Below are 55143 nucleotides of genomic sequence, written 5' to 3' on the forward strand. Positions count from 1 at the left end.
AAGCAGAAGCTGGGACACGAGGGAGGGGAGGGGCGTGTGAGCGCGGAGATGTGTATAAGAGACAGTCGTCGCCGTCCGGACGGAGCCGGTCGCCTTCGGCGCCCGTCGGGGTCGGCGCAAGCGCCGACGTGGTGAGTGCTGTGGCGTTGCCGTCTTTGCATCGACCTTCGGTCGATTGGTGTGTGAGTGCTTGTGTTGCACTGTGTTTCATATCGTTCAGTCTATCATGGGTGGGGTGGTGCGACGGGGGTGGGGTGGGTGCCGGCCTGCGGCCGTCCCCGGTGGGGTGTGGGGTGTCGAACCGCCTTCGGCGGCTCTTACTGTGCTCATGTGAAATATGCTACCGCACAACGTGTTTTAGTTCTACTGTGCTGCAACTAGATTCGAAGCCCTACAGGCGTCAATCCTGTCCATTACTGTCATGGTCGGCCAATCGTCTGTGTGACTATCGCGTATGCACGGTTTGTTACCGTGGTGCCGACGCGGGCCAGGGGGGACCATCGCCTCCCCCGGAGTGTGTTCCCCGGACCGCGTCGCCTCCCCTTCTCGCGCTCAGTCGAGGTGCCGGATTTCGTGGGCGTAGTGGTAGCGGCCCGCCTGTGCGATGTGGTCCCCAGTCGAGCTTGTCAAGTTGTCTGTGTAAGAACGTGACTCCTGGTTCGTGTGCTTGCTGTGCGGGTTTAGTTGAGGTGGGGTTCGATGCGGTCGGGGTAGGCCAGGGCGAGTTGCCCGAGGGCTTGTTTCCAGTTCGTCACGACCTGCCCCTCGACGAGCCTGCCGAGGGCTTTGCGTGGCTGTGAGCGCCGTTTTCCACGTTCTTTGAGGCGTTGTGCTGCGCGTTTGTCCTCGATGTCGCAGATCGCCAGCCACAGCAGTTTGCGGACCGCGATGTCGTTGGGGAAGTGTCCCCGGTTCTTGATGACTTTGCGGAGCTGGTAGTTCAGCGACTCGATCGAGTTGGTGGTGTAGATGACCTTGCGCAGTTCGGGAGGGAATGCCAGGAACGGGACGAATCTGTCCCAGGCGCGGTCGAACGCCAGTGCCGCGCTCGGATACTTGATCCCCAACTCCGAGTCGCGGAAGCTCTCCCATTCGCGCCGCGCGGTCTCGGCATCGGGTGCGGTGTAGATCGGTTTGATCGCCCGCGCCACATCTTTGCGGTCCTTGTAGTTCACGAACCGCATCGAGTTGCGAATCAGATGCACCACACACGTCTGCACGGTGGCCAACGGCCAGGTCGCCTCGATCGCCTCGGGGAACCCCGTCAGCCCGTCGCAACACACGACCAGGACGTCCTTGACGCCACGGTTGGCCAGATTCGCACACACCCCGGCCCAGAACTTAGCGCCCTCTTCGGCCTGAATCCAGATCCCCAGCACATGCTTGACACCTCCCATATCGACACCAATAGCGATGTGGGCGTGTTTGTTTCGGACGTGAGCACCGTCTTTGACTTTCACCACCAGCGCGTCGAGGTAGATGACGGGATACAACGCCTCCAACGGCCGGTTCTGCCATTCATCGACCGCGTCAAGGACCTCGTCGCAGATCTTCGAGATCGTCTCATGCGACAGATCGGTGCCGATCGTGGAGGCCAGATGATGCTGGATGTCGCACAACGTCATCCCGCCGGCATACAGGGAGATGATGATGTCATCGAGGCCGCCGAGCCGCCGCGATCCCTTCGGGACCAGACGTGGGGTGAAGGTGCCGTCACGGTCGCGAGGGATGTTCAGTTCGACCGGCCCGGCCTCCGAGGCCACCGTTTTCGGGCTCGCCCCATTACGGGCATTGGGTAGCTCCCGACCGGCCGGGTCGCCTTTCTCATAGCCGAGGTGATCAGTCAGTTCGGATTTCAGACCGCGTTCGAGAGCGAGCTTGATCAGACCCGGGATCAGACCACCGTCGCCGGTGATCTGGACTTGTCCCGTATCGATCTGCGCTAACAGCTCATCGACCATGCCCGAGGCCTGCAACGCCTCGGCTACCTCCGCAGTCGAACGCGACTCGGCCAGCTCAGGCAGCCGCTGATCGTCGTCCTGCTCCTTGTCGTCTAACGCCATGCTCATAGATCTTCCTCTCACTGACGAGCACTGGACCTACACAGACCATCTGACACCCCCTCCCAGTCCAGTCCGAGCACATCGCACAGGCGTCCCAGATCTCCGCACATGACCTGCAGAGCGCTAGGGAGCCGTTGGGCATACTCGATTCCACGGGAATTGACCGCAGATACTCGTGATTCCGAAGGAGAACAATGCTCAGCTTTCAAGCATTTCGTGTACTGCACTGGCTCGGCACCGCTCGGCCCGGTAACCAGCCGCCGGCCGACGTCTGTCCTGTTAACGAAGCGCAGGGTGTGTACGACGAACTCTACGATCTCAAGTATGTCGAGAGCCCCGAGATGGGTGACGGCGTCTCCTTCCTCATCACCCCGGCCGGACGCGCAGCTGCACGCAGAATCCATGACGAGTACCGCCCCGAAGCCGCCCGACGAGCTGTCCTGTCGTACCTAAGAGATGCCAGAAACGACGCTAGCCTCGACGGGCTCGAGGACTCCAGCTTCGGCGAGGACCACACAGGGCGCCTACGCCACGACGACATCGAAGATGCGGTCGACGATCTTGAACGCCTTGGGCTGATCGAGGGACCCAAGCGCCTCGCCAACGGCTCCCTGCCGCACGCGAGGATCACCTCGAAGGGGCGTGCGGCGCTGCGGGGGCCGGCGCCTATCGGTGCTACCACGTCCGCGCTCGTCAACCACAACTACTCATCGGCGACCACCCACGTCATCGGAGACAATAACCAAGTCGCCGCCGGCACTCACGGCCCCGTCACGCAAACCCTCTCCGTGGACAACTCCGCAACCGTAACCGCAGGCTACGAGGACATCGCGCAACTGATCCGTGAGCTTCTCGACCACCGGCTGCCTCTGCTCGCTCTGTCCGAGACCGACCAGCACGACCTGATAGCCGAAGCCGAAGTTGTGCTCGGAGAAGTCACCAAACACGAGCCAGACCGTCAACTCATTCGTCGGGCCCTCAACGCTCTACGCGGGGTCCTCTCGCCACTCGTCACCGGAATCAGCCAGGCCGCGACCGCGGAATCAGCCGAACTCGCCCGCCACACCTTCGATCAGATCACCAGCTCGGGATTCTTCTGACAGCCTGGGCGTCGACGGCGAAATCGGTGTTCAATGCGACAACAGCACATTGGCGGAGTCGCGTTAGATCAGCTTTGACCAAGCAACCGCTCGATCAGCTCCTGCTTACGAAGACCCGAATACCCTGTCATTCCTTGATCGCGGCACCGGGCCCTCAGCTCCGGCACAGTGAGCGACCCAAGTTGGTCATCAGTTTCCGGCAGCTGGGGTCGATTCGGGCCGAGAGTAGCTTCAGCATCAGCCGGCCGCGTCAACACTCTGTAGTCGTACTCGCTGCGTTGCACCAATGTGCTACGAACTTTCGCGCCATCCACTGGTCGGACCAGGATGTGGTCATCGGTGACTTCGACTGCCTCTACGCGATCGCAGAGATGGCGCACCGTGATGTCTAATTCGTGGGTATCGCCGTCGTAGGTCAACCGCAAAGGCTGAAATGCCAAGATTGCTGCAGCGCCGGTGAGAGGCATGGCCGGGCTCACAATACGAAGATTCTCCCAGGTGCTTTCAATCGTTCCGGTGAGTGCCATCTGCGCCGCAGACTCGATCGCATGCGCTTCCTTGCCCGTCAAGTAGTGCGGCATCCGAAGCTGCTTGTGGGTAAATCGTTGCAGCGCACGCAGGTTCACCGCGACACTGGTCCACTGCTGAGCCGACAGTAGATCGTCTGATCGCGCTGGTGGCCGGATGGATTCGACCAAGGCAGGACCGTTCGGAATCGTGAGGCAGATGTAGAAGTCACCCGACCACAGCATCTGGGCAAACAGCAGCTCGGGCAAAACTCGGTGCGGCAGTTTGCCGCCGATCGGCACCGGCCACGTCTTGACTGTCATGGAGTCGTCGTCGCGCCCGATCGACAGCTCCATCTCGATGGCCTCGCCGCGGGCCCGGAATGCACGCCCGCGCGTTCCCTCCGTAGTCACAAGGGGTCCGAGCTCAAGTACTGCATTATCGGCCTCCTCTCCACCGTCATCTTCTGCACGGCCATCGCTTCCGCCCGTGGCGGCGAAAGGGTCGTCCGTCGTGCAATGCAGCGCCAACGTCTCCCAGGGGCTGGGAACAGTCACGTCGGCCAGACGTACCATGCCCGGGACCAGCTCAGGAACCGCTCCGGGAGGTCCGTGCGCCTCGACAACAACCGCGTCCACAGCCTCGGTGGGTGCAATACCGTACTCGAGATACCGCTCCAGCTCGCGAGCGTCAACGGGATCATCAGCAGAGATCTCCATCCGTACGCTGATCGGATCGAACTCGACCGCAGACTCAGAGACCGGTGTCAGCGAGATCCCGGCATAGTAGTCCGGGCTGACGCGCTTGTACGTGGTTACTCTGGCCGAGCCACTACTCGGCCCCCAGTCGTTTTCTTGTCGCATCCGCGCAAGATCGGTGGCCGAAATCAGGGTGAGCGTATAGGTGTAGAAGGGGCTAAGGTCGTCGAGGGTGTTCTGCAGCTGGAGGTACCGACTGATGACGGCATCGAGACGCCCGTCACCGGTGCCATCGTCGAGTTCGGCCCCATTCAACGTCAGCGTGGCGATCATCTGCTCGAGGCGCTCGGTACCCGAGCCGAAGAAGTACTCGACGAGACGTGGATTGTCAGCAGCCCACCCATTCAGATGCCCCCGACCACGCCACTCACACGGAAACTCTGCATCCGCGGTGAGCTCGTGAAACCAGTCCTCCCGCTCGCGTGTTGGGTCCCAGGGCATCACGAGGTACCAGCCGGTAATGGTGTTGTGCGCACCGAATTCGTCATTGACGCGACGCCAGGATTTTTCGACCTTTGACGCCTGCCCGCCATCGAGGGCAGCGGAGTACTTCTTCACCTGATAGACGTCAAAGCCATCCTCGGTGGGCACCTTGATATCGACGCCCTGATCGCCCTGCGACGGGGTAATGCGTGTACCACTAGGAAATTTCAGCAACAGTAGAGCAGCGACAAAGTCTTCTACGACATCTCCGGAACACTGCGGACTGCCCCATGGCACCGTCGTCACGACTGGGCACCACCGACGTCCGCACACTGTCCACAGTCGACTTCCCCCCAGTTGACGACACCCACTCGATCAGACCTCCGTCGAGCCAGGAAGACCAACCTCAACGAGGTTGTCGCCGAGACGTGCGGTGATCATGACATCGGTGGCGCCGGCAGCGGCGAGGTAGTTGGCCAACGTCGACAGCAACAGGTCCTCGCGCGCCTCGAGCCCAGACACCGCGGCCTGCTTGATACCCATCCGCTGTGCCAGTTCGGTCTGGGTCAGTTGCGCCGCCTGCCGAATCGCCGCCAAGCCCATGGCATGTGCCCGATCGGCCTGGGCCATCTCCTCGCGAATCGCCACGATCCGCCCTGCAGTGTCCGAGTCGGCCAGCATGTTCGCCAGACGCTGGTTGCCACGCACAAACGTGACTTGATCGTCCTCACCCATCGTCGCCACCTCTCTCGTTCTTGGTCTGTTGTTTCCACGCCTCGATCGCGGCATCCGCACGCGGTCCGACGCTGTCGTAGAACACATCACCCATGCGCGCCTTATCCCCGGCGAACAACGCCACCACTGCATGTTCGTCGTCGGGAAACCACACAATCAGCCGTACCGCCACACCATCACGAAACGGATGCGACACCCGCCACACCACATACCGACGCGATTGCCGAACCCGCTTAAGCGTCGCCGACTCAACCACCGGCACCGCTTCCAACTCGGCCAACACCTGCAACTCAGCGAGCAACAGATCCAACCGCGACCGATCGACCACGTTGCCCCGTGCGGCCGACTCCTCCAACCGGGTCAGGTAGTCATCGAACTCCCGCGACCAATCGATCAGCACACGACCAATATTACACGTGAGCAATATTGCTTGCAAGCGATACTGCTCGGTTCGCGGTCATTGATGGGTCGCGACGTTGCAACCACGCACAGCTGTTGCGCGCTGCGCGTCCAGCCATCTAGCTCGCGACGATCTCGTGGTGGTCAGCTTCCGGCTTTGGAGCATCAATAGGGGCACTTGAGTTCACGCCGCCGCGATCACTGCTGCGAGACATCATCACGACACTGATTGCCAACGCTGCCGCCCCCAAGCATGTTCTCATTCGATTCGTATGCGTGACTTTGCATACCCGAGGCCCCGTCGCGGCCACACCTGACGCGCCGAGCCGCTCCCGGGTCAGGGGGCGGGGTAGGCATCGATCACCACGCGCAGCATTCTGCGGTCCTCTATCTCCCGCAGCTGGGCCCCACCGATGGCGGCTATCCCCTCCCCGGACCGGAGTGCTCCTGGCACCACGTTGTCAAGGCCGCGAGAATGGCGAGATGGACAGCGCAGTGATCACCGGCAGCTCTCCACGCATTGTGGTGTCTGCACAGGATCTTCGGAGCTGGCCTGTTGACGTGGTCGCAGCGACGGACTTCAACTGCTGCGGTTGTCCAGTACGGATGAACCCGCGCGCATTCCGCCGGGGCATGAAGAAGCAGGCTCATTTCGCAACGTGGAAAGACAGTTCACACATCGACTGCGCGTTGGCTGATGAGGTCGTCGGACCGGCCGGCTCCATCGATCGCCGCACCGAACGCCGGCGTGGCGTCACGTGGCCCAACCGGCTTGTCACCCGCCAACCTCGCAAGGTGCGCGCCGACCCTACCGGTCAGCTTGCCGATAGTGATGATCGGCGCCACACATCAAAGCCCCCGACGTCGCACACCGCGGTTGCCCCACTCGGTGTTTCGACGTCAACAATCGGCTACTCCATCGGATCATTTGCCACGGCATACATTGCGATGACGGAGACCGAGCGTCGAACAACTCCGATCGAGTTGCCTGGAATCACCGATGCCGATCGCTACCAGTTCGCCTTCAAACAACTGCCGCAGTGGAGAATCGAGCGGCTCAAATGGCCACGACGGATCTTCCACGGGCCTTTGCGATACACAGGACAGATTGATCGCACCGAGGAGGCGTTACACATCGAGCTTCACGCCGGCGGCGGATACGACACCACGACGAAACGCTTTTCAACTCCGTGGACCCTCGTCATCGCAGCCGCGGCACTAACGCCGCGCCAGCTCGCCAATGTGCTCGAGGAGTTCGAAGGCGTTGCCAACACCGCACGCGAGAACAGACTCAGCCCTCACGTGTTCGCTCTGGCGACACAAGACCCGGCGGCACCCCACCAGCTGACCGTCACCGACCGGGCGCACGTCGCCTTTCACGCTGGTCACCCAGCCCACCGAAGCTGACCAGCGATACCACTGCCGGACACGATTGGCTCCGGCCCCTGGGGAGTGGGAGCGCACGCCAATCCACAGCGAACCAGGAGCGGCCCGATTCCTTGCGATCGACCACTGAGTCTTAGGCGCCCGCTTGCACCTCGGCGGCGGTGTTCTCGTCCCTGTCGACGCTGACGGTGACATGCACGCCGACCTTGTCGCCCATCGCGACCAATGCGTCCAGCGAGAACCGAGACACCTTGCCGGTCATCAACTCCGACACCCGCGGTTGGGTGACCCCGAGGTTGGCCGCCGCCACCGTCTGCGACCAGCCGAACGCCTCGATCCGATCACGCACCGCACGCATCAACGCCGAGCGCACCCGCATGTTGGCCGCCTCGTCGGGACTGTCGGTGATGTCATCCCACACACTCATCGCTTCTCACCCTTCTGATCTCGACGCGCACGGGCGATCTCGGCAGCCTCACCGTAGCGGCGTCGACCCATCTCGATATCGCGCGCAGACGTCACCTGCGTCTTCTTGGTGAACACGTGCAGCACATACACGTACTCGTCGAACTTCGTCACATAGAACGTGCGAAAAGCCCCCTCCGCGGTCCGCACCCGAATCTCACGGCACCCCGAGCCCACCGACGACATCGGCTTCCAATCGTCGGGATCGCGACCGAACTGCACCTGCTCCAGCTGAAACCCGACATCCTGTTTGGCCGCATCCGGCAACGCCCGAAGATCCGACAACGACGACCCCACCCACTCGATCGGCGCTTCCTCATCACCCTGCGACACCCCCCACCCTATATCGCTAACGATATAACCACCAGTTTAAGAATGTCGGTGGGTGATCGATCATGCGTGGACGATGTCGCCGAGGTCGTAGACCACCCACCTCTCATGCAACAGCGCGAGTTGGTGGTCGTCGGGGACTGTCGCTGATTCGGTGTAAGTGGTTTTGATCGCCCCGGCGTGGGGCAGGAGGAATCACGACGATGACCGACACAATCGGGGGCGTGGATGCCCCGGTGGCAGGGCCGGTTCAGACCGGTCAGGAACACGATGTCACCACCGCGGATGCGGTGCGTGAGCTCTCGAAGGCCGAACAGGCCTTGGTGAGCGATCTGGTACGTAGCTCACGCGCTCAGGGAGTGGCACTGTGCAGTCATTCTGAACCTCACCGACCCGTCCACCTGTCACCCCCACCCCCTACAGTTCGAACATACTTTCGAACAGGAGGTGCTATAGTGCGTCAAACTTTCTGGCAGGGTCGCTGAGTGCAGGGTCTCGGCGTACGTACTGGAAGGGAGTTGATGGGCGAGATGGCGCGAACACGGCAGCCGAAGACGCCGGCAGCGGAGAAGGTGCGCATCGTGTTGTCGGTGCTGGCCGGTGAGATGTCGGCCGCGGAGGCGGCACGCCGGCACGGGTTGTCCGAGACCACGGTCGGCAAATGGAAACACGCCTTCATCACCGCCGGCACGAAGGAACTTGAAGACCGACTCGGCGGCTCGCCCGGCGCCCAGGGCTCACCGGAACAGCGGCGGTTACGGAGAGAGAATCAGGAACTCAAACTCGCCCTCGCTGAGGCGACGGTCCAGCTACGCATCTGGCAGCACGGCGCCGAATATATCGATCGGGTCCCTTCGCGGACCTCGATGCCCTGAGAGTGGCAGCCGGGCTGCCGGTATCGAGGTTCGCCCGACTCGCCAACATCCCCGAGCGCACCTACCGGCGACGGCTGGCGCGGCTGCGTGACGGCGATCCGGTCAAGGGACCGTGGCCAGCACGGCAGGTGGATCGATGCGAGCCGATCGCCGCCAAGTACGCCCAGGACTGGCCCGCGTGGGGTCATCGCAAGATCGCCGCGCTGATGCGCGCCGACGGCCACGACGTCTCGGACTCCACCGTCGAAAGAGCGCTACGCCGCCGCGGCCTCTTGTTGCCGCTCGGGTTCCGAGCCGACCGAAAGTCGTGGGCCAAGTTGCGCAGCCGGGTCTTTCACAATCCACCCACCGTGCGCAATCGGGTGTGGCAGACCGACTTCTCCGAGTTCGAAACCACCAACGGCGGTATCTGGCGAATCTGCGCAGTCATCGACTACGCCACCAAGTACTGCCTGGCGATCACCGTCACCCCGACCGCACGCGGCACCGATGCTGTCGCGTGCCTGCAGCTCGCCGTGTCCGAGGCCGAACGACTCCTGGACCTCCATGACCTGCGTACTGATCGCGGCGTGATGGATGTTGTCGACGACACCAACACCGTGATCGGGCAGGCGCCGGCACCGATCGCCGTGGTCTCCGACAACGGTCCATGCTTTCGCGGCGAGGTCTTTAGAACGGCGTTCGCCGGTGATGACCCGCTCCTACGTCACGTCCGCACCCGGGTCCGCTCACCACAAACCAATGGCGTGATCGAGCGGTTCTTCGGCACGCTGAAGTACGAGCACCTCTATCGCGGGTTGATCGGCGACGGGGATGCCCTGGACATGGAAGTCCACTACTTCCGCCACATCTACAACACGATCCGCCCGCATCAAGCGATATCGGGAGCCACACCCCGATCGCGATACACCGCCGAAGATGGGGCCGAATAACCACGCGGAGCGTGTGCCAGTTCTTGACCTTGACGTTGCGGAAGCTTTTAGCGTGTGAAGTGCCAGGACGGCAGTGAGAGGAGAGCGCGGCGCGATGCGGTGGTCGATTCAGCAGGTAGCACGGATATCTGGGGTCACCGCCCGCACGTTGCGCTACTACGACGAGATCGGGCTGCTACGCCCAGCTCATGTGGGAACCAACGGGTACCGCTACTACGAGCGCGAACAACTCTTACGGCTCCAACAAATCTTGCTGCTGCGTGAGCTGGGTCTGGACCTGACCACAATCGCCAGCGTGGTCGACGCCCAGAACGATCCGATCGAGGCCCTCCGACGCCACCACCGCCGACTGCTCGACGAACGCGGACGACTCGACCGGCTGGTAGCGACGGTGGCCGCCACCATCACCCACCTCGAGGAAGGAACCGACATGGCCGAAGACGAACTGTTCGAAGGCTTCGAACTCAGCCCCGACTACGTCAGAGACCTAGAAGCCCAACGCATCCAGAACACCGGCGACACCGAGCAACCCGAACTCGCCCAGGTCAAACAGAACACCGCCGACTGGACCGACCAGGACTACAGCCAGTTCAACGCCGACGGTGCAGAACTGACCCGACGTCTGCTGGACCTGCTTCGCCAAGGCATCCCCGCCGACGCCGACAAGGTATTCGCTGTGCTCGACGACGACCTGGCCATGCAACGCAAACTCTGGGAACCAGACAAAACCAGCTACATCGCGTTGGCCAACAGCCTCGCCGAACCGTCAGAACTGCGGTCGTTCTACGACGCACAAGACCCACGTCTGAGCGGCTACCTGCGCACGGCCATGCTCGCCTACGCCGAGCAACGCATGCCCTAACCCACACCCGGACAGACAGACGAAGGAGACCCACCTCATGGCAGCAGACCCCGACCTCCTCAACGCCATCGTCAGAACCGGGGCCATGGTAGGTGCGGGCATGATGCTCGCCGGCGGAGCGATCGGCGCAGGAATCGGCGACGGACTCGCCGGATCACAGTTCGTCGCCGGAGTCGCCCGCCAGCCCGAAGCCCAATCCCGCATGTTCACACCATTTCTCATCACCGTCGGCCTCGTCGAAGCCGCCTACTTCATCAACCTCGCCTTCATGGCACTATTCGTCTTCGCCACCCCAGGACTCACCTAGCCCCCTACCCAGACCAGGTAACACCCACCCCGCTACACCGCTGGACCTCGAACGCCATGCCAACTTCTTGTGAAGTACCCCAGGTTTAGTTCCGACTTCTATAGGAGGATGGAGCTATGCCACGTCAGTACACGCCGGAGTTCCGGCAGAAGTCTGTGCGCATGTTGGAGACAGCGTTGGAAGCCGATGCTGAGCTCTCGGAGTTCGAAGCGATCCGTCAGATCGCATCCAAACAGAAAATCGCCGAGGAAACCCTGCGCCGATGGCGGCGCAGGGCGCAGGTCGATGCCGGTCAACGGCAGGGCACGACGAGTGAGGAGCATGCCGAGATCCGGCGCCTCAAGAAGGAAGTTGCCGAGCTCAGACGCACCAATGAGCTGTTGAAATCGGCGTCGGCGTTTTTCGCGTCGGAACTCGACCGGACCACGACGAAATGATCACCTTCATCGACCGGTGTCGTGATCAGTTCGGGGTCGAGTTCATCTGCCGCACCCTACGGGCGGCGGGCGTGGTCTTCCTCACCTCACGCGGGTATCGGGCAGCGAAATCGCGTGTGGCATCGGCACGTGCACGACGCGACGTGCAGCTGGTGGAGGTCATCAGAACCGTTCACGCCGACAACTACAGCGTGTACGGGGTGCTCAAGATGCATCATGCGCTGCGTCGTGCTGGCCACCAGGTCGGGCGTGAGCAAACCCGACGGTTGATGCATCAGGCCGGGGTGCGTGGCGTACAACGCGCGCAGAAAGTGTTCACCACCCGACCCGACCCCGCAGCTACCACACCTGCGGATCTGGTGAAGCGTGATTTTACTGCGACACAACCGAATTCGCTGTGGGTGGTAGACATCACCTACGTGCGGACGTGGCAGGGATTCGCCTATACAGCATTCGTCACCGATGCGTGCACCCGCATGATCAAAGGCTGGCATGTAGCGGCGTCGATGCGTACCGAAGAACTACCGTTGCAGGCATTCAATCATGCTGTGTGGCAACAGAATACCGATCTATCTGGGTTGACCCACCACTCCGACCACGGATCGAACTATCTATCCCTGGCCTACACCGACAGACTTGTCGAATTGGGCGTCACACCGTCAGTAGGGGCTGTCGGGGACTCCTACGACAACGCCCTCGCAGAGAGCGTGAACGCCAGCTACAAGACCGAGTTGATCTACCGCCGACGGCCGTGGCGCACTGTCGAACAGGTCGAGCTCGCGACCCTGGAATACGTGTGGTGGTACAACAATCAGCGCTTGCACGAAGCCCTCGACTACCACACACCAGCCGAGTACGAGGCCACCCTGACCGGTGCCTCACAAGTCCGCGAGACCGCCGATCCGGCCCTCGCACCCACATAGGAACTAAACCTGGGGTACTTCACTTGACGCAGGACATTCGGCTACGTCGGCCTCATCGGCTTCGACTGAGAGTGTGTCGATACCGGGTCCGGCGGAGTCGGTATCGGCGGGATCGACGGGCCGAGATTGTTCGACCGCGTCCGCGTCGTCGGCGTCCAAGCCGCTGCGGAATGGGTCCGTTGTCATTGAGGTCCGCCTTTCGAGGAACTGCATCAGAGTGAGGGGGTTCTGAGTCGCGAGTACCCAGAACCCCCTCCTATGACCCTTCGAGAATCATTGTCTGTGAGCAGCGTTGTCGCGATGCGGCTATCACCTCCTTCCGGGCTCTGTGATCGCGGCACACGTCACGCTGAATGCCTGTGGCCGGGGTGTCCATGCGGATGGTGTGCAATGTTGTGTGCGCGGCACCCGACAGCTTGTGCGGCGGGGTTGCTCAGCGCCAAAGGCACTACACGCATGGGACACGGCCAGCCAGGACTTGGGCCGAGTAGTGCTGCCACGTCAGCGAGTTCGGTGCACACCATCGCGAGGCGGTGCGCGTTGTCGTCCGCCTCGCGACGACGGCCGCCGACCGCCTGCAGGATGGTCGAGCCTGTCGACGCAACTGGACCGACACCGGGATGAGCGGTACACACCCGTCGCGGCGCCCACAGCGTGCGCCCGACGTGGCTGGACGGCGGCGTCGGCGAACAGTGCGTCGATCTCGGCAGCCAGCCAGGCCTCCTCCGGATCGATCACCTCCACGCACCCCACTGGTGCGACGGTGTCGCTGCAGTCCATCACCTCACCTCCTCAGTGTCACACGTTTCTCACCCATCGCACGACGCGGTCAAACAAGTCAGCCTGTGGTCGGCTCCGTTGTGCCGGTGGTGATTTCCTGGCGGCCGGCACCGGAGTGTTCGATCGCGACCTTGCGGGGTTTGGCCTGTTCGGCCACCGGGATGGTCACGCTCAATACCCCGTTGTCGTAGGCGGCGCAGATCCCGGCCGGGTCGACACCGTCGCCGAGGGTGATCTGGCGACGGTAGGTACCCGAGAAGCGTTCACTGGCCAGCCACTGCACGCCGTCCTCCGATGGGGAGCTGCGGTGCGCCGACAACGTCAGCACCCCGTTGTCGACGCTGAGATCGATGGACCCGGGATCGGCACCGGGCAGGTCCGCGACCAACGAATAGTGGTCATCAACCTTGTACACGTCGATGGGCATGAACCGCGGAATCCGCCGGGTGGCGCCCAGGTCACCGGTCAGTAGGCTCCGCGTCCAGTCATCGACAGCAGAAAATGGATCGACACGCAGCACAGCAAACACCTCCTCCTTCAAGGGAGCCGCCACCTTGACGGCACCACACTCACCATCACTGCGTAACCCCAAGATTAGCACTCGACACACTCGAGTGCCAAGACTTTTTCGCTGTTTCACTTCCGTCAAGCACGCACGCGCGCAACATGTCTCGAGGATTCAGGCAACCTTTGGCGTGCAGTACAGAAGGGTGGCGCAACCCGTGTGGCAGTGCTATTTGTGGACGTCTTCAGACACCCAGTAGAGGCTCGTCGACGCACAGCCACGAGCCCGTTAGTACAGGAGGACTACCGCCGTGCCCGCCGCGACTGGTCACGACACGATCGTGTGGCCCGATCCCAGCCCGTTGCAGCAGTGGTGGACCCACGTGATGTCCCCACCACACCCCGTCGGCCGAGCAACGCCGCTGTCCCCGAAACCACGACGCCGCCCCGCGCGACGCTACCCAGGCTGGCCGACGGTGACCGCCATGATGTGCACCCCGGTCGATGGTTGCGCGATGCTCGACTTCGCAACGCGCCGGGCCCGCCACGGCGGTGGACCCACCGAACACATCCGCAACCAGTTCGGCATGAACGACGACGAGTTCTTCACCCACCTGCCCAGACTCCTGGACGACCCTACGACACATACACTTCCACCCGCGCAGTCCACCGAACTACGGGGCATCGCCCGCCGTCGAAGTTGGCTGCGACGATGAAGGCTGGCGGCGATTGATTATGCGGTCAGTCTGGAACCTTTCGCCCAACGCAGCATCAGAGGGACCCGCTGGGTGGTGGGTATGAGGGTCGGCGCGATGATGACAATCCTCTGTCCACATGCTCCGAGCCGAGACTGAGACGTGAGTCGGTGAACGCCCCGAGCGCGAAAGGCAGTGGCGCGGGTCGTCGCCGGCGGTTGCTCGGTGACGGTGGCTCCGCAGCAGGTCGTCCTGGTTCTATTCGTCTGGGACGGGCGCCGACGCCACACGGCTTTCGAGATGTTGCTCACCGTCCCCTCAGGAAACGAGGTGTGGGCGTTGTTCGCGGCGTGCACCGCCTACCTGGGGATCACGCGATTAGGCAGTTCGCCATCGCGTTCGTGGAGGTCGAACTAGCCGAGGAGAACGGCCGGTGGCACACTAGTGGCCATGAGCCAAGTGACGCCCACCGAAGCCTGGAAGATCCTGCAGGAAGGGAACAATCGGTTCGTTGCCGGTGAGTCTCAACATCCCAAACAGGGTATCGAGGATCGTGAGCGCCTGACATCGGGTCAGCACCCGCACGTCGTCCTCTTCGGCTGCTCCGACTCACGACTGTCCGCGGAGATCATCTTCGACCAGGGCCTCGGCGACATGTTCGTGGTCCGCACCGCGGGCCAGGTCATCGACTCCGCGGTGCTCGGCTCCCTCGAGTTCGCCGCGGAGGTGCTCGAGGTCCCGTTGATCGCGGTCCTCGGCCACGACAGCTGTGGCGCGGTGAAGGCGACACTCAACGCCCTCGACAACCTCGAGATCCCGGGCGGCTACATCCGCGACGTCGTCGAGAAGGTGAGCCCGAGCATCCTGGCCGGCCGCAGCGAGGGTCTGAGCCGCGTCGACGAGTTCGAGGCGCGACACGTCCTCGAGACGGGCAAGCAGCTCATGGAACGCAGCCGGATCATCGCCGATCGCGTCGCCGACGGCCGCCTGGCGATCGTCGGGCTGACCTATCAGCTCGGCGAGGGACGCGCCCACGTCCGGGGCGTCCTCGGTCAGGTCGACGGCGTCGAGACCGAACCGGGCAATAACCTTCTTCGCTGACTAGCCTGGTCAACTCTGAGGCATACAGCGCGACCCACTTATTTGGGCCAGAACTGTCGCCAAGTGGTCGTGACACTTTGCCGAGTGCTGAACGAGGTTCGTGCAGCGGTCGTGAACTTGGCGCCGTCAAACGCGCTCGGGCCGAGCCCGTCAAGGAAGCGGCGCTGAGGGGGTTGGATCAATGCGTTATCGCGCTGCTCGTGAGAACTCTTGGCCGGGTTGGATTTTCATTCCAGTCCCACAAGCTTGGATCGACACCCTCCAGCAAGCGGATCAACCTCCGCCTATCTAGGCACTTTGGGTAGCAAGAGCGCGATTCGAAGTTTGGAATCGATGATTGTGCTCAGTTGCTGTGTTCGATCAAGAAGCGCGCCCAGGGTGCGAATGTTCTGATTTGCTGTGCCGAGTGTGCCGTTGATCTGGTTTACGCTACCAGTGGCATCTGCGGCAGACCCGGTTGCGCCCTTTGCTGAGTTGATGATTCGCACTAGAGATGGATCGGCAGTGTCGAGGGCTGATCCGAGAGACTGCAGATCGGTAGCAAGCGTCGCCAGCGTGGAGTTGGCTTGGTTCAGTGAATCGATCACTCCGAACACTTGTGGGAGACCACCATTGATCGCTTGATTGGCTGGCGGTAGTTGGGCCGATCCATCGTTGGCCTTGTCGGTTGTGTGATTGACTTTGTTGGCCTGCGCGACTCCATCGGTGAATATCTCGCTAGATGTGTTGAGATCGCGGGTGAGAATGAGGATGCCAACCAACGTCGCCAATGTCAGGGCTATGGCGATGGCCCAGGTGAGCGACCATGTTTTTAGCGCTTTGACCATCATCAGTTTCCTTGGTGTCATCGTCCGGGTGTGGCCGCAGCCACCGGCGGTGCAGTGGATGCCGGCGGAGTGATTGGCCGACCGGGGTCTCGGGGTGCGGGGGTTTGCGGTCCATTCACTGCCGGGCCCAACAGCGCGAGTAGCGGACCCAGTTCTGCCACGTGTGCCGCCTCTTCTTCGATGGTGGCCAGCACCGCGGCGATCGAGTCTGCTCTCGGCCCCAACGTTGCCAGCGTGGAACCCACGGTCTTCAGATTGACATTGACGGTCTCGAGTTGGTCAGTGACCGCCTGGATCGAGCCAGCGAGAGTGAGTACCGTCGGACCGGCGGTATCCGAACGTTGCGTCAGCTGTTGAATTTTCGCGGGCAGACCTCCTGCGATGCCGCTGACCCCCGTAGTTGAATCGTTCACCGAGATCGCCAGGCCCGACAGTCTGCCAGCGGCATCGGTGAGTTTTCTCAGGTCACCGGCAACCAGCGTGAGCACCTGGATCGACTGCGAGAGATCCTTGTGTTTTGGATCGAGTTCGCCGGTGATTACGTCGAACTGACTTGCGGAGTAGATGATGTCGTTGCTCAGATCGGACGGTCGGCCCAGCGGGTCCTTGAGGTCGTTCACGCCAGGAATGAATCTGTTCATAACACACAGCACCAGGATGGGGACAAGTGCGAGCACCACCAGTGTCATCAGCCACGTACCTCTGGTGACCATCAGTTTCCTCCAGGCTGTTGCGGCGCGGGGATCAGGCCGTCCTGCGCGGGGATCGGAGCAAGTTTTCGCGTTGTGCGAGACAGCTCGTTGTTGAGCTGATCGACCAGATCAATCGCGGCCACAAGCTGTTCGTTGACACCATTGACGGCTGTATTGGCCTTGGCTGAGATTGATTTCAACGAGCCGGCCGATTCACGAAGTGACGCCGCGATCCCATCGAGAGTTGCGGCGATCTGCTGATCGCCCTGACCGGCGGCTAACAGTTTCTGCATCGTTGGCACAAGTGCGGCCAGGTTCGTCACGTCGACTGCAGCAGATCTGTTCAGCTCGGTGAGTACTCCCTGGAGTTCCTCGAGTTGACGTCGTGCCGTCGCCGGTGCGGTCAGGTCCGCCCGCTCGTCGAAGTAGTCGTTCGCGGTGTGGAAGTTGTTCACTACCTGACGCGCACTGTCCTGAACCGCCAGGCCCTTGTCGATGGCGAGCATCACCAAGACAAACAACACCAGCGCCACGACCACCGACACCCGTCCGATCGCTTCAGTGGCGATTGCAAAACCACTGGAGCCGCGGATCGTGCGGTGGTCGATGTCCGGGCGCACCCGAAGGGTGCTCTGGCCATCGCCGGGAAGGTCGTCTGCGAGCACATCAGTGCGCCTCAGGTCCCGAAGTACCGATCTGTGGAACTCCCATGAGTTGCCGGACGTTGTTGTCATGTCACTCTTTTCTCAGCGGTGTCGGTGTCAGTAGAGACCACCGAGGTCACCCGGGAAGCGGAAGCATCTGGTTGATCGTGCGGGCAGAGGCAACTGCCGATCGAAGATCGGTGACGAGTCCACGCGCGGTGGCGAGGAGTTGATCGCCCTGTTCACCGAATGCCGCGGCAGACGCGACCAGCGGTGTTACTGTCTGCTTCACCCGAACCATGAGGCTTTGGATTCCGGTCAGTTGTTCGTTGGTGACCTGCGCACCTTGCGTACTGGACTCCAACAATGCAGTGGCCTCACCGATCGCCGTGTTGAGTTCGGCGAGCAGCGGACCGAGAGCGCGCGTCGAGTCGAGCGCCCGCTGTGCTGTGCGGGTGAGCTCGGTAAGTTGACCCAACTCGGTTGTGACACTGTCGTTGACTGTGACGATGCGCCCTGACGCTCCAATTGAAGCGAGGTTTGCGGCCTGTTGATTGTCCAACCGCCCGTTCAGTGTGTAGATCACGAAACTGAGCAGTAGAAGCACCATCAGCATCACGGCTGCCCACACCATTCGCATCGGGCCGCCGGCCCGGCCGAAGAATGTCACTGTTATTCACCTTCCGGACAGACTGCGGGCGCCGTTCTCGGCGGAGACCCGTGCGTCATGAACTTTTCCCGCGGTGCTCGAAGCATCGTCGAGGATGCGTTGGAGTTCGACTCGGTCACCGGCGACCGCCTTGGTGGCTCCGTCCACGGGTGGTTGCAGCGTTTTGATCCTGGATGTCAGGCCGTTGAGCGACACGATCAGGTCTCCCACGTCTCCGTCCGCGGACTTCAGAATCGGTTGCAGGTCATTGCGAATCTGGCCGATGAGTCGCTTGAGTTGCGCGGCAACTACCGCATCTGTCTCGAGTACGTCGGCCAACGACGCATCCATGCTGTCAAGAGCGGCGAAGGCGGTCAGGGTGACCTTCTCGTGGTCGACTATTCGATCCAACGCAGGGTTATACTTGTTTGCCGACACCACAGCGTTGTCCAGGCGGTAGGGCGTCGCGACGAGGTTGTAGATCCTCGGTAGGAGATAGAGACTCACAACCAACAGTCCGATCAACAGCGTGACACCCCGCAACCAGTAGACACGAGGCAGTCCGGCGATCCGAGGCTCAGTGGCGGCGTGACGCGACATCGCGGTTGTCATGAGTCCGCCACCGACAGCAGGGAGATTGTGCGCAGCGAAGCGATGGTATGCGACAGTAGACCTTTGACGACCAAGCGGTGGGTGAGAATCTCCTTGAGCACCCCCAATCCACGCTTGGTGAAGAAGCCGACGGGCAAGAGTCCACCCCATTTCATCTTCAGTTGCGACACCTCGAGGATTTGCTCGACGCTGGCCATCACGGTCACGCTAGGTTTGCCGACCACATCGTTGTAGACCACCGCCTCGTCAGCACCGAACACCACCGTGCATGCCGATTCGGTATCGGTGCTGTAGATGGTGACCGGACGCGACATCGCGCGGGCGGTCTTCACACGGTGGGGGTAGCTCGAGAGGTTCTGCATCAAGAGCGTGGCGACGACATTGGCGACACCGTTCGCGGAGTCACCATCGTATGCGGTCACCGGATAGCTGGTGGCTTCGGCTGTGGTCATCGGAGAAGAGGCTTTCTTGGTGGGGATTTCGTTATCTCTGTGCGAGTGGTGGGCCCACATATCGCAGATGGTTCGCGGACGCAGCGAGGCACGTACGCTCTCGCTGCGTCCGCCCCCTCGGCGGCAAGTTCGGAAACCAATTGTTCGGCGTCGGCACCGCTCCGGCCAGGCAGCGGAGATCTACCGGATCATGCGTCCAACACACACACGTGGGTCACAGGTCCCACTCGGTGGGCACTTGTCCCCAGGACAGCAGGAAGTTGTTGAAGGCGCCGGCGTTCTCGATGGCCGCCGACATGGGCCCCTTCTCGAACTTGATCTTGCCAGCAAGAAGCAATTTGCCTCCCTCGGATTCACCGGCCGCAACGCGCTGCCACGTGGTCAGATCGGCGACGATACGCAACCACAGGTCGTCCTCGGGGAATTGCGGAGGGGTCCACACGGTGATCTTCGCTTTCTCCCACTCGAGGTGGCTGGTCAGATCGTCTCGACCGATGGTTCCGAACTCCATCCGGTTGGTGAACGAGTCAGGGTCCTTAAATCCCTTGTACACATCCGGGTTGTTGTTGATGACCTCCTGCGCAGCTGCGCACCATTCGGGCGAGAAGAACTTGAGTTTTTCCGACATTGTGAATGCACCCCTTAACAGGTCGATGCAGCGGACAGCCACGACTACGGCAGTGCTGCAGTGTAATTCGATCACCTGGGTAAGTCAGTGATCTCACTCACAGGCTTTTCTAAGGTTATTCCGGACTTGTCTAATCAGTCAATCGCCGATTGCTGTCGCGGTTTTCCGACACTAGGCCGTGGAGGTACCGGTGTACCTCCTTCATCTAGAGATCCGTGCGAATTCCCTTGGAGTGACGCGATACTTGCGCTTGAATTCACTGATGAAATGTGACGGATTGTGATAGCCCACGGCCTGTGCCACATCGGCGACAGCCATACTCGGTTCGTTGACGAGCATGGTCTTCGCGGTATCAAGTCGGACGTTCTTCAGATACTGATATGGGGTGGTTCCTGTGCTCGAGCGGAACAGGTGGGAAAATGCAGACTGGCTCAGGCTCACTTCCCTTGCGAGATCGGTGACTCCGATGCTGTCGGTGAGGTTGCTGCGCATGTAGCGCACCGCGCGATGGATTGGATCATCTTCTTTCCGAACGTTGATCGAGTTGATCATCGCTCGCCGTCCGACCGGTAGGCGATAGACGAGATGGGTGATTTCCTCAAAGTAGAGAGGAGCAAGCACCCGTCTGTCTTCCTCGGAGTCAAGCGCGTGAACGAACCTCGCCAGCGCACATCTCAACTCCTTCCCGTACGAGAAGGTCGCCGCGTGCTGTTCGGCGTCCGAGTCCGGCGCAATCACCTGCGTGAAGCTGCATCCGTCCCGCACATCCTTCGCGGCCCGCCGGGCATAGTCGATCGGTATCTCGATACTCAGAGCTAAGTGGCGTCGAAAACGGCTACCGCCAAGCGCCATTCCAGCACACTCCGCGCCGGCCGGAACAGCAATGCCCCAGTCCGGCCCCGGCACAAAGGCACGGATGGGTGACGTGAGGTGAAGGTGTCCACGCACAGCGAAGCAGACCACCGGCGACGTTTCGCTCCCGATGATCACGTCGTCGGGCCTGCCGTGATGATGAAGTTGGACGCCGGGCCACGGTAGCCGTGTGCTTCGCCCCTCGGCTCCGGCACCGTCGATCGTCTGGACGAAATGCTGGTTCTGGAAGTCGCTCTCGTCGGAGGGCGCCCTGGTGAACGTCAGGTCGTCGAGGGTCCGTCTACGCGTACCTGCCGTTCGTGGCCACGTCGTCTCGCTCCTTCTGGATGGTGATTCGCTCGGAGCGGACATGTCTGTCACCTTCTTTCACGCCGCCGTCGGGTTCTTCTGGTGTGTGCAGTGATCGTCACAACGCGTCCGCCAGTCGCCTTGCTGCGAGCTGGATCGCCTCCCACACTGTCGCGAACGGTGGCGCATAGGACAGATCCATCTCGGCTAGGTCATCGACGGCCATGTCTCCCCACAGCGCGGCCGCCGCTGTATCGATGCGCTTGCCGGCCGCTGTGCCTCCCACGATCTGGACGCCGAGCAATTTGCGGGTGCCCTTGTCCGCGATGGCGTGTGTTGCGATACTTGAGCGTTCGGCCATGTAGCCGCTCGCGGTGCCGCCTTCTGTTGTCAGACTCACCGGCTGGTAGCCGACCTCGAGGGCCTGAGTTGTACTCAGACCCGTGCGAGCGATCTCGATATGCGCTGAAGCACTGTGGTAACGGGTGATTGCCGTGCCGAGCACACCGGCGAACCTGCGATCTCCTCCGACCAGGTTGAATCCGCAGATCCGTCCCTGTTTGTTCGCGTGGGTTCCTAGGGGCAGGAACGCGTTCTTCCCCCGGAGACGGTCATAGGCCTCACAACAATCGCCGGCAGCCCAGATGCCCTCCCCGAGCTGCTGACGGTCGTCGGTGAGGTATCCCAGGTGATCACCGATCGGCAATCCTGCGTCGGCCCCGAGCGTACTCGCCGGCCTTACACCCGTACCGATCATCACCACGTCTGCCTCGATCGTGCGGCCGCCGGCGGTGTGCAGAATCTTCGTACCGTCATGTGCAATCTCAACGAGTTCAACGACGGTGTTCGTCATCACTGTGACGCCGTCGTCAATCATTGCTTCCTCGATGCGTGCACTCATGGTCGAGTCGAAAGTGCTCATTACCCTGCTCCGCGTGACTAAATGGGTGTCGAAGCCGCGCTGCTGTAACGCCTCTGCAGCCTCGACACCGATATACCCGCCACCGATGACCACACCGCGCCGTCGGTTCGATCGCATCTCTCCGGAATCTGCGAATACTTCGAGCCAGTACCTCGCATCATCTAGCGTCTTGACAGCCGCGACGCCGGGCAGGAGATCTCCGGATCGATCGCGCGCCCAGTCCGGGATGATCGGTTCGGCGCCGGTCGCCAGGACCAGTTGGTCGAATCCTATCGTCGAGGCGGTCCCATCCGAGGCGAGCGCGTCAACTGTGCGCTTATCAAGGTCGATTCCGACGGCGGTGGTTCCCAGCCTCAGATCAACGCCCATCGCGCGATGTTTGTCAGGGGTTCTGGCACTCAGATCGTCGGGCGAATTGACCATTCCCGCAACCAGATACGGTATTCCACAAGCGGAGTACGATGTGTCGCAAGTCCGTTCGAGAACGACCACATCTACTTCCCTTGCGGCTAGCGCGGCCGATCGCAGGCACTGATGGGCTGCGCTCATTCCGGCGGCATCCGCGCCGACGACCAGTATTCGTTCCCCCATCGTCTTACCTGACTCCGATCCGTGTAGCGATGACAGCGTCCGCCCAGCTGATCACTCGCTCCGCGACGCGCGTATGGCATAGTGCGTCGATCTCACGAATCCCGGTTGGGCTGGTGACGTTCACCTCGGTTAGCATTCCTCCGATGATGTCGATTCCGGCAAAATGAATGCTTCGCTCCGCCAGCAGTGGCTTCAGCTCACAACAAATCTCGCGGTCGCGACTCGATACCTCGCCCGCGTGTACCGAGGCCCCCACCGCCATATTGCATCGGAACTCATCGCGCGCTGCCTTGCGGACGATCACCCCGACGGGTTCACCTTCGAGAACGATCACCCGACGATCACCCTCGGTAACCGCTGGCAAGTACTGCTGCACGATGACCTGCCGCCCGCCCGAAAGAGTCGCTGAATCGATGATGGAGTGCAGGTTGGGGTCGGCAGGGCGCAGCATCATGACTCCCCTCCCGCCCATACCGTCGGTGGGTTTGAGAACGCCTGCCCCCCATCGGCGGACGGAACGGACGATGTCGTCAGTGTCTGCAGTCACGACGGTCGACGGGCCGAGGTGCGGAAGACGCAGTGAGAACATCTTCTCGTTGGCATCGCGCAGGGCAGCCGGGGCATTGACCATCAACGTCCTTCGCGCATCGACGTAGTCGAGGATGTACGTTGCGCGAAGGTAGTTGGCATCGACGGGCGGATCGGTTCGCATGAAAACCGCTGCGGCGTGATCGAGAATGATGTCTTCGACAGGTCCCCGGTTGAACCAATCGGACTCGCTCACCCAGTGTCGATCAGTTAGCACCGCCGGCGTTAGACGCACCTCTGTGCACCTGGCCACCGCCCGACCCTCTCGGATGGACAGCCCACGTAGTTCGGTGACCAACACCCGGTGATGCGCTAGTTGAGCTGCCTCCATCAAGGCCACCGATGTATCATGCTGTGGTACAAGTGTTTCCAATGGGTCTACGATGAAGACATAGGGCCGCCCTGAGCGCGCCACGCGACCACCGCACTCCCCGACCAGGATCGACGGGGACCGTGTCATTGGCGATCACCCGCCGAGGACCGTCGACCTACCCACGCCGGAGGAACTAGTCCGCTGCGAGCGGCACCCAGCGGCCCCTGGCCACGTGCGATCGCGCCAAACGATGCGATGTTACGTCCGCCGCAGTCTCCCCAGGTGATGCCATACCCGTCCTGGTGGCGTCGAGCAGCGAAGAGTTTGTCGATATCGTCGAAGGTGGCCCATTCGATCACCGTCAACACCGGGCCCAGCGGCGCACCGACAGCGTCCATGAGCGGCAACGCCTGCATCGTCGTACCGAGATCGATCACGGTCGGTGTGACGAACCATCCCATCCGGTGTTTGACGTCGTCGGGGACCTTGCCCCCGCATAAGACTCGTCCACCTGCTGCCGACAGCCTATGTACACGCGACATGGCTTGACGCCGTTGGAGCTCGGCCGGCAGAGGCGCTGGACCAACGTTGGACACCGCATCGACCAGCGCGGCGCGTACAGCTTGTGTGCAGGCAGAGTGAACAGCGACGGTATGTAGCCCGAAGAGACTTCCTGCGCTGTTCACTCGGACAGCAGCGGCGACCTCGAGAGCGAGATGGGCAATGTCCTCAGCGCTTGCATCCGGGTACACCACCGCAGCATTGCCGCCTCCTCGTAGCGTCGACAGGGGCACGTTGGTGAATGGGTATGCGCGAGCCGAGCGCGCAAGAGTGTCGGAGTTTCCGTGGACGCTGAGCTGTCCCAGTCGATTGCTGCTGATCAGTGCGGCGCCGACATCGACTCCTGTGCCCTGTACGACATTGACGACCCCGGCTGGAAAACCGGCCTGTTCGGCGAGATACGCGACGGCGATCGGGGACATCGGGCCCCGTAGTGACGGCTTGACTACCACGGACTCCCCGCGAACCAACGCGGCGAAGACACCAAGGAGCATTTCGGCGAACGGCGCCCCCCAGGACAGGATGTGGCCAGATACGCAGCCTTGAGCGTCCCGTTCCGGGACCCGATTCTCGCTGAGATATCGCCGGGCGAGTCCTAGTGAGGCCTCCACTATGTCGAGTGCGTCACGATGCGACACACCGGATTCGGTGCTCATCAGGTGCGCGAACTCGACACTTGCATCGGTGAGTCTCGACAGCAGTGCGACCAGAAGGTGCTCGCGCGTCGCTGGATCAGACCACCGCCCGTGGAGCGCCTCGCCGGCCGCGGTAATCGCGCGCTCGACGTCGATACGCGAGGACAGGGGCACCACTGTGGTGATGGTGGAGTCGACTGGATTTCGGATCTCGAACTCATAAGGTGCGGCCGGGAACAGCCAACGACCACCGATGATATTGCGCCCGTAGTCGTCGTCACTGGGCAATAGAGATCTGGCGTGGGTGTCAACTACCATGATCAACTCCTTCGTCCACAAGTTGGTCCTTACTACATGGGGTGCGACGGTCAGCTGAGAAAGCGGTCGAAATAGACCCGATCAGCGCAGGCATGCCGTTCGCGCACGAGTGAGCGCATCGCGGCGTCGACCATCCCCGATGGGCCGGCAAGATAGACATCGTGTGACGAAAGGTCCTGCCAGTCCTCGGCGACATGGTCGATGACCACGCCGGCTCGTGTCACGAGGCCGGTATCGAGTCGATCTGCGGTGTCGGCTGCCTCCTGGACCGAGACGAGCACTCGAGCACCGGAGGTCTGCAACTTTTCCAGACGCTCCACGACCACCAGGTCAGACCGTCGTCGCACCCCGAAGTAGAAGTCGATGGCGGGGCCGTCCTGGCGACGCAGAAGACACTCGGCGATCGCGAGCACCGGTGCGAGGCCGGTGCCGCCGGCGATGCACACGACTGGTCGATCCGATGTCGGGCGCGCGTAGGCCCGGCCGTAGGGTCCTTCGGCAATCAGCTCCGCGTCGGGGGTCAGGGTCGCGAATAGCCACTGCGAACCCGCGCCTCCCGGCTTGGCCCTGATGATGAACTCAACTTGACCACTGCCGAGCTCGGATGCCGGATGTGCCATCGAATACGCTCGGCGTACTCCGTCCCGGGATTCCAGGATCATGAACTGGCCGGGAAGGTATCGGATGGGGTTCTGAAAGGCCAGCGTGAACAGTGCGGTGTCCTCGGTCAACATCTCGCGACGGACCAGGATGGCCCTGAAACGTTGCGGCACCGGCTCCTCCGCCACCTGCGGGTCACCGAGTGCCGGAGCCTTCACCCGGCAGTTCCCGGTCGGAACGGACTGGCACATGAGGATGCGGTTCCCTCGGCGGCGATCCCGTTCGCTCAGGCCGGACGCCTCCGGCCAGAGCGAACGGACATCGCCGCCGAGGAGTTGAGCGCGGCAACTGCCGCATCCGCCGCTGGCACACTCGTAGGGCAACGCCAGACCCGCGCGCAAACCCGCACGTAGGAGAGTCTCGTCCGGTTCGCAGTCCACTTCGCTGTCGTGCCCGACGAACTCGGCTGACACCGCCATCGTCTTCCTCCCTGTGATCCGGGCGGTGTCGGGCTCAGCGCGTCGCACTGAGCCCGACGGCCACCAGCGACCCGTGCCAGTCCTTGCGAACATCAGCTGCGATAGTGTCGGCGTCACGGCCCGATGGTGATGCCAACAGGGCCGCTCCGGCCTCGATCATCGCCTCGCCCCGCTCGACCCAGTCGTCGAGATAGGACTGCAGAGTCGCCAGGTGCGCCTGATCGGCCTTGGTGACGAACGTGACAAGTTCGGCACTCCAGCGTCGGCTGCGCTCACTGTCGTTGTAGAGGTTCTCTGCGATCAGCGAGTCCAGCCGCGCACCGATTCTCGCCAGCTGTAGGCCTGCCTCGGATAGGAACAACCGGTCCGCGATCGGTTTGACTACCAGATTGGTGACGACGAACGCCCGATCCCAATCGAACTCGACCAAGGCCCACTCGAATGCCTCACGAATCGGTTGCCACAGCGGCTTGTCGGTCCAGTCCGACTTTTCTCCGGTGGCAAACCCCTTCTCGGGATGGGCCAGCTTGAGTTGAGTCGTGCGATAGGCAATCGTCTGCACGCGCCGAAGCTGATCAGCCGTCTGGAAGGCGGCACAGTTAGCGACGTAGCTACTCACCGCCAGTTGTTGCAGGTACGCCGACAACATCTGCTGAGCGTGTCCCACATACCTAGTTGGAGTTATTGCGTTGCGCAGCAACGCGATCTGCTCATCGTTCAGTTTCTCGTCGTAGCCTTCGGAGTCAAACTGCTCGAGCAGGTACTCGATGTAGGTTTCTTGATCGTCCTGTGACGCGACGTAGGACCCGTAGGTCAGTGTATCCGGGTCGCGGAAGTCGTCCCAGGCGATTTCGCGCAACGGCATTGAATCCCGGTGCTCTCGAAGCCAGGCGTTTCCGTGTACGTCTGGTCCCATCTCCAGCGGGATCTCACCGGTGGTGTGATTCATGTTGTGGGTGAGAATCTCGTATTCGGTGGGACGACGCCCGAGGTTACCGAACGCACTCCAGGTTTTCAGCCCGCGCTTACGCGCCTTCTTAGCCACTTTCTCGCTCATAAGTCACGCCTCGTTTTCGTAGTACCAACGATATTCGTCGTCACGGGTGTACAGCCGCCCTTTGAACGACGGCATGTCGATCTCCAGTGCAGCCAGTTTGTACGCCTGCCCGTAGTACTTCTCGAGGCTTGCCTGTGTCAGTCGACAGGAACGTACCGTGTGAATGCGAACGTAATCGTCACGGTCGAGAACGAGAACGTCGGTATCGGGATTGTCCTCTTCAATCGCGTCGATGACGGCCTCGGCTAGATCGCCAGAGCGGATCACCGGCCCGACCAGGTTGGTAGATGCCTCGGCTTCGGCATCCATCTCGAGCACACTCATGCTTCTCTCAGGGCTCCTTAGTTCAGTGGGTCACTGCGTGATTGAGACGTACCTGGATGACGCCGTCCATAATTCGAACGTCGTGCTTCTTGAGGCACGTGTCGGTCGGGTTGACGCCGTTACCGGACAAGGCGTCAAATTGCCACTCGTGTGCGCGGCATGTCACGACACCGTTCTCGAACTCACCTTCGACCAGTGAGATGCTCTGGTGAGGGCAGATCCCGTCGTAGGCCCTGACCTCGCCATCCACCTTCAGGACGAGCACCTCGTCGTCACCGATGTCGAAGGACTCCATTTCTCCGTCCCACAGCTCGTCGGCGTCCACGACATCCACGAAGTCGTCGTCAGCCACTTGCCACCTCCGCGGTTTCTCGGAATCTGACGTCGAACCACTGCAGCGGCGGCACGGGGTTCGTCGCGAACAGTTCTTCGACCTTGCTCTCGGGCGGTAACACTTTGCCGTGAAGCAGCACGTCGTATCCGGGGTGCGGATCAGGTCGCGCGATGCGCCGCGCGACACTATGGACCGCGACTTTTTCTGCAACCTGGTCCCAGGTGTCCTCGGTGTCGATGGCAACGAGGTGAGGGACGAAATCGGTCACGAATCGTCCGGTGATGGGGAAGGGTGCCATTGTTCAAGTCCTCTCTGGGCCACCTCAGGCCGTGGCAGTCTCGGCGGGTAGATAGTCTTTGGCCCACGCGTACTCGTACACGTCGTCACCCATGACATCGGGCGTCAGGCCCATGTACAGGAGTCCGCCTGCAAGATCGGCCGGTACGATCTGGCCGTCGATAAACCGGTCGATGAAGTTCTGATGGCCTGCGTAGCGTTCCGGGTCCTGTTCGAAGCACCACTTCGAGATCTCGGAATCGAACTGATAAAGCCGCCCTTTGTATTCGAGACTGTGCTCAGCGAGCTCGTGGCGCGAAAATGCCGAGCCCAAGGGAAGCTGGGTCAAGTTGCACAGCGACGGAAGGGTGTCGGGCAAAGTGTTCTCGATACGATCGTCATTGACATTCTTGATGATCTCGTCCCACAGCGCTCCCCAGTTGTTCTCCCAGGTGGGGTACTTCTCGCGCAGCCAGTCCCGTTCGTCCTTGGACACACCGGCGTTGGGCTTCCAGAACAGGGTCGGACGCCAGTACCAGGTACCGATATGCATCGCATGGTGGCCGTTCTCGAGGGACACCAGGAACTGATCCCAGTACCACGGCTTCTTAAGGCCGTAGTCGTTGAGAATCCGTTCGTGGTGGTTGACAATCCACTCGAGCATGAACTCCTTGAAGCTCATCTTGCGTTGATCGAGCGGGGTGTAGTAGTCCATCGCCGGGCCGGTCAGAGTTTGGAACAGGCGAGTCGCCCGCCAGAACGCCACGTCGAGGGCGGTCTGTGCTCGCTGGGGGTCATGCTCCATAAGGACTTCCAGGGTGGGGAAGCCCTGTTGTGCGTGTCGCGCCTCGTCTGTCTGGATCGACGACAGCAGGTTCGACCAGTTGATGTCACCTGCGGCCATCGCGTCGGCGGCCAGCGCCACGAACTGGATGTTGGTGAAACCGTGCTCCACAGTGAGGCTCGATGCCAGCGCCGCCTCGATACAGTCTGCATTGAGCATTGCGTCGTCGAAGAAGTTCTTGACGGCGAGTACGCCCCACTCGTTGGTGTGGAATGCCTTCTGCGCCCAGTCGAACCGTGGCTCCTGCTTGAGCAGGTCATGGGAGAATCGCATGTCCAGCTGGGTGTGACGGGTCTCGTCCAACATCCCGAACACTCCCAGATTGCGCCAGCGGGTGGAGGGAGCGAAACGACAGAATCGGGCCTGCATCGTGACCGCCATGTGTTCGACCATGCAGGTGGTACCCATGTGTAGGTGGGATGCGGCGACGTGTGCGGGGTCGAGTTTCTCGTAGAGGCCGGCACGGCTCAAGGCGTTGCTGACCGCTTTGACTCCCATTTCTTTCTCGCGCTGAATGCGAACGTAATCGCGGAAGGACACGCGGAACGGCTCGTCCCACTTCTGCCAGGCGTCGGCGGGAATGTTGCCGGCGCCGGACCACTCGTCGGGGAACGCGAGCTTGGGATCGACGTAACTCAACTCCCAGTCGAGGTCGCGCGAGGTGTCGTACCAATCGTCTCTGTTCAACAACATGTGTCTGATTGCCTTCCCAGTTCTATCTGCAGATGCGTGAGGCTGTATTCTATTGTGCCCATTTGCCATTCGCGGCAATTACAGGTGTGCAATGTGTCCGCCGGTGCCAGGTGGCCCCACGGAGCAAACCTTGGGATGCTCACCCCCGTGTGGCTCGAATGACCTTGATATCGGTGTAGGCCAATACGCCGTAGATGGACTGCTCGACGCCGAGGCCGGACTGCTTGACCCCGCCGAAGGGCACGTCTGAAGTGAGCACGGGATGGTTATTGATCCAGACCGACCCGGCTTCGAGCCGATCGGCCACGCCGCGCGCACGGGACTCGTCGCTGGACCAGACAGAAGCGCCAAGTCCGAGCGGCGAGTTGTTCGCCCGCGCGACCACATCATCGATGTCGTCGTAGGTGAGCAACGGGAGCACTGGGCCGAATTGCTCCTCGCTGGCCAGCGGCACGTCATCGGCAAGGCCGCGGACAAGGGTGACCGGATGGAAATAGCCTGGCCCGTCGGGGATCTCGCCGCGGAAGTAGACGTCGGCTCCGCGTTGAACGGCGTCGTCGACGTAGCCTTTGACCTTGCGGTACTGCACCTCATTCTGGATCGGCCCCATCATCACGCCGTCGTGGAGGCCGTTGCCGACTGTTACCGTCGCGGCGATCGCCGTGAGTGCATCGGCCACGTCATCGGCGAGTCGACGCGGTACGTAGAGTCGCTTGAGTCCTGCGCACACCTGACCGCAATTGGAAAGCCCGCCCCAGTACAGGCCAGACGCAATCGCCTGGACGTCAACGTCGTCGAGGACGATTCCCGCGTCGTTGCCCCCGAGTTCGAGGGTCAGCCGCTTGAGTGTGGGGCCTGCCGCCGACATGATCGAGGTGCCCGCACGCTCAGACCCGGTGAAGCTGATTTTGTTTATTCCGGGATGGGTCGAGATAGCTTTTCCGAGACTGTCTCCACCACTGAGTACCTGAACAACGCCCGGCGGCAGCACTTCCTGCGCGAGTTCGCCCAGGCGCAACGTGGCTACCGGGGTCAGCGGCGAGGGCTTGATGATTACAGGACTGCCGGTGACCAACGAGGGTCCGATCTTCCACAGCGCCAGTAGGAGTGGATAGTTCCATGCGGTGATGCCACCGACAACACCAACGGGAACTCGGTGAATCTCGACGAGTTCGTCGTTGGTGTCACGGATGACTTCAACTGGAATGTCGAGGCTTGCGTACCGGGTGAGCGCACGCAATCCTGAATCGATCTCGCCGGCAGCCTTATCGAGAGGCTTGCCCTGCTCGAGTGTGACGAGTCGGGCCAGCTCGTCGATGTTCTCTCGGACCTTATCGACGAAACTCAGTGTGATCTGTTGTCGCTCTGCGAGGTCCTTGGCGCTCCACCCCTTGGCTGCCCGCCGAGCAGCGCTGACCGCTTGTTCCAGGTGCTCGACGGTCGCGTCGGGGACCTCCGCGAGGACCTGCTCGGTCGCAGGGTTGATCACCGCCCGGCGAGCCGATGTCGACACAATCTTGCCGTCGATCGTGAGCCCCGGAGCGGAATCGAGAACGACCTCGGTTGATGTACTCATACGGACTGTCCTTCCGGCCGGAAGAGTGTTTGGAATTGCTCCTTCGAATAGTTCTTGTTGTCGTGCATGGCCTGTGCCTCCCGTGCGTCGTTGACTTTGACCTTGGCGGCCGGGCGCTCGGCGATCAATGCCGACCACCGTGCAACGTTGGGATAGTCGCCGAGCGCGATTCCGTGCCCTTTAGCGACTCGCGTCCAGGTGAAGCTTGCGATGTCGGCAATCGTGTAGGAATCGCCGACGATGTACTCGCGGTCCTCGAGGTGATCGTCTAGGACCTTGTACACGCGGTTGATCTCGTTGGCGTATCGGCCGCGCGCATAGGGGATGTCGTGTCCGGCTTTGGGTGCGTAGGTGGAAAAATGGGCCGCTTGGCCTGCCATGGGACCCTGGTTGGCGACTTGCCAGAAGACCCAAGCGATCGTCTCGTATCGCAGAACAGGGTCGGCAGGCAGAAGCTTTCCGGTCTTCTCAGCGAGATAGATCAGGATGGCACCCGATTCGAACAACGGCAGGGGCCGGCCATCGGGGCCGTCACAATCTACGATGGCCGGCACCTTGCTGTTCGGATTGACCTCGACGTACTCCTCGGCGAACTGATCCCCCGCGGTGATGTCGGTCCACTTGATGTTGTATTCGAGGCCCAACTCCTCCAGCGCGATCAAGATCTTCCGCGCGTTGGGGCTTGTGTAGTAGTACAGGTCAATCATGGTGACTACCTTCTCCTTAGGCCGATCTGAGTTATGGCAGTCCTGAGTCAGACGTCGTATTCCTTGCGAATCCGGTCCATGTAGTCGACGAGATTCTGCTTCGACTGGACGTAGCCAGTGCCCAGCCACTGCTGCGGCTGATCGGCGACATGACGCAGGGTGGAGTACACCGATGCGTCGATCGAGTGCAGCTTGTCACCGAAGAAGTACGGCTTGTCACCGAGGAAATCGGAGATCGCATCGATGTCGGCCTTGAAGAAGTCGAACACCACCTTCTCGTTGCGCCGCCCCATGCCCTGGCCGTCGAACTCGGCGAGGATACGGCCACGGAAGGCGTCGAGGCCCTCACGCATTTCCGGGGTGACCTCGGCGCCCTGGACGATGTAGGGAATGTAGACCTCCCAGCCCTCATCGTCACGCCAGCGCGGCTGGATGATTCCGCTCCAGTAGAGGTGTTCCTCGATCAGTCGATTCCAGGCGAGCGACTGCGCGCGCTGCGCTGCAGTCAAGTCCGCATCGAGCTTGTCTCCGTACTTCTCCTTGAAGTGCGCGATGATCGTGTTGGAATCACCGACCTTGTTGCCATCCTCCTCCACGATGTAGGGCAGCTTTCCGTGCGGTGAATCCTGGTCGAGCGTGGCCAGATCCTGCGTTTTGTGCTCGAACGGGATCCCGGTGAAGGTCATGTAGTTCACGACCTTGGTCACATACGGGCTGATGTCCGGGATGCCCCAGGCGGGCACATAGCCGTAGACGGTGACAGTCATTTGTCGGGTTTCCTTCCACTGTGTTTGTTATTGGTGTGCTGTCTCTGGACAGTGTTCGTTAGAGCGCTGTCCCACAATCGATGTTCACCACTGCAGGAATGTTCCGTCCGAATGCTGGAAGCGGCCGGACGTCTCTGGAGTCAGGTGATCGATGTTCCTGATCAACCCCGCCGCCGCCTGCTCGGGTGTGATGTACTCATGTTCACCGGGGAAGTCCTTGGTCAGGTCGGTGGCCACCATCCCCGGATGCAGCATCAGCACGCTGATGCCGTCCGGCGACAGGTCGTGATGGAGGTTGAGACCAACCATGTTGGCCGCCGCTTTGGAAATCCGGTAGGCGTACATGCCACCAGATGTGTTGTCACCCAGGGAGCCGACCCGGCTGGAGACGATTCCCACCTTCGCACCAGTCTTAAGGAGACCCCGCAGCGCCTCGATCGTCCGAAGCGGGCCGATTGCATTGATCTCGAACTGTTTACGGAACGAGTCGTAATCGATGTCGCCGAGTTCATCGAGCCACATCACTCCCGCGATGTGATAGATCGCGTCGAGTTTGGTGTCGTTTGCGGCGAGTCGTGCTGCCAGGATCTTGACCGACTCACCCGATGAGACGTCAACCTGAGGCTCGACCCGGATCCCGTCCGCCGCCAGGTCAGCGCCGTCAAACAGACAGGCCGCGATAACGTCATCGCCGCGAGCGTCGAGCTGTCGCACGATCGAGTGGGCGATCCCCTTGTCGGCCCCGACCACCAGAACAGTTGCCATCATTGATCTCCCTCACGCTTGCGCGGTCGCTGCCACATGCTCGGAACCGACCACACCCGAATCGATCAGGCCGGCGATCTCAGTAGCATCGAACCCGAAGTCAGACAACACCTCCTGGTTGTGTTCTCCCAGCTTGGGTGCACCTCGCGGAGGCTCGGGCACCGTACCGAGGAAGCGGGCGGCCACTCGCGCCTGACGCAAGCGACCGGCAACCGGGTGCTCTGATTCGACCACGATTCCGGTCGAGAGGACCTGCGGGTGCTCGATCACCTCCGATCGCTTGAGGATCGGTGCGGCAGGCACGTCGTTCTGGTCGAGTACCGCCAGCCACTCTTGTGAGGACTTTTCGGGGAGCACGCTCTGTATCAGGGCAAGACGCTCGTTGATGTTCTCCAGTCGACCCGTCGGGGTCGTGAAGCGCTCGTCGTCAATCCATTCCGGATGCCCTAGGGCACGGCACATGTTCTGCCATTCAACATTGCTGTTGGTGGCGATGGTGATGAATCCGTCCGACGTCTGATAGATCAGATCGATGAAGCTACCGCCCTTCTCGATGGGTACCGGCTTGTCGGCGAAGGTGTATGCACCCATATCCGATGCCCAGAGGAAGGACAGCACCGCTTCGAGCATCGAGAGACGGATGTGCTGGCCTCCCGCGCCTGATCGTTCGCGCGCAAAGAGTGCGGCCGAGAGCGCCTGCGCGGCAACAACAGCCGTCAGTTTATCCGGAAGAATGGTGCGAATCAGGCGCGGACGTTCGTTGTCCGAGCCGGCCTGTACGGTTGTCAGGCCCGTCAGCCCCTGGATGAGTGAGTCGTACACCCGCTGACCGGACAGCGGGCCGTTCTCCCCGAACCCGCTGAGCGACAGATAGATCAGCTTGTCGTTCAGCGGTGCGATATCGTCATAGGAAATTCCGAGGCGTTCGACGACGCCTGGTCGGAAGTTCTGCACGATGACATCGGCGCTGGCAGCCAGTTGCTTGAAGACCTGCACCCCTTCGGGTTTCTTGAGATCAAGCGTCAGCGATCGCTTCGATCGGTTCACGTTGACGAACATCGCCGACATGTCGCCCGACCGGTTCGGCAACGACCGGACGTGATCGCCCTTGCCCGGCACCTCGATTTTGATCACGTCTGCACCCTGATCACCGAGGATGTCGGTCGCCCAGGGGCCCGACATCATCGAACAGAGGTCGAGAATCTTGATTCCTGTCATGGGCCCGCTCATATGCATGCCTCTCTCGGGTTGGTCTCTGCGCAAATCGCGCCTGCTATGGCGTGCAGCACGTCATACTTCACTAAGTGACTTGCCTCACGTAATACTAAGAGCCTAATCTCTTAGGAGTCAACTACTTAGTAGAGAGTATTTGAGTCGCCACTTAATACCAGTTCACCGGGAGTAGCCTCATGCCAGTGCCGCAGAGATCGTTGACCTGCAACGACGTCCGCAGGATCGCCGAGGAGTCACTGACCGGTTCTGGGAGCGACCGCGTTGGCATCGAGATCGAATGGCCTGTCTTTCAGACGGCGAGCCTCGCACGGCCAGCGATGGCTGACCTCCAAGCGGTTCTCGTGGAGCCTCTCCCAGCCGGTGGCAGTATCACGATCGAGCCCGGCGGGCAGATCGAACTCTCGACGACGCCATGCGACTCGGCCGTCGCCGCAGTCGCAGCTGCCGAGATTGACGCAGCAGCATTGCGCGATCGTCTGCGCAGCCGTTCGCTAGCGATGGCCGCATGCGCGGTCGACACGCTTCGCCCACCGCAGCGGATTCTGAACAAACCGCGCTATGCCGCCATGGAGAACTTTTACTCCGTGCGCGGGCCCGAGGGTCTATGGATGATGGCCAATACCGCTTCAGTCCAGATCAACCTGAGTCACGCATCGCGCGGCGGACATCGTCGCTGGTATCTGATGAATCGGATTGGGCCTTTGCTGGTGGCGTTGTTCGCCAACTCACCCGGTCAAGGCCCAGATGGACGGCACTGGAAGTCAGTGCGGCAGGCAATCTGGAGTCGCATCGATCCGTCGCGAACCAAGCCTGTGCCGGTCGGAGATTCTCCGGTGCACGACTGGGCCTCCTATGCGCTAGCCGCGGACGTCTTCTACATCAACGCCGAGCCCGGAACCGCGATCGCACCCGGGCTCAGCTTCGGGGACTGGCTCACCTTCGGACACGAGGTGGGCTGGCCCACCGCCAACGATCTGCGCTATCACCTGACCACCCTTTTCCCTCCGATCCGGCCGCGGGGTTGGCTGGAACTGAGAATGCTCGACGCGCTCACCCCCGAGATCCGTTCAGCAGCCGTCTACATCGCCTCGACAGCACTCGACGACGACATCGCCACGGAAATCGACGAGCTGCCCGACGTCGGTCACCTATGGCTGGCGGCAGCTCGCGACGGACTCGAGCACCCGGTTCTCGGCACCGCCGCCCGACGGCTCGTCGATTTATGTTCCTCAGCAACGCGCGGATCAGGTGACGTCGCAAGCACCATCGACGCCTTCGCCGACGAGTACACCCGTCGTGGTCGCTGTCCGGCCGACGACATCGCCGACCTAACGGTCACCGCGTTCACCGCACAATCCGACCAACCCATCTCATGATCACGCGCCGCATCGAGTCCGGCCGCGCCGCGCCCACCTCCCCTCTCGTCCGCAACATCACCGACGACGAACGCGCGGTCTTCGACCGGGATGGCGCGGTTCGCCTACGTGCAGTGATCCCACTCGAGTGGGTCGAGTTCTTGCGAGCCGCCGTAACGCGCCTGATGGATCGAGCCGATTCCACGTCACAGAACTACACCGCCTCGGGCCAACCACGATTCTTCTCCCAGGCCTATCCTCGGTTTGTCGACGACGCCTTCGACATCTGGGCGTTGCAAGGGCCGACTCGCCAGATCGCCGAGCAGATGGACCCGGACAATACGTCGCTCCGGTTCTTCTACGACCAAGTGTTTGTGCAGGAACCGGGCGCCAGCAAAGGTGCACCATTTCACCAGGATCATGCCTATCTTCCGATCGATGGCACGCTGCACTTTCGCATCTGGGTCCCGCTGGACGTGGTCACCCCGGATAGCGGAGCGGTGCGCTACCTAAAAGGTTCGCACCGAGGTCCGATCTATCGACCCACGAGTTTCAGCGGCGACCGCTACGTCTCCGAGGTCTACGAGACCTCGCCCTACCCCATCCTCCCGGACCACTTACCCGACGATCCGTGCGCGTGGCTGATCGGAGAGGCCGAACCCGGGGACGCACTGTTGCATCATCCCCGAACCGTCCACGGTTCTCCCCCGAACACCAGCAGCCACAACCGAAGGGCCGTTACCTCGATCTTTATCGGCGACGACGTCGTATGGGACCCGCGTCCAGGGACATCGTTCGACCATATCGGCAGGATCGGCGACTTCGACCCGCCTCGGATGGTCGCCGGCGAACTCGTCGCCGACGACCTGTTCCCGGTGGTATGGACGCGAGAGGCCGGTTTGTACCCGCCGCCGAATTAATGGAGGACGAGTTTTCTTACACCTCAGTAGTTGGTCGACGGGGTATAGGCTCGGACAATGAGAACTGAGAGGTCCACCTAATGGCCAGGTCACAGAAGCCGCAATCCGTCGCGGCGCAGGCCACCGACGACCGCCGCGACGCAGTCGACGACATCGAAGACGCCTGGTTGCGCGAGCGTCCCGGCATGGATGTCAGCTCGGTCGGAGTCATCACACGCATCTGGCGTCTCGGCCGCCATTTCGAACAGGAACGAAATCGACGTTTGGGCGAGTTGGGCACCGATCGGGTCACCCTCGACGTTCTCGCGATGTTGCGGCGGGCGGGCGAGCCTTACCGATTGACTGCCGGCGAGTTGACCCAGGCGGCGCTGATCACCTCGGGCGGCATCAGTGGCCGCCTCGACAAACTTGAGCGCGCGGGACTGGTTACCCGGGAGTTCCACCCGAAGGACCGGCGCAGAGTCAACGTCCAGCTGACAAAGGACGGCATGACGCTGGTCGACCACGTCGTGTCTGACCTGATGACCCACGAGTCCAGACTGCTCCGCGATCGCCTCAACAAGGCCAACCAGGAAAAACTCAGTGGGCTGCTGCGTACCTTATTGTCCGAGTTCGAATCGACCCACGAGATCAGCGAGGCCGGCTGAAGTCACGGTTTTCACACCCACCATCAACTGATAGGCGAGAAGTCGAAAGGAGAACGTCAGTGCCGTGGGTATTCGGGTACGGGTCGCTGGTCGACCGGGAGTCACTGCAGGCGAGTCTAGGACGACCGGTAAACGCTGATGACGGCCCCTTTCCCGCACGACTTCCCAGGTATCAGCGATCGTGGAACCTAGCCGCTCACAGCAGTCGTCGACCCGAGTTCGTCCTCGTGAGCGCCGAGGACGGTCGCCAGTGGTCCGGCGACGTGGTCTTCCTCGGGATCGAGCCATCAACAGACAGTTCCGCTCTGGGTGCCCTCTATCGGATCTGCGAGGCCGACCTAGCAATTCTCGACCACCGCGAGCTCTCCTACGACCGCCTGGTGCGGACCGTCGAGCTTGAAAGACCCCTACACGGGCAGGACCGGCTCGACGCCTTCGTGTACATACCGAAGTCTGCAGCCCAAGACAATGCCGCCCGCGTCGGCTCCGAGGGGGTGATCATGGCTCGATATATTCGACTGGTAGACAGAGCCTTTCGCGCTCTCGGACCGAGGATCTACAACGAGCACGCGGCCACCATGCCCGACACTCATCCATTTACGGTTCGCGAAATCATCCGCGAACCAGCCTCCTAGACCCGCCTCCCCGAAGGCCCGCCCCGTGCGGCGCGACGTGTGCCCACGCCAGGCGAATTGGGCATACAGCAGTGAAATGGCCTCGGTCCAGCCGGGGAGAGGTACTGAACCGAGGCCATCAGTCGTCATCCGTCAGGCATGCGCACGGCGGCAGATGACGAGGACCTTCACCAAGGTAAGAACTCGCCGTTCGTTCGTTGGAAACGCCCCGCAGTCTCCAGGGTCAGGCCATCGAGCACTTCGATCAGACCGGCAGCCGACTCCTCCGGAGTGACCAGGACCGACTTTGCCTGCTCCTTAACCGAGGGGTCCATCACGTCCAGCAGAGTGGTGTTCACCGTCCCTGGATGCAGCGCCTGCACGGCGATCCCACGTTTGCCGAGATCGATCGACAGGTTCTTGGCCACCATGTTGGCGCCCGCCTTGGAAATGCGATACGCGTAATCGCCGCCGCTGCCGTTGTCGCCGATCGACCCAACCCTACTGGTCACAATGCCGATCTTGGCATCATCGGCAAGATGATCCCGCAATCCCCGGATCGTACGCAGCGGCCCGAGGGTGTTGATCTCAAACTGTCGACGGGCGTCATCGAAGTCCACGGTATCGATGCCGTCGAGGAACATCACCCCAGCGACGTGGACCAGCCGATCGAGGACAGTGCCCTCGGCAGTCAGGCGCTTGGAGAGACCGGCGACGGCATCATCGGAGGTGACATCAAATCCCGGCACAACGTCGACACCTTCGGCGACGAGGTCGGCTCCTTCACCGAGCGTCGCGGCGATGACCGTGTCGCCGCGATGGTGTAACGCGAGCGCCATCGCATGGGCGATGCCGCGATCAGCTCCGACAATCAATGTGACGGTCATGACAGCAATGACTCCCAATCTTCAAATGGTGTGCCCGCATTGGCACTACGGACGTTTGTGTGCCGATGACGTTCTGTAGTGTGAACGCCGCAATCTGCTCGGCGCGACATCTGACGAACGAGGTCCCCTTTGCCCGGAACCTCGATCTTGATGACATCTGCTCCATGGTCGCCGAGAGTGTCTATTGCCCACGGTCCCGACACCAGCGAGCACAGATCCAGGATTCGACCCCCTGCCATCGGACCGGCCATCACCCACCCTCTCTCTCATCGCACCTATTCAGGGGGATGATCGTGCAGCTGACAGTAGCACACTTGTTTCGTACGTCACTTACTTAGTCCTAAGTTTTTTTCCACGTGAACGTTTCTCCTTCCGTCGCCCGGCGGTAGGATCGCCGCCCATGGGAAACGTGATCAACACCTGCCAGACATATCGGTGTCCATGCACCTCCGGGTTGGTGTTCGACGACTGCTGCCGCCCGATCCTCACAGGCCACAAACGAGCGGTGACCGCTGAGTCACTGGCCCGGACACGCTACAGCGCGCACATAGTCTGCGATCTCCAATACCTTTCGGAGACATGGCATCCAGCAACACGACCCGCGGTCATCAGGCTGGCCACCGACACGTGGTGGTATTGGTTCGAGATCGACTGTGTCACCGACGGATCACCCGCCGATCAGTTCGGCCAAGTCACCTATTCCACCTACCTACGACACAAGTCGAATCACGTCGAGCAGACCGTGGAAGCGAACTTCGAACGTGTCCACGGCCGCTGGATGTATCGCAACGAAACAGCATTGATCCCATGACCTCGCGACCCCGTTCATTCACGCGCAGAAGCTGAAGAGACAGCACGGTACGAACATTCAAGTTGGGCCGTCCGTTAGTGGTCGAGCACGTCGGTGTTGAAGTGAGCCGTAGCTAGTTCCGCGCGGTGCTCGACCCTACGCTGGCCCGGCAGCGTCGGATGTTCGAGTCGGCGCCGGCGGTCAGAGTTCGAACCAATCGTGGTGTGAAAGACGCCTTTGCAAGAAGGCCCCGGCCAACGGCGACGGGTCGACGGTGTAGGTCGGTAGATCCACACCGCCGGCACTCGAGTTCGAATAGCGGTGCTGGTCAGATCGTGTCCGGACAGAAACACCGCCTCCCACCGACGGGCCATGTACTTGTTCAGCTCGGTGATCGTCGCGGCCGGGATGCCGGTGCCGGCGGCCATCTGCGCCACGTCCGAACGCCGCCACCCCCTCGCCCGCGTGGCTGGCCGGTCACGATCGCCATGAACATCTCCGGGCCGACCCCGGCAGCCCGACAGAACATGTCGGCGCGAACATCGATGCCCGTCGATCGCAACACCGGCGCCCACACCTGATCGATGGTATGGGCCAACGCCCACGCCTTACGGCGCTCACTGAAGAACGGTTTGCCAAAGATCTGGTGGTCGGTGCGGTCAGCGAGGCTCAGTGCTGGTGGCGGGCCAACGAAATCGCCGCGGCTGGCCCGCTCGATCGCCACCACACATCGCGCTCGTTGATCGGCGGCACCAGCCTCGAGCATGCGCTGCAGCTGCGTCGGCACATTCCTGATCCGTGCCCACACACCGAGCACTGACCGCCTCGGCGATCTGGTGTCCTCGCCACTCACGCGCTCTGCCGCCGAGTTGCGCGGCGGTGAGCGAGTTCGTCGACGACCTCGACCGGTTGGGTGTCGTCGACGACGGTCTCGGCGGGCAGAGTGGCGACGGTGCCGGCCAGATCAGCCACGGTGTGCCCGACAGCGATCGCGAAGACCCCTTGCCCGCCGCGCAGCAGGTCGATGACCTCGTCGTCGGAGGTGGCTTCGTAGACGGTGGTGCCGTCGCTGATCAGGGTGGTGCGCGCCAGATCGGTGGTGCCACGCTCGGCCAAAAACTCGATGGCGACGCGGATGTTGCGCAACGAGATACCGGCATCCAGCAGGCGTTTGACGATCTTCAATGCGAGGATGTCGCGGAAGCTGTACAGGCGTTGCGAACCTGAGCCGGTAGCAGCTTTGACGCTCGGGGTGACCAGCTCCGAGCGGGCCCAATAGTCGAGCTGGCGGTAGGTGACCCCGACGATCTCCAACACCGCCGGCACCCGGTAACCGACATCGGTGGTGTCGACGGAGTGCACCGCGAACACCTCAGGGGCGATCTCGTCGAACGATCCCTGATCAGACGCCATCATCACGAACCCCGGGGACGGCGGCGTTGAATTCTGAGTGTGTTTGGCCGCTCTCATCAACGACTTGGCCCCACAGGACACCGCGCGGCAGTTGCGTCTTCTCGCCGACCCGCGTTTCCAACTCGTCGAGGTACTTCGTGGGGGTCAAACGTAGCCCCCAAGTGTCGAGGTAGTGCACGAAGTTCGCCGCTGTCTCGATCGCGGCGGCGTCGGAGTAACCGAGCTTGTCCTCGAAAAACAGCTCCGGGATGCCCTCGGGATCAGATCGATCACCCGCGTCACGTGTCGTCATAGGTGCGAATCTACCCGCCGCCCCTCGGACTCGACGTCCTCGCTTAAGCGTCGGAAACGGGCTGCCATCTCGGGATCGCGGGCGGTCAGGGCGCGGTCGAAGGTGGACGGGTCGGCGCCGACGGTCAGGTTCGAACCGGTTGTAGCGTGAAAGACACTCTTGAGTGTGCTCGACTCCCCGATCGCCAGGGCGTAGCCGCGACCGCGTTCGACGCGGTCGACCAGCTCAATGAGTGTGTCGAGGGTGATTCGGCGTTTGTCGGTCATCGTCGGTCCTGTGGGGGGTTGTCATTGCCAGTCGATGTGGAAGTCGGTGATGGCGTCAAAGTGGAAGCCGGTGTCGTCGTCGAAGGCGTCGAAGGCGGCGAAGTTGACCGAGGCGTGTTCTTCGAGGATGGCGGTGGCGCGGGCGTGATCGTTGCGGGCCAATGCATCGCCCAATGCCCGGCGTTGTTCGGGGTCCATCTGGGTGTGGTCGAGGCCTTGGGGTCCGCCGAACTCAAAGGTCTTGGACATGCGGTAGTCGTAGTTGCCGCCGTCGGTGCGGGCATGTACGTCGGCGGTGAACGAGATGACGGGCCGCATCTGGGCGGTGTCGATTCCGCTGTCGCGTAACCGTTGTGCCGCTTGGGCATCGACGAGACGGCCTTGGGCGTCGGGTCGCAGGCTCTGGGTGCGGCCGGCCTGCCAGTCATAGACCGCGCTCGGTGAACGGCCGAGTTGGGTGGCCGCGCCGTCCACCCCGCCGAGGCGGGTGATCTCCGCACGGCGGGCCACCAGATCAGCAACCCGGTCATCGGGAATCCGATTGTGCTGCTTCCACCGCCGGAACGTGCGGGGCGAGGGCGGGGTGCGGCCAGCATCAACGGCGGCTTTGCGCACACCCTGATAACCAATGGTAGCGAGGTGGTTTCGCGAGGTCGGCTCCCCCACCAGACCGGTATCGGCCTGAGCGAGGTCACGGGCGGTACCCGAGGCCACCGACACCCGCCGAGCACCGGTGGCCACGCTGGTCGCAACTGGCTCCTCGTCGCGGCGGGTACGGCGGCGTGCCCGGAACTGCGCCATCAGCCCGCCACGCCTTCGGGTGTTTCGCTGGCAGCATCCTTCGGATCGGCGTCGTCGTCGTTGTCGGGGGTCAATCCTGCTGTGGTGTAGGCGTTGTTGACCGCGCGACGCACTTCCCCCGGTGTGGCGGCCGACAACAACTCGAGCAGTACCTGATCGTCGTCGAGTGCTCGCTGCTTCTCGACGACGAACTTGCCCAGATAGGGCAGGCCATCGGCCAAGGCGACACCGTTCGGGACGAGGTAGGTCCAGGCGTCGGTGAGGCCCTTGATCGGCCACAGATCATGCTCGGTGGCGATCTTCATCGCCTTCACCCGCGAACGGTGTCGGGCGTGGGCCTTGATCGCGGCCGCCCAGATCGGTTGATAGTGATGGCGCAGATTGCTATCCCAGTTCTGATCGCCGGCAATCCGCCCCAGATAGCCCTTGTAGATGTCCGAGACAAGAGATTTGAGGATCGGATCGTCGGCCTCGACCGCCGTCTTGCGGGCGGCGGCCAGGATCTCTTTCCACCGCTTCAAAACCACCCCTTGCTGTGTGGTGGTCCAGGCTTCGGCGATCGCGAGGTCGGCCAGATCCAGACCCGCTCCCCCATCCGTGATCGGCGCGCACAAGCTCTTGACGGTCTCTGTGGTGACCCACAGGGTCACCGGCCGATCGGGACGCATGTGCGGATGCGGCAACGGCAACCGTTCCGGCAGGGCGAGGGTGTCGGCGGCCGGCAGCGTCACCTGCCACACCCCGAACGGGAGTTTGTCGCTGGCATGAGCCAGCTCCTCGGCGTCGCTGGCGTGGTGGACGACCTCGCCGTAGCCGAGGTCGATCATGCCCGCACTCGCCAGATACGACGCCCGCTGATCGATCGTGACCAGGGCGTCGGCGTGTTCGATCTCATCGGTTTCGATCCACTGGCGCGCCCACACCAGAAACGGCTCCAGATCCTCGTGATCAGCACCATCCAGAGCGGGAACCGCCACCGGGGCCTCCACGACGATGCCCTTGCCTGTCTTGCGGCGATCCCGAAAGATCTGATCGAGCACCACCGCCCCGGTACGCGCCGAGGTAATCCCCGGCAGCACGCCAATGTGCTCGACATGCCAGGACAGGCGGCGCGCCAGCTCGCGGGCGGTGTCCATCTCGTCATCGAACTCGATGAGCGTGCCGGCCTTCTCCGAGCCGAGAATGCCCAGCCGGTCATGGCCACTGCGGCGGGTTTCCATCGCCCACGGCTCCAAGATCACATCCACCATGAACTTGCGGCGTCCGGTGACATACGACAGATGCAACCGATGCCCGATCTCCGGACCCGGCTGATACAAGTGCCACCCATCCTCCTTGTCCGGAGCAAGGTACGGCCCCAGGAGCGATCGTGTGGCGCCATCGAGCCTGGCGATCAGATCAGTGCGCATCCGGCCCTGCCGCAACTCCTCAGTGCTGTAATCGCTCTCATCACCTGGGTCGACATCATCAGGGCCCCATCCCAACGCCACACAGGCGGCATCGAGCACCCACACTTGCGCCGGCAGCCCCGCTGGCGCCAACGGACGCTGCCGCTGCCGCCACTCCAGCACCTTCATGAGCTTGTCGACCGAATCGACTGGCTTATCCACCAACACAAAACCCGATGGAGACAACACCTTTGCCGACGTGACAATCATGGCGTGATCATCAGCGGTGGCGTGCTTGGGCATGTCAGCTGGACTCTCTCGGGTCGTTGGGTAATAGGATCGCGCTAGTTATGCACGCACTACTATCTCAGCTAGCACTGCTAGCTTAACTAGCTATCCTGTGGGTCGAGGTCGTAGCGCTCGATGAACTCGTTCAGCGCAGCGTCAGTAAGAGCTTGCTTGCTCCACGATCGCGGGAGATTGTCGAGCACCCGGTGTACTCGGTCCTCGGTACTAGGGCGGACTCGTACATTCATGACTTGTGAGTACTTCTCTGCCCCTTCATAGAGCGTCGGCACCGCATCGCTGACGCTTCTGCGTTTTGTCGGCTTCACAGACTTGGGCGGTGCGCCCAAGGTTTCCTGCGCGACTCCTGTCGTGCTCGCCGGCGGCCCTGGAGTCGCTGCGCTGGCGGGTACTGAGTCACGCGCGGGTAGGTCAGCTGCTGGGTGCTGAGGCGGACGTTTGACGGCTGGTTGGCGATCGACCTTGCTCATTTGGTGGCCTCCTGGATTTCGTCGAGCAGGTCGCTGTAGGCAACCTGCAGTGTTAGGGATTTGCCCCCTTTGAACTGGTGAATTGGCATCGCCATGCTGTGGGCGTCCTGCCGGGCCGCCAGTTCAGGGATCACGGTCGACGCCACGAGTGGCCCATAGGCTGCCCGGAGCTCGTCTTCACGAAAGTTCTGCTCGCCGTTGTTCTTGCGCTTGCTGATGACGATTCGATGAAATTGCAGATCCGGATTCGGGCGCCGCCGAACGTTCTGGAAGGTCTCTTCGAGTCTTGTGACTCCGTTTACGCCGTCCTTGGTCGCTTCGGTAACTGCGACGAGACCGTCAGCAGCGCACAGAACCGCGAACAGCAGCTTGCCGAGTGAGGGTGGGCAGTCAAAGAGGACCAGTTGGTAGTTCGACAGATCAACACCCTCGAACGCGATGTCGAGTCGGAAGATCAGATCGTTCGCACCATCGGACTCGATGTTCGCGAGATATTCATTGGCTGGGATGAGATCGACATGCTCCCACGGCGTGGCCACGATCGCGTCAACCGCGGTACCCGTCGCTGTGGTGCTCATCAGGTTGTAGGTAGTCAACATCTCAGGGTCCTCTGCGACGTCCACGCCGAGACCGGTCGTCGCATTACCCTGCGGGTCCATATCCACTACCAGCACATCCAGTTCTTTGGCGGCGGCTGCGGACGCCAAACCCAAGACCGTGGCTGTCTTTCCGACTCCGCCCTTCTGATTCGCAATCGCGTACTTTCTGGGCTGCCCGTTGCCGGCGCCGACCATGGATTCCCCTTCTCGCCCCTTGAGCAGATGGTCTGCTCCCATACCGGTGAGTGTCATGGTTGCAATGCTAGCAGTCCTAGCTAGCATTGCAACCATGCTCGTGCTACATGAGTCAGCTGTACTAGCATAGTTAGCTAAGCAAGCGGAACAAGCTAGGTGTGCATGCGTAGGTAACAAACCTAGGCGTGCAACAGTAGCTCTCCTTACCGACATAGCATGTGTAGCTACGTTTGCCATCCTAGTTTCTGTAGCTAGGCTACGATGTCTAGCGCGCTCTGCCACGCTAGACACCCTCACCGCCATAGCTTTCGTAGCTACATTCGTCAACCTAGTTTCCGTAGCTAGGCAATGATGATTAGCGTGCTCTGCCACGCTAGACACCCCTGACCAGACCTCTATATCGCGCTGAGCTGCGTGTTCCTCATGCCGACGCGGATGTGAATGTTGTGCTCGATGATGAAGTCGCCGCATTTTCGTCGGCTGGCGGAGGGGCAATATTCGCCAGTGCAATATAGGTCATTGGCGTCAGCCTAATTACTCGATGATACCTCGTATTTGATTGCTGTGCAATATATTTCGCACATTGTTTGTCGATTTATGCTCAGCCGCAACGCTGTTCGATCGGGGTCAGAAACGCATTTCTTCGGCGTCCGGTCGGGCGTGGCCTTTCCTGTTACTTGGCCGCTTGTGCGCGCTGGCCGGATGCGCCAGGAGCGGAGAGCGGCCCAGTGCCGCGATGGGAGCGCAGCGCGTGGCAGCGGGTCGGTCGGAGCCTCTTGCCGCGCAGGTCGGGGCGTAGAACAATCGGCGGGTCAGGAACGGCGTTCTTCGTGACTGCCGCGGCCGTTGCCACGCCTCGGGCGGGAGGTGGCTGCCGCGCGAGGGCGTCAGCGCGGTTGGCGTTCAGCCGATGTTCATTTGTTCGGTAGTTTGAGGTCTGTCAATATAGACGTATGTCGAAGCAGAACGAGTTGCCTGTTGTGGCAGGCGAGGCGTGTTGTACGCCGTTGGTGCAGGAACCGCTTAGTGCCGATGCGACAGTGGAGCTTGCGCGCATGTTCAAGGCGATGGGCGACCCGGTGCGGCTGCGGTTGCTGAGCTTGGTGGCCAGCCATGCCGGCGGGGAGGCCTGCGTGTGTGACATCTCGGAATCTTTCGATCTGTCCCAACCCACCATCTCCCACCATCTCAAGGTGTTGCGGCAGGCGGGTTTGCTCGACTGCGAGCGCCGGGGAACGTGGGTGTATTACTGGGTAATTCCTGCTGCGTTGCAGCAGCTTTCATCGATTCTGAGTTCAGCGGATCCCACCGCAGATACGTTGGTGACTGCGTGAGTACCGCTACGAACACGCCGGAGCATCCCGCGGTCGTCGGCAAGCTCTCCACCCTCGACCGGTTCTTGCCGGTGTGGATCGGGGTGGCGATGGTCGCCGGGTTGCTCCTGGGTCGGTTGATCCCAGGCCTGAACGATGCGCTCTCGGCCATTTCGGTCGATGGTGTCTCGCTGCCCATCGCGATCGGCTTGCTGATCATGATGTATCCGGTACTGGCGAAGGTTCGCTACGACCGCCTCGACACGGTGACCGGGGACAAGCGCCTGCTCATCGGGTCGCTGGTTCTGAACTGGGTTGTCGGCCCGGCGTTGATGTTCGCGCTGGCCTGGATTTTTCTGGCCGACCTGCCCGAGTACCGCACCGGGTTGATCATCGTCGGGTTGGCGCGGTGCATCGCGATGGTCATCATCTGGAATGACCTGGCGTGCGGTGATCGTGAAGCGGCGGCCGTGTTGGTGGCGATCAATTCGGTGTTCCAGGTCGTGATGTTCGCGGTCCTGGGCTGGTTCTATCTCTCGGTGCTGCCGGGTTGGCTGGGTCTGGAACAGACAACGATCGACGCCTCGCCGTGGCAGATCGCCAAATCGGTGCTGATCTTCCTGGGTATCCCGCTGGTCGCCGGGTTCCTGTCCCGGTATTTGGGGGAGCGGAGCAAGGGACGTGACTGGTACGAATCGCAGTTCATTCCCAGGATCAGTCCGTGGGCGTTGTACGGGTTGCTGTTCACCATCGTGATTCTCTTTGCCCTGCAAGGTGATCAGATCACGTCGCGACCCCTCAACGTGGTCCGGATCGCGGTCCCGTTGCTGGTGTACTTCGCAGTGATGTGGGGCGGCGGGTACGCGTTCGGCGCTGTCATGAAGCTCGGGTATGAACGCACCACCACGCTGGCGTTCACCGCCGCAGGCAACAACTTCGAACTGGCCATCGCAGTCGCGATCGCGACGTATGGGGCCACCTCGGGCCAGGCCCTGGCCGGGGTGGTGGGACCGCTGATCGAGGTGCCGGTCCTCGTGGGATTGGTCTACGTCTCGCTGGCGTTGCGTAAACGCTTCACCGCCCCGCAGTCGACCGCTCAGCCGAGTCCGGTCACGGAGGCACAGTGATGGACGACTCGACCCTGGATCAACGCCTGGCGGCAGGAGAGCATCGCGCACAGCCCGAACTGCTCATGCCCCACGTCGTGCTTGGTCGTATTGCCGCGGACTTGGCCGCGAAGTACGAGGGCGTGGTGTCGCGGCAGACGGTGGAGCGCTGCGTCTTTGAGTCGTATGCGGCGCTGCGCCGCACCTCGCGAGTACAGGCGCATCTCACCTCGTTGGCGAGCCGGTTCGCTGCCGACCGGTTGCGCGCACTGGCGCAATCCGACGGGGCGATCGCCAAAGATGCGCCCGAGGTGTTGTTCGTGTGTGTGCACAATGCCGGCCGGTCGCAGATGGCCGCAGGTCTGTTGACCCACCGGGCCGGTGGCCGCGTCCATGTCCGATCGGCGGGCTCCGCGCCGGTCCATTCGATCAACCCCACCGTGGTCGAGGCGATGACCGAGATCGGGATCGACCTGGGCAACGACTTCCCCAAACCGCTGACCGACGATGTCGTCGCCGCCGCCGATGTCGTGGTGTCGATGGGTTGCGGTGATGCGTGCCCCATCTATCCAGGCAAGCGGTACCTCGACTGGACAGTCACCGATCCCGAAGACCTCCCGTTAGACCGAGTGCGCGCAATCCGCGATGACCTCGACACCCGCGTTCAACGGTTGCTCGACGAACTCGCCCCGCACCCCGCATAACCCCTTCACACCGAAAAGGAAGCTGCTCCCATGTCTGCACAGACACCGAGTGTGTTGTTTGTCTGCGTCCACAACGCCGGCCGGTCTCAGATGGCTGCCGGGTTCTTGACCGCCCTGGGCGGCGGTCGGGTCGAGGTTCGTTCCGCGGGGTCGGCCCCCGCCGACGCCATCAATTCCGCCGCTGTGGAGGCAATGGCCGAGGTCGGTATCGACATCTCCGACCAATCACCGAAGATCCTCACCCCCGACACCGTCGAATCCTCCGACGTGGTCATCACCATGGGCTGCGGCGACGCTTGCCCGGTCTTTCCCGGTGTCAGCTACCGCGACTGGACCCTGGACGACCCTGCCGGCAAAGGCATCGATACCGTCCGCCCGATTCGCGATCAGATTCGTTCGCTCGTGGTCGACTTGCTGGCCGAGATCGCGCCTGCCGACGACACCTCGAGCGTGCGATGAGCACACCACACTCGGTGCTGTTTGTGTGCGTGAGCAACCGGGGCAAGTCGGTGATGGCCCAAGGTTTGGCGAGCGCGCTAGCCGACGGAACGATCAACGCCTCCTCGGCCGGCACCGACGCCGCGATCGGCAAGCGCGTCAACGAGCTGTCCGCTCAGGTACTCGCCGAGGCCGGTGTCGACGGCAGTGACCATACGCCTCGCCAGCTCACCGACGATCTGATGCGCGAGGCGGACCTGACCGTCGTGCTGGGAACCTCCGCGCAGCTCGCCCCGCCAGAAGGGGCCGTCGTCGAGGTCTGGGAGACCGATGAACCCTCCTTGCGGGGGATCGACGGAGTCGAGCGCATGCGCCTGATCCGCGATGACATCGCCGCTCGACTCACCGACCTCACCGCCCGCCTGACCCACACCACCTGAACCGGTGTTGACGCTCAGCAACAAGCGGTGGACGCACTCGCCGCGGGCTGGCCGGGCTGCGCGGCGCCGGCAGTACCGCAGCACCCTGCAGAATCAGAGTCCGAGGTCTGGTTGTCGGTCAACAGCGTTGGGCTGGTCCCGAAGGTGTCGGAGTCGGCCAGCACCGTGTAGACCTCCCACTTTTCACCTGCCGGACCGGTCACCCACACCTTGTCCTGGGTCGCGAAACAACAGGTGGCGTTGATCTCCTCCTCAGTGAACAGGCCTTCGCCGCTGAGCCGGGCGATCTCGGCGTGCACCTGATCGCTGGACTCGACCTCCACACCGAGGTGGTTGATCGTTCCGCCCTGACCCGGATTCTCCAGCAGCACCAGCTTCAACGACGGCTCCGCGATCGCGAAGTTCGCATAACCCGGCTTGCGTTTGGCCGGTGCGACATTGAACAACTTCGAGTAGAACTCGACCGCCTGATCCAGATCATCGACGTTGAGCGCGAGTTGCATACGCGACATGACTACCTCCACCTGTGAGACATACATCGAACTACTGACGGGGTCTAGGGTGCCAACCCCTTCGACATATGTCAATGAGGTGGGTAGGATCGGGTGCATGCCCAAGACACTTCCGGTCATCGACATGACCGATCCCATCTGTTGCGCTCCCGTCTCGGCGTCACCGCTGGATGACGCCGCGGCGTTGGAGATTGCCCTGCGGCTCAAAGCTCTTGCCGATCCGGTGCGGATCAAGCTGATGTCGATCCTGCTCACCGATGCCGCAGGCGAGGTGTGCACCTGTGACCTGGCGACTGCTGTCGGATTGTCGGAGCCCACGGTCAGCCACCACCTCGGACAACTCAAGAAGGCCGGCATGGTCCTGCCCGAGCGCCGCGGCATGAATGTTTACTACCGGGCCCACGCCGACGCTTTGCAAGCGTTACGGCAGGTCCTCGACCCGACGTGCTGCCGCTGAGCGAATTGTGTCTACCGGGACCTCGGTCGGCGGGTCAGATGCTCGGTGTCGTGGCTGTCGTGGCTGTGGAGGTAGGCGGTGTAGTCGCGTTGGGCCAGTTGCGCCCACTGCGATGAGGTCGTGGAGCTCAGTCCGAGCTGGGTGGCTAGGACTGCGGCGGGTAGGTCCGCACCCAGGGCGAGGAGGGCGTGGTTTCTGCTGATGCGGGTGGGAATGCCTGCGGTGGTGAGCTTTCGGCTCAGTGTTCTGACGTGCAGCGGGTGATGGGCGATTCCGCCTCGGAAGAGGTAATACCCGCGGCCGTCCCGGGCGCGGGCGCGCGGGTCGGCGCAGACGGTGCCGGCGAGGGTGTCGATCAGCTCGGCGAGGCGCTCGGGTAGCTCGATGGGGTGGTGTGCCAGCGTCACGTATCTGCGGCCGCGGTCGCGGGTAAGCGACGAGGTGGTGAGGTTCTGTACCTGGGGGAGTCGTGCGCCGTAGAGCAGTACGAGTAGGCCGGCGATGCGGGTGGGTAGGTCAGCGGACGTGTCGTCGGAGAGCAGCGCGGCAATGGCGCGTTGTTGGGTGTGCTCGTCGCCGGTCTGTGACGGCGGTGGGACGGGGTAGCGGGTCACCGATATGTTGGCGGCCAGTCCGCGTTGAGTCAGCCACGTGATGAACCCGGCGATGTTGTTGGTGCGGTGATGTTGTCCGTCGGTCCAGGCATCGAGCATCGGTTGGGTCAGGTCGCCGACGGTGTGGCCGTGTTGGTCGAGGTGGGTCAGAAGTGTGATGGCGATGCGAATCTTGGTGCGGCCGGAGTCGGCGGCGGCGTGGGTGAACCGGCGACGGCGGGACCTGCGGCGGGCGCGGCGCAGGATGGCCCAATGGCCGTAGGGGCGGATCAGTGCGCTGTGGTGGGTGGGCAGCGCGGCGGCGGTGTCGTTGATCCAGGTGTCGAGCCGTTCGAGGGCTTCATCGCGTTCGGGCAGTATGGCGGCGTCGATAAGCAGTTCGCGTAGATGGTGGCGTCCCCACCCTGGCGGGCACTGGTCGAGCACGGTGTGGCTCATGGGGTGTTCGCTAGAGGCCAGCGCACTCAGTAGCTGGGCGGTCGCGGGTTTGCTCAGCCACCTCAGCGTCGAGCGCGGCTGGCCACGGGCGGCGAGGAACGCCGGCAACTCCTGGAGGCTGTCGGGCACCGAACCCTGAGGTGTGCTGAGCAGTTCCCGGGCCAGCCGGATGATCGAGCAGCGGTGGCAGGTTCGGGCGAAATGATGTTGCCCCGTTCCGCCACACGTTGAGCACCGATAGTCCAGGTCAGAGCCCGCGCATGGACCGCAGGTGCGTTGACTGGCAGCATTTCTGCCGATGAGTGCGGCGGTGGTGCCGCAGTCGGCACAGGACGCCGACTCGGACAGAGTCCGCCGATAGCAGCGCACGCATACTGGTCCCAAGGGCCACCGGGTGTGCACTTCACGGCGCAGTCCGCAACTTCCGCACGTCTCCTCGGGTGCTGTGGCGCAGCGCCGGCACAGGTCTACGGCGCCGGGGCGAGCTTTGATCGCGATCGGCGCGTGGTCGTTGCAGCGTCCGCATCGGCGCGCTGGTGCGGTGTAGCAGCGCTGGCACAGCTCGCCGTCCTCACCGCTGGTCTTGATGTGGTCGATCTGTCCGCAGCCGGTGCAGCTGCGTTTGGGACGTGCACAGTGGCCGCATAGCGGATCGCCTGCGGCCGTGCGTGTGCTGGGGGTGGTGTGCTTGCCGCAGTTGCTGCATGGTTCGCGGCGGCGGATGTTGTAGCAGGACCGGCAAATTCCCCCTTCCGGTGTGCGCTTAGATCGCGAGGCGATGGTGCCGCAGTCCGAACAGGGATACTTCGGCGGAGAGGCGACACTCACGACTCGGTACCCGGCCGACGAATGGTGGTGCGACGAGCAGTGATCGGTGTGACCCCTGTCGGTTTGCCGGCAGTCTTGCGGACTGCGGTGTCGACGATGTGGGGTTCGATCAGATCGTTGGGTGTGCACTCGAGAATGTCGCACAGTGCGACCAGGGTGTGCATGCTCAGCCGTTGCGGCTGCCCTGTCACCAGCCGGTACACCTGCTCGCGGGAGAGTGTGATCCCGCGGTCAGCGAGGTGCGGTTGCAGATCGGTGGTCGAGTACATGCCGTGGGCGGCCATCCTGGCTCGCAGATGCCACGTGTAGTCGATCTGCTTCATGTCGGGGTCCCATCATTGAGGAGGTGGCCGTATCGGGCGTGGATCGACTGCATGAGCAGTCCGTTGCGGTACTCGTTGCTGACCCCGATGTATACCGCCGTGGTCGAGGAGAATGCATGGCCGACTTGCTCCTGGATGAATCGTTCGGGGTAGTCGAACTCCACCAGATGCGTGACGTAGGAGTGGCGCAGCGAGTGGAGGTCGAGTGTCGGGTCGATTCCTGCGGCGTCGCGGGCGGTGGCGAAGGCGGTGTTGAGTGCGCGCACTCCCAGTCGAGTACCGCGTTCGGTGAGAAACAGCGCTGGGTGTCCGGTGTGGTCGAGCTCGCTGCGCACTTCGGTGAGGTAGTGGTCGAGGATGTCCACGATCCAGCTGATCTCCGGCACCGTGAGCACTGTGCGGCGTTTGGGCGGGCCGCCCCGGGACGCTTTGCCGTGCCGCACGGTCAGTGCTCCGAACCGACCGAAGGCTGGGAACTTCGAGTTCCTGCGAAGATCAACAACATCACTGCGGGAAACCTCTTGCCGGCGTAGGCCGTAGGCGTAGCAGTATTTCAGTGCTACTGCGTCTCGCAGAGCCGGTATCGCTCCTTTCCGGCCGCGGGATCGGATCTGCGCGACCCGTGCGTCGGCGGCATCGAACAGCGCCTGGACCTCATCGTAGGTCAGTGGCCGTCGACCAGGATCACCCTCGTACTCACCGACGTGGATGATGGAGTTGTTTTCGTGGAAGACCTGCACAGGCGCGCGACCGAACCGAGCAATGCATTCAGTAGACCAGTCGTAGCGGACATCGACCAGGTAGGCACAGAACAGGCCGATGTCCACCTCGTACCCGCGGACGGTGGACAACCGAAGTGGGGTTGGGCCCGATCGGAGATGACTGATCCAAGCTTCGCCCTCCTCGGGGGTCCACTGCCACGGATACAGTCCAGCGAACTCGGCGAAGCGGCGCACTAGCCGCATTCGAGGACCGATTGTCGACTCGCGCAGGAACTTTGCCCGCTGCTGCTGAGCCCACCCGTCAACCATCGCATCGAACATCGCCCGTTCCGGATCCAGCTGCACAACATTCGGGGCCAACCCCGCTCGACCGCGGACGTCGTCACTTGTCACAAGTGAGTTGTATCAGATGCAACATTGATGCATGGGTAAACCAGGTGGCCTGGGGCTGTTGTTCGCGGCCTTTCGCGGCCACAGGTCGCATATTCCCTGCTAGAGAGCGAGCCCTCTTACCCGGCCAATGTTGCATCGGATGACAATAAATCCCGTTCGGTCAACGCCTTGATCCGGTCTGGTCGGAATCCTGACCAGTGGTCGTCGCCGACGATGACGACCGGGGCTTGGAGGTAGCCGAGTGCCATGACGAGGTCGCGGGCTGCGTCATCGGTGCTGATGTCGACGATCTCGTAGTCGAGGCCTTGCTTGTCGAGGGCCTTGTAGGTGGCGTTGCACTGTACGCAGGCGGGCTTGGTGTAGACGGTGATGGTCATGGGGATCGATCTCCTTTATTGGTGTGCGGGTTCGACGCCGGTGGTGGCGAAGGGGTCGGGGGTGTGGGTGATGTGGTGGCGGGCGGTTCCTGGTGGGGTGCAGTCGATTGCGGTGTACAGATGTGCATCAGCGCGCGGGTGGAATTGAGCGGTGGAGTCGAGGGTGGGGGCGGCGATGATCACGGTGGTGTGGTCGCCGGCGTTGATGGTGGGGGTGGGGTCCCAGGCGATGACGGTGCTGTTGTCGAGTGCGGTTGCGCGGGCGCGGTCGCACAGTTGCAGTTGGCTGTGGTGGTGTCCGGTCAGCGTGGTGGTGTCGAATCCGGTGGCGCTGGCGCGGCCGTAGGTGTGCACCGTGGTGGTGCCGTGTGCTTCGACATGGGCGGTGTCGGTGGCGTGTACGGCGCCGGCGATAACGAGGACGGCGGCGCGCCCGGCGATGCGTACCTCGACATCGGTGGGGATGGCGCCGAGGTTGATCAGCTCGGTTTGGTCGGGGTCGAGCGCGGTTCGGCGTACTTCGATGTGGCGGCGGCCGGCGTGTAGGTGCTGGGCGAACGTCGCTGCGTCGGTGACACAGGCCCAGGGTGCTGGGGTGGTGGTGCGCGAGACGCAGGTGCGGCGTCGCGGCCGCGGGTGTCCTCGCTGTCCGGTTGGGGTGGTGGTGGCCATGGTGGTGTCCTTTCTGGGAGAACGGGTGGATGT

General features: G+C 62.2%; 65 protein-coding genes and 1 pseudogene. 22 read left to right on the forward strand and 44 right to left on the reverse strand.

Features of this window, described 5'->3' with window-relative positions; all coding sequences use genetic code 11:
- Positions 1–680: 680 nt before the first annotated feature.
- A complete protein-coding gene (locus EEB19_RS22420; RefSeq protein WP_187589534.1) occupies positions 681–2069 on the reverse strand; it encodes an IS256 family transposase in 1389 nt (462 codons plus the stop codon).
- Between the two features lie 188 nt (positions 2070–2257).
- Between EEB19_RS22420 and EEB19_RS22425 the strand changes: the two genes are divergently transcribed.
- A complete protein-coding gene (locus EEB19_RS22425; protein WP_187589535.1) occupies positions 2258–3163 on the forward strand; it encodes a hypothetical protein in 906 nt (301 codons plus the stop codon).
- A 68-nt stretch (positions 3164–3231) separates the two neighbouring features.
- On the opposite strand, the gene EEB19_RS22430 is transcribed toward EEB19_RS22425, so the two are convergent.
- The 3 genes from EEB19_RS22430 to EEB19_RS22440 all read right to left on the reverse strand — a co-directional run bounded on the left by EEB19_RS22430 (position 3232) and on the right by EEB19_RS22440 (position 5986).
- Positions 3232–5157: a Rho termination factor N-terminal domain-containing protein gene (locus EEB19_RS22430; protein ID WP_187589536.1), complete on the reverse strand. Its 1926-nt coding sequence runs from the start codon at positions 5155–5157 to the stop codon at positions 3232–3234.
- A gap of 69 nt (positions 5158–5226) precedes the next feature.
- Positions 5227–5586, reverse strand: coding sequence for an XRE family transcriptional regulator (locus EEB19_RS22435; RefSeq protein ID WP_187589537.1), 360 nt, complete (start codon positions 5584–5586; stop codon positions 5227–5229).
- Entirely contained in the window at positions 5579–5986 is a 408-nt protein-coding gene (locus EEB19_RS22440; RefSeq protein WP_187589538.1) for a hypothetical protein, read from the reverse strand. Before EEB19_RS22440 ends, EEB19_RS22435 begins: the two co-directional genes overlap by 8 nt.
- A 482-nt stretch (positions 5987–6468) precedes the next feature.
- On the opposite strand from EEB19_RS22440, the gene EEB19_RS22445 reads away from it, so the two are divergent.
- Positions 6469–7392: a hypothetical protein gene (locus EEB19_RS22445; protein ID WP_187589539.1), complete on the forward strand. Its 924-nt coding sequence runs from the start codon at positions 6469–6471 to the stop codon at positions 7390–7392.
- Positions 7393–7504: 112 nt separating this feature from the next.
- Here EEB19_RS22445 and EEB19_RS22450 read toward each other — a convergent pair whose 3' ends face one another.
- Positions 7505–7798: a helix-turn-helix domain-containing protein gene (locus EEB19_RS22450; protein WP_187589540.1), complete on the reverse strand. Its 294-nt coding sequence runs from the start codon at positions 7796–7798 to the stop codon at positions 7505–7507.
- Positions 7795–8169, reverse strand: a complete 375-nt coding sequence (locus EEB19_RS22455; protein ID WP_187589541.1) for a type II toxin-antitoxin system RelE/ParE family toxin — start codon at positions 8167–8169, stop codon at positions 7795–7797. Before EEB19_RS22455 ends, EEB19_RS22450 begins: the two co-directional genes overlap by 4 nt.
- A gap of 200 nt (positions 8170–8369) precedes the next feature.
- On the opposite strand from EEB19_RS22455, the pseudogene EEB19_RS27095 reads away from it, so the two are divergent.
- The 6 genes and pseudogenes from EEB19_RS27095 to EEB19_RS22480 all read left to right on the forward strand — a co-directional run.
- A pseudogene (locus tag EEB19_RS27095) lies at positions 8370–8531 on the forward strand (IS256 family transposase); the annotation flags it as partial.
- A 165-nt stretch (positions 8532–8696) separates the two neighbouring features.
- The gene (locus tag EEB19_RS22460) at positions 8697–9041 is read left to right on the forward strand and encodes a helix-turn-helix domain-containing protein (protein WP_187589542.1); all 345 of its coding nucleotides are present in this window, start codon (positions 8697–8699) and stop codon (positions 9039–9041) included.
- 2 nt (positions 9042–9043) lie between these two features.
- Positions 9044–9973, forward strand: a complete 930-nt coding sequence (locus EEB19_RS22465) for an integrase core domain-containing protein (RefSeq protein ID WP_187589543.1) — start codon at positions 9044–9046, stop codon at positions 9971–9973.
- A 94-nt stretch (positions 9974–10067) separates the two neighbouring features.
- Entirely contained in the window at positions 10068–10835 is a 768-nt protein-coding gene (locus EEB19_RS22470; protein ID WP_187589544.1) for a MerR family transcriptional regulator, read from the forward strand.
- 37 nt (positions 10836–10872) lie between these two features.
- Complete coding sequence (locus EEB19_RS22475) at positions 10873–11142, forward strand: F0F1 ATP synthase subunit C (RefSeq protein ID WP_187589545.1); 270 nt, start codon at positions 10873–10875, stop codon at positions 11140–11142.
- Positions 11143–11258: 116 nt separating this feature from the next.
- Positions 11259–12502 (forward strand): IS3 family transposase gene (locus EEB19_RS22480; RefSeq protein ID WP_262365859.1). Its coding sequence is split into 2 segments (ribosomal slippage): positions 11259–11550 and positions 11550–12502, totalling 1245 coding nucleotides; the frame shifts between segments, so codons are not numbered across the junction.
- A gap of 838 nt (positions 12503–13340) precedes the next feature.
- On the opposite strand, the gene EEB19_RS22485 is transcribed toward EEB19_RS22480, so the two are convergent.
- Positions 13341–13802, reverse strand: a complete 462-nt coding sequence (locus EEB19_RS22485; protein WP_187589546.1) for an Hsp20/alpha crystallin family protein — start codon at positions 13800–13802, stop codon at positions 13341–13343.
- Between the two features lie 499 nt (positions 13803–14301).
- On the opposite strand from EEB19_RS22485, the gene EEB19_RS22490 reads away from it, so the two are divergent.
- Both EEB19_RS22490 and EEB19_RS22495 read left to right on the forward strand, forming a co-directional pair.
- Positions 14302–14502 carry a DUF3263 domain-containing protein gene (locus tag EEB19_RS22490; protein ID WP_187589547.1) on the forward strand — a complete coding sequence of 67 codons (201 nt, stop codon included), beginning with the start codon at positions 14302–14304 and terminating at the stop codon, positions 14500–14502.
- A gap of 429 nt (positions 14503–14931) precedes the next feature.
- Positions 14932–15582: a carbonic anhydrase gene (locus EEB19_RS22495; RefSeq protein ID WP_187589548.1), complete on the forward strand. Its 651-nt coding sequence runs from the start codon at positions 14932–14934 to the stop codon at positions 15580–15582.
- Positions 15583–15866: 284 nt separating this feature from the next.
- Here the strand turns inward: EEB19_RS22495 and EEB19_RS22500 are convergent, their stop codons facing one another.
- The 22 genes from EEB19_RS22500 to EEB19_RS22605 form a co-directional block, all read right to left on the reverse strand.
- The gene (locus EEB19_RS22500; protein WP_262365860.1) at positions 15867–16412 is read right to left on the reverse strand and encodes a hypothetical protein; all 546 of its coding nucleotides are present in this window, start codon (positions 16410–16412) and stop codon (positions 15867–15869) included.
- Between the two features lie 14 nt (positions 16413–16426).
- Positions 16427–17098: a hypothetical protein gene (locus tag EEB19_RS22505; RefSeq protein WP_262365861.1), complete on the reverse strand. Its 672-nt coding sequence runs from the start codon at positions 17096–17098 to the stop codon at positions 16427–16429.
- A gap of 23 nt (positions 17099–17121) precedes the next feature.
- Complete coding sequence (locus EEB19_RS22510) at positions 17122–17766, reverse strand: hypothetical protein (protein WP_262365862.1); 645 nt, start codon at positions 17764–17766, stop codon at positions 17122–17124.
- A gap of 115 nt (positions 17767–17881) precedes the next feature.
- A complete protein-coding gene (locus EEB19_RS22515) occupies positions 17882–18415 on the reverse strand; it encodes a hypothetical protein (protein ID WP_187589549.1) in 534 nt (177 codons plus the stop codon).
- Positions 18416–18421: 6 nt separating this feature from the next.
- On the reverse strand, positions 18422–19006 hold the full coding sequence (locus tag EEB19_RS22520; protein WP_262365863.1) for a hypothetical protein: 585 nt from the start codon (positions 19004–19006) through the stop codon (positions 18422–18424).
- The gene (locus tag EEB19_RS22525) at positions 19003–19458 is read right to left on the reverse strand and encodes a hypothetical protein (protein ID WP_187589550.1); all 456 of its coding nucleotides are present in this window, start codon (positions 19456–19458) and stop codon (positions 19003–19005) included. Before EEB19_RS22525 ends, EEB19_RS22520 begins: the two co-directional genes overlap by 4 nt.
- A gap of 214 nt (positions 19459–19672) precedes the next feature.
- Complete coding sequence (locus tag EEB19_RS22530; protein ID WP_187589551.1) at positions 19673–20086, reverse strand: hypothetical protein; 414 nt, start codon at positions 20084–20086, stop codon at positions 19673–19675.
- A gap of 201 nt (positions 20087–20287) precedes the next feature.
- Entirely contained in the window at positions 20288–21310 is a 1023-nt protein-coding gene (locus EEB19_RS22535) for an AraC family transcriptional regulator (protein ID WP_187589552.1), read from the reverse strand.
- Between the two features lie 55 nt (positions 21311–21365).
- Complete coding sequence (locus EEB19_RS22540; RefSeq protein WP_187589553.1) at positions 21366–22760, reverse strand: FAD-dependent oxidoreductase; 1395 nt, start codon at positions 22758–22760, stop codon at positions 21366–21368.
- Between the two features lie 4 nt (positions 22761–22764).
- Positions 22765–23763, reverse strand: coding sequence for a glutathione synthase (gshB, locus tag EEB19_RS22545; RefSeq protein ID WP_262365864.1), 999 nt, complete (start codon positions 23761–23763; stop codon positions 22765–22767).
- A gap of 41 nt (positions 23764–23804) precedes the next feature.
- The gene (locus EEB19_RS22550; RefSeq protein WP_187589555.1) at positions 23805–25175 is read right to left on the reverse strand and encodes an aldehyde dehydrogenase; all 1371 of its coding nucleotides are present in this window, start codon (positions 25173–25175) and stop codon (positions 23805–23807) included.
- Between the two features lie 50 nt (positions 25176–25225).
- Positions 25226–26254: a 2Fe-2S iron-sulfur cluster binding domain-containing protein gene (locus EEB19_RS22555; protein ID WP_187589556.1), complete on the reverse strand. Its 1029-nt coding sequence runs from the start codon at positions 26252–26254 to the stop codon at positions 25226–25228.
- Between the two features lie 34 nt (positions 26255–26288).
- Positions 26289–27311: a toluene hydroxylase gene (locus EEB19_RS22560; RefSeq protein ID WP_187589557.1), complete on the reverse strand. Its 1023-nt coding sequence runs from the start codon at positions 27309–27311 to the stop codon at positions 26289–26291.
- Positions 27312–27314: 3 nt separating this feature from the next.
- On the reverse strand, positions 27315–27635 hold the full coding sequence (locus tag EEB19_RS22565) for an MmoB/DmpM family protein (RefSeq protein WP_187589558.1): 321 nt from the start codon (positions 27633–27635) through the stop codon (positions 27315–27317).
- Positions 27636–27657: 22 nt separating this feature from the next.
- Entirely contained in the window at positions 27658–27987 is a 330-nt protein-coding gene (locus EEB19_RS22570) for a Rieske 2Fe-2S domain-containing protein (protein ID WP_187589559.1), read from the reverse strand.
- Positions 27980–28267 carry a toluene-4-monooxygenase system B family protein gene (locus EEB19_RS22575; RefSeq protein WP_187589560.1) on the reverse strand — a complete coding sequence of 96 codons (288 nt, stop codon included), beginning with the start codon at positions 28265–28267 and terminating at the stop codon, positions 27980–27982. Before EEB19_RS22575 ends, EEB19_RS22570 begins: the two co-directional genes overlap by 8 nt.
- Positions 28268–28291: 24 nt before the next feature.
- Positions 28292–29782 (reverse strand): isoprene monooxygenase oxygenase subunit alpha, encoded by a 1491-nt coding sequence (gene isoA / locus EEB19_RS22580; RefSeq protein ID WP_187589561.1) that lies wholly within the window; start codon positions 29780–29782, stop codon positions 28292–28294.
- A gap of 139 nt (positions 29783–29921) precedes the next feature.
- Positions 29922–31358, reverse strand: a complete 1437-nt coding sequence (gene tadD / locus EEB19_RS22585) for a non-phosphorylative glyceraldehyde 3-phosphate dehydrogenase TadD (RefSeq protein ID WP_187589593.1) — start codon at positions 31356–31358, stop codon at positions 29922–29924.
- Positions 31355–32065 carry a glutathione S-transferase family protein gene (locus EEB19_RS22590; RefSeq protein WP_187589562.1) on the reverse strand — a complete coding sequence of 237 codons (711 nt, stop codon included), beginning with the start codon at positions 32063–32065 and terminating at the stop codon, positions 31355–31357. The genes tadD and EEB19_RS22590 overlap by 4 nt, the downstream gene beginning before the upstream one ends.
- 47 nt (positions 32066–32112) lie before the next feature.
- Positions 32113–32832, reverse strand: coding sequence for a glutathione S-transferase C-terminal domain-containing protein (locus tag EEB19_RS22595; RefSeq protein WP_187589563.1), 720 nt, complete (start codon positions 32830–32832; stop codon positions 32113–32115).
- 84 nt (positions 32833–32916) lie between these two features.
- Entirely contained in the window at positions 32917–33597 is a 681-nt protein-coding gene (locus tag EEB19_RS22600) for an SDR family oxidoreductase (protein ID WP_187589564.1), read from the reverse strand.
- 12 nt (positions 33598–33609) lie between these two features.
- On the reverse strand, positions 33610–34815 hold the full coding sequence (locus tag EEB19_RS22605; RefSeq protein ID WP_187589565.1) for a CaiB/BaiF CoA-transferase family protein: 1206 nt from the start codon (positions 34813–34815) through the stop codon (positions 33610–33612).
- Positions 34816–35006: 191 nt separating this feature from the next.
- Between EEB19_RS22605 and EEB19_RS22610 the strand changes: the two genes are divergently transcribed.
- The 4 genes from EEB19_RS22610 (at position 35007) to EEB19_RS22625 (ending at position 38387) form a co-directional block, all read left to right on the forward strand.
- Positions 35007–36206, forward strand: coding sequence for a glutamate-cysteine ligase family protein (locus tag EEB19_RS22610; protein ID WP_187589566.1), 1200 nt, complete (start codon positions 35007–35009; stop codon positions 36204–36206).
- On the forward strand, positions 36203–37105 hold the full coding sequence (locus tag EEB19_RS22615; protein ID WP_187589567.1) for a phytanoyl-CoA dioxygenase family protein: 903 nt from the start codon (positions 36203–36205) through the stop codon (positions 37103–37105). The genes EEB19_RS22610 and EEB19_RS22615 overlap by 4 nt, the downstream gene beginning before the upstream one ends.
- An 80-nt stretch (positions 37106–37185) precedes the next feature.
- The gene (locus EEB19_RS22620) at positions 37186–37752 is read left to right on the forward strand and encodes a MarR family winged helix-turn-helix transcriptional regulator (RefSeq protein ID WP_187589568.1); all 567 of its coding nucleotides are present in this window, start codon (positions 37186–37188) and stop codon (positions 37750–37752) included.
- 227 nt (positions 37753–37979) lie between these two features.
- On the forward strand, positions 37980–38387 hold the full coding sequence (locus EEB19_RS22625) for a gamma-glutamylcyclotransferase family protein (protein WP_187589569.1): 408 nt from the start codon (positions 37980–37982) through the stop codon (positions 38385–38387).
- Between the two features lie 167 nt (positions 38388–38554).
- On the opposite strand, the gene EEB19_RS22630 is transcribed toward EEB19_RS22625, so the two are convergent.
- The gene (locus EEB19_RS22630) at positions 38555–39253 is read right to left on the reverse strand and encodes an SDR family oxidoreductase (protein ID WP_187589570.1); all 699 of its coding nucleotides are present in this window, start codon (positions 39251–39253) and stop codon (positions 38555–38557) included.
- Positions 39250–39504: a CoA transferase gene (locus EEB19_RS22635; RefSeq protein WP_316245482.1), complete on the reverse strand. Its 255-nt coding sequence runs from the start codon at positions 39502–39504 to the stop codon at positions 39250–39252. Before EEB19_RS22635 ends, EEB19_RS22630 begins: the two co-directional genes overlap by 4 nt.
- A gap of 149 nt (positions 39505–39653) precedes the next feature.
- Here EEB19_RS22635 and EEB19_RS27230 point away from each other — a divergent pair, with 149 nt between their 5' ends.
- A complete protein-coding gene (locus EEB19_RS27230) occupies positions 39654–40064 on the forward strand; it encodes a YchJ family protein (RefSeq protein WP_369074062.1) in 411 nt (136 codons plus the stop codon).
- A gap of 74 nt (positions 40065–40138) precedes the next feature.
- On the opposite strand, the gene EEB19_RS22645 is transcribed toward EEB19_RS27230, so the two are convergent.
- The gene (locus EEB19_RS22645; protein WP_187589572.1) at positions 40139–40471 is read right to left on the reverse strand and encodes a hypothetical protein; all 333 of its coding nucleotides are present in this window, start codon (positions 40469–40471) and stop codon (positions 40139–40141) included.
- Between the two features lie 161 nt (positions 40472–40632).
- Between EEB19_RS22645 and EEB19_RS22650 the strand changes: the two genes are divergently transcribed.
- On the forward strand, positions 40633–40863 hold the full coding sequence (locus EEB19_RS22650) for a hypothetical protein (protein WP_187589573.1): 231 nt from the start codon (positions 40633–40635) through the stop codon (positions 40861–40863).
- Between the two features lie 29 nt (positions 40864–40892).
- Here the strand turns inward: EEB19_RS22650 and EEB19_RS22655 are convergent, their stop codons facing one another.
- From EEB19_RS22655 to EEB19_RS22680, 6 genes are all read right to left on the reverse strand, one after another.
- Complete coding sequence (locus EEB19_RS22655; RefSeq protein ID WP_316245483.1) at positions 40893–41456, reverse strand: MerR family transcriptional regulator; 564 nt, start codon at positions 41454–41456, stop codon at positions 40893–40895.
- Entirely contained in the window at positions 41446–41748 is a 303-nt protein-coding gene (locus EEB19_RS22660; RefSeq protein WP_187589575.1) for a hypothetical protein, read from the reverse strand. Before EEB19_RS22660 ends, EEB19_RS22655 begins: the two co-directional genes overlap by 11 nt.
- Complete coding sequence (locus EEB19_RS22665) at positions 41745–42014, reverse strand: hypothetical protein (protein ID WP_187589576.1); 270 nt, start codon at positions 42012–42014, stop codon at positions 41745–41747. The genes EEB19_RS22660 and EEB19_RS22665 overlap by 4 nt, the downstream gene beginning before the upstream one ends.
- Positions 42015–42035: 21 nt before the next feature.
- The gene (locus tag EEB19_RS22670; RefSeq protein ID WP_187589577.1) at positions 42036–42815 is read right to left on the reverse strand and encodes a hypothetical protein; all 780 of its coding nucleotides are present in this window, start codon (positions 42813–42815) and stop codon (positions 42036–42038) included.
- On the reverse strand, positions 42815–44506 hold the full coding sequence (locus tag EEB19_RS22675; protein ID WP_187589578.1) for a hypothetical protein: 1692 nt from the start codon (positions 44504–44506) through the stop codon (positions 42815–42817). Before EEB19_RS22675 ends, EEB19_RS22670 begins: the two co-directional genes overlap by 1 nt.
- A 469-nt stretch (positions 44507–44975) precedes the next feature.
- A complete protein-coding gene (locus tag EEB19_RS22680) occupies positions 44976–45773 on the reverse strand; it encodes a ParA family protein (RefSeq protein ID WP_187589595.1) in 798 nt (265 codons plus the stop codon).
- Positions 45774–46726: 953 nt separating this feature from the next.
- On the opposite strand from EEB19_RS22680, the gene EEB19_RS22685 reads away from it, so the two are divergent.
- From EEB19_RS22685 to EEB19_RS22705, 5 genes are read left to right on the forward strand one after another with little or no spacing between them, the layout of a single operon-like run.
- Positions 46727–47107 (forward strand): helix-turn-helix transcriptional regulator, encoded by a 381-nt coding sequence (locus tag EEB19_RS22685; protein WP_187589579.1) that lies wholly within the window; start codon positions 46727–46729, stop codon positions 47105–47107.
- Positions 47104–48213 carry an ACR3 family arsenite efflux transporter gene (gene arsB, locus EEB19_RS22690; RefSeq protein WP_187589580.1) on the forward strand — a complete coding sequence of 370 codons (1110 nt, stop codon included), beginning with the start codon at positions 47104–47106 and terminating at the stop codon, positions 48211–48213. Before EEB19_RS22685 ends, arsB begins: the two co-directional genes overlap by 4 nt.
- On the forward strand, positions 48213–48896 hold the full coding sequence (locus tag EEB19_RS22695; protein ID WP_187589581.1) for an arsenate reductase ArsC: 684 nt from the start codon (positions 48213–48215) through the stop codon (positions 48894–48896). Before arsB ends, EEB19_RS22695 begins: the two co-directional genes overlap by 1 nt.
- Positions 48897–48926: 30 nt before the next feature.
- A complete protein-coding gene (locus EEB19_RS22700; RefSeq protein ID WP_187589582.1) occupies positions 48927–49355 on the forward strand; it encodes an arsenate reductase ArsC in 429 nt (142 codons plus the stop codon).
- Positions 49352–49774, forward strand: coding sequence for a low molecular weight phosphatase family protein (locus tag EEB19_RS22705; RefSeq protein WP_187589583.1), 423 nt, complete (start codon positions 49352–49354; stop codon positions 49772–49774). The genes EEB19_RS22700 and EEB19_RS22705 overlap by 4 nt, the downstream gene beginning before the upstream one ends.
- A 14-nt stretch (positions 49775–49788) precedes the next feature.
- On the opposite strand, the gene EEB19_RS22710 is transcribed toward EEB19_RS22705, so the two are convergent.
- Entirely contained in the window at positions 49789–50286 is a 498-nt protein-coding gene (locus EEB19_RS22710) for an ArsI/CadI family heavy metal resistance metalloenzyme (protein ID WP_187589584.1), read from the reverse strand.
- A 97-nt stretch (positions 50287–50383) separates the two neighbouring features.
- Between EEB19_RS22710 and EEB19_RS22715 the strand changes: the two genes are divergently transcribed.
- On the forward strand, positions 50384–50743 hold the full coding sequence (locus EEB19_RS22715; RefSeq protein WP_187589585.1) for an Rv2640c family ArsR-like transcriptional regulator: 360 nt from the start codon (positions 50384–50386) through the stop codon (positions 50741–50743).
- A gap of 11 nt (positions 50744–50754) precedes the next feature.
- Here the strand turns inward: EEB19_RS22715 and EEB19_RS22720 are convergent, their stop codons facing one another.
- From EEB19_RS22720 to EEB19_RS22740, 5 genes are all read right to left on the reverse strand, one after another.
- Positions 50755–51924: a hypothetical protein gene (locus tag EEB19_RS22720; RefSeq protein WP_187589586.1), complete on the reverse strand. Its 1170-nt coding sequence runs from the start codon at positions 51922–51924 to the stop codon at positions 50755–50757.
- Between the two features lie 695 nt (positions 51925–52619).
- Complete coding sequence (locus EEB19_RS22725; protein WP_187589587.1) at positions 52620–52946, reverse strand: helix-turn-helix transcriptional regulator; 327 nt, start codon at positions 52944–52946, stop codon at positions 52620–52622.
- Entirely contained in the window at positions 52943–53989 is a 1047-nt protein-coding gene (locus EEB19_RS22730; protein ID WP_187589596.1) for a site-specific integrase, read from the reverse strand. Before EEB19_RS22730 ends, EEB19_RS22725 begins: the two co-directional genes overlap by 4 nt.
- 188 nt (positions 53990–54177) lie before the next feature.
- A complete protein-coding gene (gene nrdH / locus EEB19_RS22735; RefSeq protein ID WP_187589588.1) occupies positions 54178–54438 on the reverse strand; it encodes a glutaredoxin-like protein NrdH in 261 nt (86 codons plus the stop codon).
- Between the two features lie 15 nt (positions 54439–54453).
- Positions 54454–55110 (reverse strand): hypothetical protein, encoded by a 657-nt coding sequence (locus tag EEB19_RS22740; protein WP_187589589.1) that lies wholly within the window; start codon positions 55108–55110, stop codon positions 54454–54456.
- Positions 55111–55143 lie beyond the last annotated feature (33 nt).

The sequence above is a fragment of the Gordonia sp. OPL2 genome (assembly GCF_003797825.1).
GTDB lineage: Bacteria > Actinomycetota > Actinomycetes > Mycobacteriales > Mycobacteriaceae > Gordonia.

Bases quoted from the DNA above. Each gene is read 5' to 3' on its own strand.
- EEB19_RS22495 (WP_187589548.1), top strand. From the start codon at position 14,932: ATGAGCCAAGTGACGCCCACCGAAGCCTGGAAGATCCTGCAGGAAGGG.
- EEB19_RS22705 (WP_187589583.1), top strand. From the start codon at position 49,352: ATGAGCACACCACACTCGGTGCTGTTTGTGTGCGTGAGCAACCGGGGC.
- EEB19_RS27230 (WP_369074062.1), top strand. From the start codon at position 39,654: ATGGGAAACGTGATCAACACCTGCCAGACATATCGGTGTCCATGCACC.
- EEB19_RS22450 (WP_187589540.1), bottom strand. From the start codon at position 7,798: ATGAGTGTGTGGGATGACATCACCGACAGTCCCGACGAGGCGGCCAAC.
- EEB19_RS22500 (WP_262365860.1), bottom strand. From the start codon at position 16,412: ATGATGGTCAAAGCGCTAAAAACATGGTCGCTCACCTGGGCCATCGCC.
- EEB19_RS22530 (WP_187589551.1), bottom strand. From the start codon at position 20,086: ATGTCGGAAAAACTCAAGTTCTTCTCGCCCGAATGGTGCGCAGCTGCG.
- EEB19_RS22615 (WP_187589567.1), top strand. From the start codon at position 36,203: ATGATCACGCGCCGCATCGAGTCCGGCCGCGCCGCGCCCACCTCCCCT.
- EEB19_RS22665 (WP_187589576.1), bottom strand. From the start codon at position 42,014: ATGACCGACAAACGCCGAATCACCCTCGACACACTCATTGAGCTGGTC.
- EEB19_RS22535 (WP_187589552.1), bottom strand. From the start codon at position 21,310: ATGTCCGCTCCGAGCGAATCACCATCCAGAAGGAGCGAGACGACGTGG.
- EEB19_RS22575 (WP_187589560.1), bottom strand. From the start codon at position 28,267: ATGGCACCCTTCCCCATCACCGGACGATTCGTGACCGATTTCGTCCCT.
- EEB19_RS22425 (WP_187589535.1), top strand. From the start codon at position 2,258: ATGCTCAGCTTTCAAGCATTTCGTGTACTGCACTGGCTCGGCACCGCT.
- EEB19_RS22540 (WP_187589553.1), bottom strand. From the start codon at position 22,760: ATGGGGGAACGAATACTGGTCGTCGGCGCGGATGCCGCCGGAATGAGC.
- EEB19_RS22520 (WP_262365863.1), bottom strand. From the start codon at position 19,006: ATGACAACCGCGATGTCGCGTCACGCCGCCACTGAGCCTCGGATCGCC.
- EEB19_RS22470 (WP_187589544.1), top strand. From the start codon at position 10,068: ATGCGGTGGTCGATTCAGCAGGTAGCACGGATATCTGGGGTCACCGCC.
- nrdH (WP_187589588.1), bottom strand. From the start codon at position 54,438: ATGACCATCACCGTCTACACCAAGCCCGCCTGCGTACAGTGCAACGCC.
- EEB19_RS22670 (WP_187589577.1), bottom strand. From the start codon at position 42,815: ATGGCGCAGTTCCGGGCACGCCGCCGTACCCGCCGCGACGAGGAGCCA.
- EEB19_RS22650 (WP_187589573.1), top strand. From the start codon at position 40,633: ATGGGCCAACGCCCACGCCTTACGGCGCTCACTGAAGAACGGTTTGCC.
- EEB19_RS22555 (WP_187589556.1), bottom strand. From the start codon at position 26,254: ATGGCGGTGTCAGCCGAGTTCGTCGGGCACGACAGCGAAGTGGACTGC.
- EEB19_RS22680 (WP_187589595.1), bottom strand. From the start codon at position 45,773: ATGGTCGGCGCCGGCAACGGGCAGCCCAGAAAGTACGCGATTGCGAAT.
- EEB19_RS22600 (WP_187589564.1), bottom strand. From the start codon at position 33,597: ATGGCAACTGTTCTGGTGGTCGGGGCCGACAAGGGGATCGCCCACTCG.
- EEB19_RS22685 (WP_187589579.1), top strand. From the start codon at position 46,727: ATGTCGAAGCAGAACGAGTTGCCTGTTGTGGCAGGCGAGGCGTGTTGT.
- EEB19_RS22420 (WP_187589534.1), bottom strand. From the start codon at position 2,069: ATGAGCATGGCGTTAGACGACAAGGAGCAGGACGACGATCAGCGGCTG.
- EEB19_RS22525 (WP_187589550.1), bottom strand. From the start codon at position 19,458: ATGACCACAGCCGAAGCCACCAGCTATCCGGTGACCGCATACGATGGT.
- EEB19_RS22490 (WP_187589547.1), top strand. From the start codon at position 14,302: ATGCTCGACTTCGCAACGCGCCGGGCCCGCCACGGCGGTGGACCCACC.
- EEB19_RS22660 (WP_187589575.1), bottom strand. From the start codon at position 41,748: ATGACGACACGTGACGCGGGTGATCGATCTGATCCCGAGGGCATCCCG.
- EEB19_RS22620 (WP_187589568.1), top strand. From the start codon at position 37,186: ATGGCCAGGTCACAGAAGCCGCAATCCGTCGCGGCGCAGGCCACCGAC.
- EEB19_RS22435 (WP_187589537.1), bottom strand. From the start codon at position 5,586: ATGGGTGAGGACGATCAAGTCACGTTTGTGCGTGGCAACCAGCGTCTG.
- EEB19_RS22550 (WP_187589555.1), bottom strand. From the start codon at position 25,175: ATGGTAGTTGACACCCACGCCAGATCTCTATTGCCCAGTGACGACGAC.
- EEB19_RS22715 (WP_187589585.1), top strand. From the start codon at position 50,384: ATGCCCAAGACACTTCCGGTCATCGACATGACCGATCCCATCTGTTGC.
- EEB19_RS22560 (WP_187589557.1), bottom strand. From the start codon at position 27,311: ATGAGCGAGAAAGTGGCTAAGAAGGCGCGTAAGCGCGGGCTGAAAACC.
- EEB19_RS22630 (WP_187589570.1), bottom strand. From the start codon at position 39,253: ATGACCGTCACATTGATTGTCGGAGCTGATCGCGGCATCGCCCATGCG.
- EEB19_RS22505 (WP_262365861.1), bottom strand. From the start codon at position 17,098: ATGACACTGGTGGTGCTCGCACTTGTCCCCATCCTGGTGCTGTGTGTT.
- tadD (WP_187589593.1), bottom strand. From the start codon at position 31,358: ATGAGTACATCAACCGAGGTCGTTCTCGATTCCGCTCCGGGGCTCACG.
- EEB19_RS22565 (WP_187589558.1), bottom strand. From the start codon at position 27,635: ATGAGTGTGCTCGAGATGGATGCCGAAGCCGAGGCATCTACCAACCTG.
- EEB19_RS22730 (WP_187589596.1), bottom strand. From the start codon at position 53,989: ATGTTCGATGCGATGGTTGACGGGTGGGCTCAGCAGCAGCGGGCAAAG.
- EEB19_RS22645 (WP_187589572.1), bottom strand. From the start codon at position 40,471: ATGGCCGCCGGCACCGGCATCCCGGCCGCGACGATCACCGAGCTGAAC.
- EEB19_RS22475 (WP_187589545.1), top strand. From the start codon at position 10,873: ATGGCAGCAGACCCCGACCTCCTCAACGCCATCGTCAGAACCGGGGCC.
- EEB19_RS22460 (WP_187589542.1), top strand. From the start codon at position 8,697: ATGGCGCGAACACGGCAGCCGAAGACGCCGGCAGCGGAGAAGGTGCGC.
- EEB19_RS22445 (WP_187589539.1), top strand. From the start codon at position 6,469: ATGGACAGCGCAGTGATCACCGGCAGCTCTCCACGCATTGTGGTGTCT.
- isoA (WP_187589561.1), bottom strand. From the start codon at position 29,782: ATGTTGTTGAACAGAGACGATTGGTACGACACCTCGCGCGACCTCGAC.
- EEB19_RS22710 (WP_187589584.1), bottom strand. From the start codon at position 50,286: ATGTCGCGTATGCAACTCGCGCTCAACGTCGATGATCTGGATCAGGCG.
- EEB19_RS22725 (WP_187589587.1), bottom strand. From the start codon at position 52,946: ATGAAGCAGATCGACTACACGTGGCATCTGCGAGCCAGGATGGCCGCC.
- EEB19_RS22595 (WP_187589563.1), bottom strand. From the start codon at position 32,832: ATGACTGTCACCGTCTACGGCTATGTGCCCGCCTGGGGCATCCCGGAC.
- EEB19_RS22655 (WP_316245483.1), bottom strand. From the start codon at position 41,456: ATGGCGTCTGATCAGGGATCGTTCGACGAGATCGCCCCTGAGGTGTTC.
- EEB19_RS22610 (WP_187589566.1), top strand. From the start codon at position 35,007: ATGCCAGTGCCGCAGAGATCGTTGACCTGCAACGACGTCCGCAGGATC.
- EEB19_RS22695 (WP_187589581.1), top strand. From the start codon at position 48,213: ATGGACGACTCGACCCTGGATCAACGCCTGGCGGCAGGAGAGCATCGC.
- EEB19_RS22700 (WP_187589582.1), top strand. From the start codon at position 48,927: ATGTCTGCACAGACACCGAGTGTGTTGTTTGTCTGCGTCCACAACGCC.
- EEB19_RS22635 (WP_316245482.1), bottom strand. From the start codon at position 39,504: ATGGCCGGTCCGATGGCAGGGGGTCGAATCCTGGATCTGTGCTCGCTG.
- EEB19_RS22740 (WP_187589589.1), bottom strand. From the start codon at position 55,110: ATGGCCACCACCACCCCAACCGGACAGCGAGGACACCCGCGGCCGCGA.
- EEB19_RS22675 (WP_187589578.1), bottom strand. From the start codon at position 44,506: ATGCCCAAGCACGCCACCGCTGATGATCACGCCATGATTGTCACGTCG.
- EEB19_RS22605 (WP_187589565.1), bottom strand. From the start codon at position 34,815: ATGACAGGAATCAAGATTCTCGACCTCTGTTCGATGATGTCGGGCCCC.
- EEB19_RS22590 (WP_187589562.1), bottom strand. From the start codon at position 32,065: ATGATTGACCTGTACTACTACACAAGCCCCAACGCGCGGAAGATCTTG.